Annotated in this window: 52 protein-coding genes and 2 pseudogenes (1 of these 54 running past the window's edge); 20 read left to right on the forward strand and 34 right to left on the reverse strand. The window is 72.7% G+C overall.

Going from position 1 to position 56765, the window contains the following annotated elements; genetic code table 11:
* The 5 genes and pseudogenes from M8542_RS18730 to M8542_RS18750 all read right to left on the reverse strand — a co-directional run.
* A pseudogene (locus M8542_RS18730) lies at positions 1 to 464 on the reverse strand (Crp/Fnr family transcriptional regulator); the annotation flags it as partial.
* A 27-nt stretch (positions 465 to 491) separates the two neighbouring features.
* A complete protein-coding gene (locus M8542_RS18735; RefSeq protein WP_257921484.1) occupies positions 492 to 1595 on the reverse strand; it encodes a family 2 encapsulin nanocompartment cargo protein terpene cyclase in 1104 nt (367 codons plus the stop codon).
* 28 nt (positions 1596 to 1623) lie between these two features.
* On the reverse strand, positions 1624 to 2475 hold the full coding sequence (locus tag M8542_RS18740; protein WP_257921485.1) for a geranyl diphosphate 2-C-methyltransferase: 852 nt from the start codon (positions 2473 to 2475) through the stop codon (positions 1624 to 1626).
* A gap of 254 nt (positions 2476 to 2729) precedes the next feature.
* Positions 2730 to 4718, reverse strand: coding sequence for a DNA ligase D (gene ligD / locus M8542_RS18745; protein ID WP_257921486.1), 1989 nt, complete (start codon positions 4716 to 4718; stop codon positions 2730 to 2732).
* 22 nt (positions 4719 to 4740) lie between these two features.
* The gene (locus tag M8542_RS18750; RefSeq protein ID WP_257921487.1) at positions 4741 to 6300 is read right to left on the reverse strand and encodes an FUSC family protein; all 1560 of its coding nucleotides are present in this window, start codon (positions 6298 to 6300) and stop codon (positions 4741 to 4743) included.
* A gap of 291 nt (positions 6301 to 6591) precedes the next feature.
* On the opposite strand from M8542_RS18750, the gene M8542_RS18755 reads away from it, so the two are divergent.
* Positions 6592 to 6750: a hypothetical protein gene (locus M8542_RS18755; RefSeq protein WP_257921488.1), complete on the forward strand. Its 159-nt coding sequence runs from the start codon at positions 6592 to 6594 to the stop codon at positions 6748 to 6750.
* A 126-nt stretch (positions 6751 to 6876) separates the two neighbouring features.
* Here M8542_RS18755 and M8542_RS18760 read toward each other — a convergent pair whose 3' ends face one another.
* Positions 6877 to 7434, reverse strand: coding sequence for a TetR/AcrR family transcriptional regulator (locus tag M8542_RS18760; protein WP_257921489.1), 558 nt, complete (start codon positions 7432 to 7434; stop codon positions 6877 to 6879).
* A 122-nt stretch (positions 7435 to 7556) separates the two neighbouring features.
* On the opposite strand from M8542_RS18760, the gene M8542_RS18765 reads away from it, so the two are divergent.
* On the forward strand, positions 7557 to 8252 hold the full coding sequence (locus tag M8542_RS18765; protein ID WP_257921490.1) for an alpha/beta fold hydrolase: 696 nt from the start codon (positions 7557 to 7559) through the stop codon (positions 8250 to 8252).
* Here the strand turns inward: M8542_RS18765 and M8542_RS18770 are convergent, their stop codons facing one another.
* The 9 genes from M8542_RS18770 to M8542_RS18810 are packed head-to-tail and all read right to left on the reverse strand — an operon-like array spanning position 8253 to position 16189.
* Entirely contained in the window at positions 8253 to 8738 is a 486-nt protein-coding gene (locus tag M8542_RS18770; protein ID WP_257921491.1) for a dihydrofolate reductase, read from the reverse strand. It abuts the gene before it with no gap.
* Positions 8735 to 9532, reverse strand: coding sequence for a thymidylate synthase (locus tag M8542_RS18775; protein WP_443641730.1), 798 nt, complete (start codon positions 9530 to 9532; stop codon positions 8735 to 8737). The genes M8542_RS18770 and M8542_RS18775 overlap by 4 nt, the downstream gene beginning before the upstream one ends.
* Before the next feature lie 13 nt (positions 9533 to 9545).
* A complete protein-coding gene (locus M8542_RS18780; protein WP_257921492.1) occupies positions 9546 to 10505 on the reverse strand; it encodes an NAD(P)H-dependent flavin oxidoreductase in 960 nt (319 codons plus the stop codon).
* Positions 10502 to 12079, reverse strand: a complete 1578-nt coding sequence (locus M8542_RS18785) for an AMP-binding protein (RefSeq protein ID WP_257921493.1) — start codon at positions 12077 to 12079, stop codon at positions 10502 to 10504. The genes M8542_RS18780 and M8542_RS18785 overlap by 4 nt, the downstream gene beginning before the upstream one ends.
* Positions 12076 to 12822 (reverse strand): enoyl-CoA hydratase/isomerase family protein, encoded by a 747-nt coding sequence (locus M8542_RS18790; RefSeq protein WP_257921494.1) that lies wholly within the window; start codon positions 12820 to 12822, stop codon positions 12076 to 12078. The genes M8542_RS18785 and M8542_RS18790 overlap by 4 nt, the downstream gene beginning before the upstream one ends.
* The gene (locus M8542_RS18795) at positions 12819 to 14003 is read right to left on the reverse strand and encodes a CaiB/BaiF CoA transferase family protein (protein ID WP_257921495.1); all 1185 of its coding nucleotides are present in this window, start codon (positions 14001 to 14003) and stop codon (positions 12819 to 12821) included. Before M8542_RS18795 ends, M8542_RS18790 begins: the two co-directional genes overlap by 4 nt.
* Positions 14000 to 14719, reverse strand: coding sequence for an enoyl-CoA hydratase/isomerase family protein (locus tag M8542_RS18800; RefSeq protein WP_257921496.1), 720 nt, complete (start codon positions 14717 to 14719; stop codon positions 14000 to 14002). Before M8542_RS18800 ends, M8542_RS18795 begins: the two co-directional genes overlap by 4 nt.
* A complete protein-coding gene (locus tag M8542_RS18805; RefSeq protein ID WP_257921497.1) occupies positions 14716 to 15645 on the reverse strand; it encodes a hydroxymethylglutaryl-CoA lyase in 930 nt (309 codons plus the stop codon). Before M8542_RS18805 ends, M8542_RS18800 begins: the two co-directional genes overlap by 4 nt.
* A gap of 52 nt (positions 15646 to 15697) precedes the next feature.
* Positions 15698 to 16189: a MarR family winged helix-turn-helix transcriptional regulator gene (locus tag M8542_RS18810; RefSeq protein ID WP_257921498.1), complete on the reverse strand. Its 492-nt coding sequence runs from the start codon at positions 16187 to 16189 to the stop codon at positions 15698 to 15700.
* 100 nt (positions 16190 to 16289) lie between these two features.
* Here M8542_RS18810 and M8542_RS18815 point away from each other — a divergent pair, with 100 nt between their 5' ends.
* Together M8542_RS18815 and M8542_RS18820 are read left to right on the forward strand one after the other, a co-directional pair.
* On the forward strand, positions 16290 to 17624 hold the full coding sequence (locus M8542_RS18815) for an MFS transporter (protein ID WP_257921499.1): 1335 nt from the start codon (positions 16290 to 16292) through the stop codon (positions 17622 to 17624).
* 10 nt (positions 17625 to 17634) lie between these two features.
* The gene (locus M8542_RS18820; protein ID WP_257921500.1) at positions 17635 to 18810 is read left to right on the forward strand and encodes a hypothetical protein; all 1176 of its coding nucleotides are present in this window, start codon (positions 17635 to 17637) and stop codon (positions 18808 to 18810) included.
* A gap of 1 nt (position 18811) precedes the next feature.
* Here M8542_RS18820 and M8542_RS18825 read toward each other — a convergent pair whose 3' ends face one another.
* The gene (locus M8542_RS18825) at positions 18812 to 19690 is read right to left on the reverse strand and encodes an RNA polymerase sigma-70 factor (protein WP_257921501.1); all 879 of its coding nucleotides are present in this window, start codon (positions 19688 to 19690) and stop codon (positions 18812 to 18814) included.
* A gap of 154 nt (positions 19691 to 19844) precedes the next feature.
* Between M8542_RS18825 and M8542_RS18830 the strand changes: the two genes are divergently transcribed.
* Together M8542_RS18830 and M8542_RS18835 are read left to right on the forward strand one after the other, a co-directional pair.
* Positions 19845 to 20318, forward strand: coding sequence for a carboxymuconolactone decarboxylase family protein (locus tag M8542_RS18830; RefSeq protein ID WP_257921502.1), 474 nt, complete (start codon positions 19845 to 19847; stop codon positions 20316 to 20318).
* A gap of 55 nt (positions 20319 to 20373) precedes the next feature.
* Positions 20374 to 20991, forward strand: coding sequence for a class I SAM-dependent methyltransferase (locus tag M8542_RS18835; protein ID WP_257921503.1), 618 nt, complete (start codon positions 20374 to 20376; stop codon positions 20989 to 20991).
* Here the strand turns inward: M8542_RS18835 and M8542_RS18840 are convergent.
* On the reverse strand, positions 20984 to 21712 hold the full coding sequence (locus M8542_RS18840) for an HAD family hydrolase (protein ID WP_257921504.1): 729 nt from the start codon (positions 21710 to 21712) through the stop codon (positions 20984 to 20986). The genes M8542_RS18835 and M8542_RS18840 overlap by 8 nt on opposite strands.
* Before the next feature lie 264 nt (positions 21713 to 21976).
* On the opposite strand from M8542_RS18840, the gene M8542_RS18845 reads away from it, so the two are divergent.
* Positions 21977 to 22507: an ATP-binding protein gene (locus M8542_RS18845; RefSeq protein WP_257921505.1), complete on the forward strand. Its 531-nt coding sequence runs from the start codon at positions 21977 to 21979 to the stop codon at positions 22505 to 22507.
* 115 nt (positions 22508 to 22622) lie between these two features.
* Here M8542_RS18845 and couO read toward each other — a convergent pair whose 3' ends face one another.
* The 5 genes and pseudogenes from couO to M8542_RS18870 form a co-directional block, all read right to left on the reverse strand.
* Positions 22623 to 23504 carry a 4-hydroxyphenyl-beta-ketoacyl-CoA hydrolase gene (couO, locus tag M8542_RS18850; protein ID WP_257921506.1) on the reverse strand — a complete coding sequence of 294 codons (882 nt, stop codon included), beginning with the start codon at positions 23502 to 23504 and terminating at the stop codon, positions 22623 to 22625.
* A 13-nt stretch (positions 23505 to 23517) separates the two neighbouring features.
* Entirely contained in the window at positions 23518 to 24405 is an 888-nt protein-coding gene (locus M8542_RS18855) for a 3-hydroxyacyl-CoA dehydrogenase NAD-binding domain-containing protein (RefSeq protein WP_257921507.1), read from the reverse strand.
* Positions 24402 to 26281, reverse strand: a pseudogene (locus tag M8542_RS18860) (acetoacetate--CoA ligase). The gene M8542_RS18855 and the pseudogene M8542_RS18860 overlap by 4 nt, the downstream one beginning before the upstream one ends.
* Entirely contained in the window at positions 26278 to 27054 is a 777-nt protein-coding gene (locus M8542_RS18865) for a crotonase/enoyl-CoA hydratase family protein (protein ID WP_257921508.1), read from the reverse strand. The pseudogene M8542_RS18860 and the gene M8542_RS18865 overlap by 4 nt, the downstream one beginning before the upstream one ends.
* Positions 27051 to 28601: an acyl-CoA synthetase gene (locus M8542_RS18870; protein ID WP_257921509.1), complete on the reverse strand. Its 1551-nt coding sequence runs from the start codon at positions 28599 to 28601 to the stop codon at positions 27051 to 27053. The genes M8542_RS18865 and M8542_RS18870 overlap by 4 nt, the downstream gene beginning before the upstream one ends.
* Positions 28602 to 28892: 291 nt before the next feature.
* Between M8542_RS18870 and M8542_RS18875 the strand changes: the two genes are divergently transcribed.
* Positions 28893 to 29318 carry an STAS domain-containing protein gene (locus M8542_RS18875; protein ID WP_257921510.1) on the forward strand — a complete coding sequence of 142 codons (426 nt, stop codon included), beginning with the start codon at positions 28893 to 28895 and terminating at the stop codon, positions 29316 to 29318.
* Between the two features lie 17 nt (positions 29319 to 29335).
* On the opposite strand, the gene M8542_RS18880 is transcribed toward M8542_RS18875, so the two are convergent.
* A complete protein-coding gene (locus M8542_RS18880; protein ID WP_257921511.1) occupies positions 29336 to 30166 on the reverse strand; it encodes a siderophore-interacting protein in 831 nt (276 codons plus the stop codon).
* Positions 30167 to 30177: 11 nt separating this feature from the next.
* Positions 30178 to 31113, reverse strand: a complete 936-nt coding sequence (locus tag M8542_RS18885) for an NAD-dependent epimerase/dehydratase family protein (protein ID WP_257921512.1) — start codon at positions 31111 to 31113, stop codon at positions 30178 to 30180.
* Between the two features lie 133 nt (positions 31114 to 31246).
* Between M8542_RS18885 and M8542_RS18890 the strand changes: the two genes are divergently transcribed.
* On the forward strand, positions 31247 to 31921 hold the full coding sequence (locus tag M8542_RS18890) for a TetR/AcrR family transcriptional regulator (protein ID WP_257921513.1): 675 nt from the start codon (positions 31247 to 31249) through the stop codon (positions 31919 to 31921).
* Positions 31922 to 32012: 91 nt separating this feature from the next.
* On the opposite strand, the gene M8542_RS18895 is transcribed toward M8542_RS18890, so the two are convergent.
* Positions 32013 to 33254 (reverse strand): low temperature requirement protein A, encoded by a 1242-nt coding sequence (locus M8542_RS18895; RefSeq protein ID WP_257921514.1) that lies wholly within the window; start codon positions 33252 to 33254, stop codon positions 32013 to 32015.
* Between the two features lie 425 nt (positions 33255 to 33679).
* Between M8542_RS18895 and M8542_RS18900 the strand changes: the two genes are divergently transcribed.
* Genes M8542_RS18900 through M8542_RS18915 form a run of 4 tightly spaced genes read left to right on the forward strand, consistent with a single transcriptional unit; the run spans position 33680 to position 37978 of the window.
* Positions 33680 to 36292 (forward strand): sensor histidine kinase, encoded by a 2613-nt coding sequence (locus tag M8542_RS18900; protein ID WP_257921515.1) that lies wholly within the window; start codon positions 33680 to 33682, stop codon positions 36290 to 36292.
* A complete protein-coding gene (locus M8542_RS18905) occupies positions 36289 to 36804 on the forward strand; it encodes a roadblock/LC7 domain-containing protein (RefSeq protein ID WP_257921516.1) in 516 nt (171 codons plus the stop codon). Before M8542_RS18900 ends, M8542_RS18905 begins: the two co-directional genes overlap by 4 nt.
* Positions 36801 to 37193 carry a DUF742 domain-containing protein gene (locus M8542_RS18910; RefSeq protein ID WP_257921517.1) on the forward strand — a complete coding sequence of 131 codons (393 nt, stop codon included), beginning with the start codon at positions 36801 to 36803 and terminating at the stop codon, positions 37191 to 37193. Before M8542_RS18905 ends, M8542_RS18910 begins: the two co-directional genes overlap by 4 nt.
* 20 nt (positions 37194 to 37213) lie before the next feature.
* Positions 37214 to 37978, forward strand: a complete 765-nt coding sequence (locus M8542_RS18915) for an MHYT domain-containing protein (RefSeq protein ID WP_257921518.1) — start codon at positions 37214 to 37216, stop codon at positions 37976 to 37978.
* Here M8542_RS18915 and M8542_RS18920 read toward each other — a convergent pair.
* The 8 genes from M8542_RS18920 to M8542_RS18955 all read right to left on the reverse strand — a co-directional run bounded on the left by M8542_RS18920 (position 37968) and on the right by M8542_RS18955 (position 48006).
* On the reverse strand, positions 37968 to 38354 hold the full coding sequence (locus M8542_RS18920; protein WP_257921519.1) for an ester cyclase: 387 nt from the start codon (positions 38352 to 38354) through the stop codon (positions 37968 to 37970). The genes M8542_RS18915 and M8542_RS18920 overlap by 11 nt on opposite strands.
* A gap of 121 nt (positions 38355 to 38475) precedes the next feature.
* Complete coding sequence (locus M8542_RS18925; RefSeq protein WP_257921520.1) at positions 38476 to 40866, reverse strand: DUF7617 domain-containing protein; 2391 nt, start codon at positions 40864 to 40866, stop codon at positions 38476 to 38478.
* Between the two features lie 301 nt (positions 40867 to 41167).
* A complete protein-coding gene (locus M8542_RS18930) occupies positions 41168 to 41866 on the reverse strand; it encodes a GntR family transcriptional regulator (protein WP_257921521.1) in 699 nt (232 codons plus the stop codon).
* 158 nt (positions 41867 to 42024) lie between these two features.
* Positions 42025 to 43542, reverse strand: coding sequence for a beta-N-acetylhexosaminidase (locus tag M8542_RS18935; RefSeq protein WP_257921522.1), 1518 nt, complete (start codon positions 43540 to 43542; stop codon positions 42025 to 42027).
* On the reverse strand, positions 43542 to 44360 hold the full coding sequence (locus M8542_RS18940; protein ID WP_257921523.1) for a carbohydrate ABC transporter permease: 819 nt from the start codon (positions 44358 to 44360) through the stop codon (positions 43542 to 43544). Before M8542_RS18940 ends, M8542_RS18935 begins: the two co-directional genes overlap by 1 nt.
* Positions 44357 to 45298: a carbohydrate ABC transporter permease gene (locus M8542_RS18945; protein ID WP_257921524.1), complete on the reverse strand. Its 942-nt coding sequence runs from the start codon at positions 45296 to 45298 to the stop codon at positions 44357 to 44359. The genes M8542_RS18940 and M8542_RS18945 overlap by 4 nt, the downstream gene beginning before the upstream one ends.
* A gap of 71 nt (positions 45299 to 45369) precedes the next feature.
* The gene (locus M8542_RS18950) at positions 45370 to 46644 is read right to left on the reverse strand and encodes an extracellular solute-binding protein (RefSeq protein ID WP_257921525.1); all 1275 of its coding nucleotides are present in this window, start codon (positions 46642 to 46644) and stop codon (positions 45370 to 45372) included.
* Positions 46645 to 46833: 189 nt separating this feature from the next.
* Positions 46834 to 48006 (reverse strand): carbohydrate-binding protein, encoded by a 1173-nt coding sequence (locus tag M8542_RS18955; protein ID WP_257921526.1) that lies wholly within the window; start codon positions 48004 to 48006, stop codon positions 46834 to 46836.
* A gap of 437 nt (positions 48007 to 48443) precedes the next feature.
* Between M8542_RS18955 and M8542_RS18960 the strand changes: the two genes are divergently transcribed.
* The 7 genes from M8542_RS18960 to M8542_RS18990 all read left to right on the forward strand — a co-directional run bounded on the left by M8542_RS18960 (position 48444) and on the right by M8542_RS18990 (position 56185).
* A complete protein-coding gene (locus M8542_RS18960) occupies positions 48444 to 48815 on the forward strand; it encodes a YciI family protein (RefSeq protein WP_308210267.1) in 372 nt (123 codons plus the stop codon).
* A complete protein-coding gene (locus M8542_RS18965) occupies positions 48808 to 50040 on the forward strand; it encodes an RNA polymerase sigma factor (protein ID WP_257921527.1) in 1233 nt (410 codons plus the stop codon). Before M8542_RS18960 ends, M8542_RS18965 begins: the two co-directional genes overlap by 8 nt.
* Complete coding sequence (locus M8542_RS18970) at positions 50040 to 50882, forward strand: hypothetical protein (protein WP_257921528.1); 843 nt, start codon at positions 50040 to 50042, stop codon at positions 50880 to 50882. Before M8542_RS18965 ends, M8542_RS18970 begins: the two co-directional genes overlap by 1 nt.
* 36 nt (positions 50883 to 50918) lie before the next feature.
* Entirely contained in the window at positions 50919 to 51722 is an 804-nt protein-coding gene (locus M8542_RS18975; RefSeq protein ID WP_257921529.1) for an FAS1-like dehydratase domain-containing protein, read from the forward strand.
* Positions 51719 to 52513, forward strand: coding sequence for an HpcH/HpaI aldolase/citrate lyase family protein (locus M8542_RS18980; protein WP_257921530.1), 795 nt, complete (start codon positions 51719 to 51721; stop codon positions 52511 to 52513). Before M8542_RS18975 ends, M8542_RS18980 begins: the two co-directional genes overlap by 4 nt.
* A gap of 208 nt (positions 52514 to 52721) precedes the next feature.
* Positions 52722 to 54707, forward strand: a complete 1986-nt coding sequence (locus tag M8542_RS18985) for a hypothetical protein (RefSeq protein ID WP_257921531.1) — start codon at positions 52722 to 52724, stop codon at positions 54705 to 54707.
* Entirely contained in the window at positions 54704 to 56185 is a 1482-nt protein-coding gene (locus M8542_RS18990; RefSeq protein ID WP_257921532.1) for a type 1 periplasmic-binding domain-containing protein, read from the forward strand. Before M8542_RS18985 ends, M8542_RS18990 begins: the two co-directional genes overlap by 4 nt.
* 7 nt (positions 56186 to 56192) lie before the next feature.
* Here M8542_RS18990 and M8542_RS18995 read toward each other — a convergent pair whose 3' ends face one another.
* Positions 56193 to 56765, reverse strand: the 3' end of a protein-coding gene (locus M8542_RS18995) for an MFS transporter (RefSeq protein ID WP_257921533.1). 786 nt of this gene lie beyond the right edge of the window; 573 of the gene's 1359 nt are visible here — the last part of the coding sequence; its start codon lies beyond the right edge, outside the window — the gene reads right to left on this strand; its stop codon occupies positions 56193 to 56195.

Raw genomic sequence — 56765 nt, forward strand, 5'->3', positions numbered from 1 at the left:
TGCCGATCTTGGTGATCTTGCCGTGGGCGATGAGGAACACCTGGTCGGCTTGGGAGCCGAATTCGACCAGGACGTCGCCGGGGGCGTAGTCGTGCCGGGCGAAGCGTCCGGCCAGTTCGGTGAGGACTTCTTCGTCGGGGTAGCCGCGTAGTGGGGCGAGTTCGCCGAGTTCGGGTGGGATGACCCGGACGTCGGCGCCGGTGGTGGTGAAGGTGACCCGTCCGTCGCCCACGGCGTAGGATGGTGAAGGTGACCCGTCCGTCGCCCACGGCGTAGGAGAGGCGGCGGTTGACGCGGTAGGCGCCGCCGGAGACTTCCACCCAGGGCAGCAGCTTCAGCAGCCACCGGGAGGAGATGCCCTGCATCTGTGGAACCGACTTGGTCGTCGTGGCCAGCGTCCGGGCCGCGGCCCGCCCCAAGCTCAACGGCGCCTGCTCGGTGTCCACCGGATCGGTGACAGTCACAACGAGAACCACCCAATCGTTCGTCGGTCAGGAGTAACGGGGGTTGGTGGCGTGCCAGGTGAAGCCGCCGCCCATCCAGGAACGGACGCCCACGAGGAACCGTTGCAGCTCCGGGGACGGCACCGCCGCCAGCTCCCGATGGCCGTCTTCGAACTCGTGGACGATCTTGTTGTGCAGCTCGACGGTCGCTTCGACCGCCTCCTCGACCGGGCAGTCCCGGTCCGCCGCGATCTGCAGGACCATGTTGCAGACCGGTTTCTCGTCGGCGGCGTCCTTGGCCACCGAATGGAGATCGTTGACCAGCACCGACGCCGTGCCGGCCCGCATCATCGCCTCCCGCACCCGCGGGTCGTAGTAGAACGGCGCGGCCAGCTCGTAGCCGCCGACGGCGTCGATGAGCGTCATCGACGTGTAGAAGCTGTCGTGCTGGCGGGCCGCCAGGTACTCCCACGCCGGCGGGTAGCGGCCCGTGTGGCGCCACGCCGCGTACGCGTCCCAGCTGACGAACATCGCGAACGTCGAGTAGCAGACCCGCTGGACGAGCACCGGTGACCCGTGCCGGCCCAGGTGCTCGGTCGCCGAACCGAGCCCGACCAGGATCGGGTCCGCTCGCAGTGCTTCTTCGAGTGGCGCGGTGAATTCGCCGGCGGGGGCGACCGGGTCCATGGCCGCCATGACGAGCGCCAGGCGCGGCGGCAGCTCGGTGGGCGCCGCGCCGAGCGTGCTGTCGTCGGCGTAGTAGTCGTCGGCCGCCCACCACGTCGCGTTCAGCTGCGCCGCCACGAGCAACCGGTCCGGGTCGTCGCAGTCGGGGTGGGCGAGCATCACCAGCCGGCCGAACCCGGCGTGCGCGATCTGCTCGAGGCCCTCGCCGGTGAACCCGCAGTCGGCGGCCCACGAGACCAGCCGCCGGTCGACCTCCTCGGCGAGGGCGTCGTCAACGCGGCCCACCACCGGGCAGTACAGCGGCGACGCGCTACCGTCACCCCACGGCAGGTAGGCGTAGGCCGGGTCCTGCCCGGGCGCGGGCGCGAACTGCGTCGCGATCCGCGCCGCGGACGTGCCGAGGCCGAACGGCCCGGCCAGCAGGCCCGCCGCCCCGCCTGTGGTCCACTGTGGACACACGGTCATCGCGCTCTCCCTCGGCACCCCCGCCCGCTCAGACGCGGTCGGCGGCGATGAGCAGGTAGTGGAAGCTGCCTTCGCGGTAGGCGGTCAGGAACGGCCCTTCGATCCCGGTGGCCACCGAGGACTGCTCCCGCAGCTCCCAGTAGGGGATCGTCGCCGCGGTCAGGTCGACGACGTTGATCGGCACGAAACCGTTGGCGGCCAACGCCTTGAAGTAGTCACCGCGGGCGTGGATGTTGCAGATGTAGTGCTGGTCGATCTGGCTCACCGCGCGCGAGCGGCCACCCGTCACGTCGTTGTAGCACCCGGTGATGGTGACGTACCGCCCGCCGGGCTTGAGCTGGCGCGCGTGCTCGGCGAACAGGTCGTTCAGGTCGACGTACATCGTGCTCTCGTTGTTCCAGATGCCTTGGAACGCGCCGGATTCGAAGCCGGTGTCGAGCATGTTCTTCAGGTGGTAGCGCACCGAACCGTCGATGCCGCGCTTGCGCACGTGGTCGTTCGCGAAGCCGACCTGCTGCTCGGAGATCGAGATGCCGTCGACCTGGCAGCCGAAGCGCAGGTGCGCCATCACGCTGCTGCCGCCGCGGCCGCAGCCGGCGTCCAGCAGGCGGTCGGTCGGCGCGATCGGGCCCAGGTGGTCGAGGAGGACCTCGGCCTGGGCGGTCTCGAGCCGGTGCATCTCGGCGATGATCGCCTCGTCGCGGGTGGCTTCCGGTGTCTGGAGGACGGCGGGGTCGTAGTCGCCGAGGCCGTAGTGGTGGTGGTAGAGACCGTCGACGTCGCCCAGCCGGAGGTTCACCGGATCCTTCTCCGCGTTCCAGTAGTCGGCGACCGACTGCTGGTACGCGGTGCGGGCCACGGGCTGGTCGAGAGCGGTCATCGAGAAACTCCTCGTTCGGTTTTCGTTGGTGAACAAGGAAACTGACGGCCGTGTGCCGTCGTCCCCTCCCTCTCGAAGTTAGTGCCGGGAGTTTCGAAGGGACAAGGAGCTTCACTCGCACTGCGCGGTCGTTGCCCGAGTGGCCCAGTGGCGACCCCGCGCGGTGTGGCCCCGGGCGGACCGGAGGGTCCCCGTTAGAGACCGGGGGTGACTCGACCGGATGACGATCTGCCACCCTCGGTCGTCGCCGGTGCTCAGGGGAGTGGCGCGGCGCTTTCGGGCAGACCGGCCAGCAGGTCGCCGTGCTCGGCGACGCGCTCGAGGACGTCTTCCGCGGTGAAGGTCAGGTGCAGCACGTGCCGGCAGGCCCGGACCTCGGCCCAGGTCACCGGCGTCGAAACCGCCGGGTGGTCGCGGCCGCGCAGGGAATACGGCGCCACCGTCGTCTTGGCCGGGTTGTTCTGGCTCCAGTCGATGAACACCCGCCCGGTGCGCTGGGCCTTCGCCATCACCGCCGTCACGGTGTCCGGTGTTTCGCGGGCGAGCCGCCGCGCGAGGTCCTTCGCGTAGGCCGACGGCGCCGCCGGGTCGTCGGTCTCGATGCCACAGTACAGCTGCATGCCCTTCGAGCCCGACGTCTTCGCGAACGGGGTGAGCCCGTCGGCGACGAGCACGTCGTGCAGGCGTTCCGCGACGCGCGCGCAGTCGACGACCGTCGTGCCCGGGCCGGGGTCGAGGTCGAACACGAGGCGGTCCGGCGCGCGCCGGGTGGCGTCCGGCGTGACCGTCCACTGTGGAACATGCAGCTCCAGCGCCGCCATGTTCGCCGCCCACACCAGGTCCGGGAGCTCGTCGAGCAGCGGGTAGTCGATCGTGTCGCCGCTGCCGCGGGAGCCCGTGCTCGGCAACCGGACCGTGTGCAGCCACGCCGGGGCGCCGTTCGGGACGTTCTTCTCGAACCACTTCTCGCCGTCGACGCCGTTGGGGTAGCGGATGAACGTGACCGGCCGGCCGGCGAGGTGCGGCAGCAGGAACGCCGCGACGCGCGAGTAGTAGTTGATCACCTCGCCCTTGGTGAACCCGTCGGCCGGGTACAGCACCTTGTCCAAATTGGACAGCGTGAGCTGCCGGTTGCCCGCCTGCACGGTGATCCGCTGCCCGGCGGGCTCGGTGGGAGCGGGCGGCGGAGGCAGCTCCGGGAGCGGAGTCGCGCGCGGGGCGAGGACGTCGCCGGGTTCCTTGTCGGCCCGCAAGCCCCGCCACGCCGTGTGGCGGACGCGGCCGGCGCGGGTGAACTGGCGGTAGACGATCTCGCCGACCAGCCGCGGTTCGACCCACCGGGCACGCACGGTGTCCTCTCGCGGCGGCGCCACGGCGAACGGGTGAGTCCGGCGTTCGAGCGGCTCGAGCCGCGCCTGCAGCTCGGCGCGGGTGGCCTGGCTGAACCCGGTGCCGACGTCGCCGATGTAGACGAGGTCGCCGGTGCCGGGGTCGTGCGCGCCGAGCAGCAGCCCGCCGAGGGTGCCGGTGAAGCTGCGCTGGCCGGGCCGCCAGCCGCAGACGATGACCTCCTGCGTCCGGATCAGCGGGTGCTTGAGCCAGGAGTCCGGCCGCTGGCCGGGTGAATAACCCGAGTTGCGCAGCTTCGCGACGACACCTTCGTAGCCGGCGGACGCGGCGTGGGCGAGGAAGTCCGCGGGCGTGCGGCGGTCGGCGGCGAGCTCGGCGAAGGTCACCGCGCGGACCACCGAGACGCGGTACGGGTCGGGCATCGGCAGTCCGGCCAGCAGGCCGCGGCGCACGTCGTAGGGCTCCTTGAGCAGGTCGCGGTCGCCGAGCCGGAGAAGGTCGAAGGCGAGGAACCGGACCGGGACGTCGTCGAACGCCAGGCCTTTCGGCGCACTCTGGTGGCGGACCCATCGCCCCCGGCGTTCCTGCATGAGCTCGAAGTCGATCCGGCCGTCTTCGCCGTAGGTGACGACTTCGCCGTCGAGGTGGGCGGCCTGCCCGTCGAGCCCGGGGGCGAGCACCCCGGCGAGCTCGGCGAACTCGGCGGTGAAGTCGATGTTGTTGCGGCTGGTGAGCACGGTGGTGCCGTCGGGGGCGATCCGCATCGCCGCGCGGTAGCCGTCCAGCTTGTACTCGTAGGCCCACTCCGGCCCGCTGCGCAGGCGGCCGCCGTCGGCCTTGGCCAGCATCGGGTCCACCCACGCCGGGACGCGGGACGCGTCGTGAGCAGCCATGCCGAACTCTAACCCGTTCGGCCTAGCTCCGCCGGGTTTGCGCAGGTTGGAACGCCTGCTTCCACTCGTCGGTGAGCCGCTCGCCGGGCGCGGCCGCCCAGCACGCCGCGAGCAGGTCGTAGCCGAGGTGGACCAGCGCGGCGTGCGCGGGCCAGTGCCGCCGCGTCCAGGCGAGGTCGTTGTGCGCGGAGTCGACGGCAGCGCGGGTGGCGCCCTCGAGCTCGAACTGGAGGTCGCGGCGGGCGGGCATGGCCGGCGCGTTCGCGAGCAGCGTCAGGGCGGCGGCCCGGACGCGGGACTCGGTCCAGCGGAACGTCGTGCGGTGCGCGTTCGGCGCGACGAGGTACTGCGACAGCACCGCGAGCGCGACACCGAGGGCCGTCTCGACGAACCGGTCGCGGATGACCGGTGTGCTCGCCGTGGCGCCGCCGGCGAGGAGCGCGACGGGCGTGATGAACACGACGGCGACCGCGTAGTTGCGCGGGACGAACAGCTCGATGCAGAACTGCAGCACGGCGATGGTGGCGATGAGCGCGAGCCCGGTGGGCGCGAGCTGGATGAGGAGGGCGAACAGGCCGAGGCCGGCCGCGGTGCCGGCGAACCGCTGCAGGCCGCGGACGTTCGCGCGGACCCGGTCGGTGCCCTGCTGCAGGACGACGAGCGTGCTGAGGACCGCCCAGTGCGGACGCGTCAGGCCGAGTGACGCGCTGAGTGCCCCGGCGGCCGCGCAGGTGCCGCCGACGCGCAGGGCCGTCAGCATGGCGTGCGAGCGCAGGGTCGCCGAGCGGCGCAGCCGGTAGCCGACCGCCGGGCGGGGGAGCGGAAGGGGTGTCTCGTCGTCGGCGCCGCTCGCGTCGGCGAAGCGCCGGTGGGCGGCGATGAGCGTGGCCGCGAGTTCGGGCCGGTCGCCGGCGTCGTGGACCGCGCCCCAGGCGGCGGAGATGGCGGAGCCGGCGGCGTGCCGGGCTTCGGCGCCGGCGTGGCCGGCGCGGAGGAAGGCGTCGACGGCGCGAACGGCCCGCTCGACGGCGACGCGTTCCGGCTTGCGGCGGTCGGCGACGAACCCGGCCATGGACACCAGCGCCGAGGAGAGGCCGCCGAGGGCGGTGCAGAGCAGGAGGGGGAGCGGGTGGGCGCCGGCCTCGGTGGCGACCATCGCGCCGCCGCAGACGAGGGCGAAGAAGAGGGCGCCGGGCGGCCCGAGCCGCAGCGCGTCGACGACGAAGACGGCGAGTACGGCGACGACGGTCACCACGACGACGACATTGCCACCCAAGCTCCCGGCGGCGGCGCCGAGCCCGGCGGAGAGCAGGAGAAGCGCGGCGGCGGTGAGGACGACCCAGGCACGCACGCGGTAGGGGCGGCCTTCGCCGTAGAGGACGGCGAAGGCGCCGAAGGTGACGAAGAGGGCGACGTCGGCGTGTCCGGCGAGGACGACTCCGCCCCCGGCGAGGGCAACGGCCCCGGCGGCCCGAAGCCCGGCACTCCACCGCCGCCCGGCGGCGGGCAGCGCGAAGAGGACGGACCGCGGCCGGATGACACGGGGGAGCGGGTCGTCGGGCGGCACACCCCATTCCAACACGGCGTGGGGCCTGGGTGAGGGGGCGGCTCGGGGTGGCGGCCGGGCGGCGCGGGGGGAGTGCCGGGTGGTGGGGAGCGCCGGGTCGTGGTGGGGCGGCGTGCTTGGCGGCGGGGAGCGCCGGGCGGTGGGGTGGCCGGGCTGGTGGCGGCGGGGAGCGCCGGGTGGTGGGGTGGCCGGGCTGGTGGCGGTGGCGAGCGTCGAGGGGTGGGGCGGCCGGGTTGGTGGCGGTGGGGAGCGCGGGTTTTGGTGGGGCGGCGTGCTTGGCGGCGGCGGGGAGCGCCGGGTGGTGGGGTGGCCGGGCTGGTGGCGGTGGCGAGCGTCGAGGGGTGGGGCGGCCGGGTTGGTGGCGGTGAGGAGCGCGGTTGTGGTGGGGCAGCCGGCTTGGCGGCGGCGGAGAGCGCCGGGCGGTGGGGCGGCGGGCTCGGCGGCGGCGAGCGCGGGTCGTGGTGAGGCGACCGGGTTGGCGCCGGTGAGGCCTCGTGCGTTGGTGACTTCGGGCGCGGCTCGCTCGCGTGAGGTGGATCCCGCGGCGACTTCAGCCGCCGGTTGCCAGAGGGCCATCGCCGCGAGCCTCGGTCAAGCCGGGAGCAAGTCCTCCACCGCGCGCCGCAAGGTCTCCCGCACCGTCTCCGCGTCGTCCAGCTCGCCGCCGTGCAACGCGCCGTCGCGCAGGAGGACCAAGACCCGTGCCGCGTGGTCCGGGTCCGCGTGCCCCGCCGCGGCCGCGTCCTCGCGCAGGACCTCGAAGAACCACTTCCGGTGGTCCTCGATCACCGCGCGGACCTTGTCCTCCGGATCCGGGTACTCCGCCGCCGCGTTCAGGAACTGGCAGCCGCGGAAGTCCTCGCCGCACGTTGCGTCGCCCACCACCGACAACGCCGCCGCCAGTGCCTCGCGTGGGGGCCTGCCCGCGCGGGCCGCGTTCACCGCCTCCCGGATCTGTGCGCTCGCCGTCCTCAGGTAGGCCGCCACCAGGTCGTCCTTCGTCGGGTAGTGGCGGTAGAACGTCGCCCGCGTCACCGACGCCTCCGAGACCAGGCGCTCGACCCCCACCGCGTGGATGCCCTCCGCGTAGAACAGCCGGGACGCCGTCGCCAGCAGCCGGTCCTTGGGGTGCACCGAAGCAGACGTCATCGGTCCAGTATAGAGAAAGACTGGTCGTTCTGCCAGATCGGCTTCGTCACATTGCCACCGCCGTCGAAACCGGCCAGAGTATGGAGACAGAAAGACCAGTCGTTCTCTCTGAGGAGCCAGCCATGAGCAAGCCCACCATCGTCCTGGTCCACGGCGCGTTCGCCGACTCGTCGAGCTGGACCGGTGTCATCGAGCAGCTGCGGGAGCAGGGCTATCCGGTCGTCGCGGTCGCCAACCCGCTGCGGGGCCTCGAGTCCGACGCGGCCTACGTCGCCGACGTCGTCAACGGTGTCGACGGCCCGGTCGTCCTCGCCGGTCACTCCTACGGCGGCGCCCTGATCACCCGCGCCGCCACCGGGACCCCGAACGTCCGCGCCCTCGTCTACATCGCCGCCTTCCAGCCGAACACCGGCGAGAGCGTCTTCGAGCTGTCCGCGGGCGCCAAGCTCGGCCCGGAGACCACGAACGTCCTGGTCCACGACGGCCAGCCGGAGCTGTCGATCAAGCCGGCGGACTTCGCCGAGGTCTTCGCCGCCGACCTGCCCGCCGACACCGCCGCGACCCTCGCCGTCACCCAGCGCCCGGTCGCCCAGCAGGCCCTCGCCGCGCCCTTCGAGGGCACCCCGGCCTGGTCGAAGCTCCCGAGCTGGACGCTGATCGCCAACCAGGACAACGCGATCCCCGCCACGGCTCAGGAGTCCATGGCCGAGCGCGCGAAGTCGACCGTCCGGCGGATCGACGCTTCGCACGCCGTCGCGGTGTCGCAGCCGGCCGTGGTCGCCGAGGTCATCGCCGCCGCGGCCGCCGGCACCGAGTGATCAGCGGGTGAACCTGCGGATGCGGTAGCGCAAGCCGGTCGTCGAGGACAGCCAGCCCCCGTCCTCGGCGACCCGCCAGCGCGGGTCCGGGGCCGGCGCGAACGTGTCGCCGTCGACCTTCGTCTCGACCTCGGTCACCGACAACGTCGTGGCGTAGGCCAGCGCCGCCCGGTAGATCTCGCCGCCGCCGATCACCCACGTCTCGGGTGACCCGGCGGTGAGCTCCAGCGCCTCGGCGACCGACCCGGCCCGGTCCGCGCCCTCGGCCGACCACTGCGGGTCGCGCGTCACGACGACGTTGCGCCGGCCGGGCAGCGGGCGGAACCGCGGCGGCAGCGAGTCCCACGTCCGGCGGCCCATCACGACGGGGTGGCCGAGCGTGGTCGCCTTGAAGTGGGCGACGTCCTCGGGCAGCCGCCACGGGATCGCGTTGCCCGCGCCGATCACGCCGTCGACGGTCTGCGCCCAGATCAGCCCGACGGTCACACCGCCACCGGCGCCTTGATACCGGGGTGGTGCTGGTAGCCGAGCACTTCGACGTCTTCGAAGCGGTAGTCGAACAGCGAGGACGCCTGGTTCAGCTTCAGCGTCGGGAACTCGTACGGCGTCCGCGAAAGCTGCGTGGTCACCTGCTCGACGTGGTTGTCGTAGACGTGGCAGTCGCCGCCGGTCCAGATGAAGTCACCCGGCTCGAGGCCCACCTGCTGGGCCACCATGTGCGTCAGCAGCGCGTAGCTGGCGATGTTGAACGGCACACCGAGGAACAGGTCGGCACTGCGCTGGTACAGCTGGCAGGACAGCCGCCCGCAGGCCACGTGGAACTGGAAGAACGCGTGGCACGGCGCCAGCGCCATCTTGTCCAGCTCGGCGACGTTCCAGGCGGACACGATCATCCGCCGCGAGTCCGGGTCGTGGCGCAGCGTGTCGAGCACCGCGGCGATCTGGTCGATGTGGCTGCCGTCCGGCGTCGGCCACGACCGCCACTGCACGCCGTAGACCGGGCCGAGCTCGCCGTCGGTGTCGGCCCACTCGTCCCAGATCGTGACGCCGTGCTCACGCAGCCAGCCGACGTTCGAGTCGCCGCGCAGGAACCACAGCAGCTCGTACACGATGGACTTCAGATGTACTTTTTTCGTGGTGACCAGCGGGAAACCCTGCGCGAGGTCGTAGCGCAGCTGGTGCCCGAAAACACTCCGGGTGCCGGTGCCCGTCCGGTCGGCCTTCGCCGTCCCGGTCTCGAGCACCATCCGCAACAGGTCTTCGTACTGGGAGTCCGCCACGGCCGTACTGTACCTACGGGTCGACCGAGGGCAACGCCGCACACGCCGTGCGGTACTCCGCCACGATCCGGCGGACGATCTCGGCGGCGGGCAGGACCTCGTCGACGAGCCCGGCGGACTGGCCGGCCTCCAGCTTGCCGTCCACGACGTCGCCGTGCAGGGCGGCGTCCTTGAGCGTCGACGCCTGGAACGCCTTGCGCCGCAACGCTTCTTCCGCGCCGGACGCCTCCAGCTCCAGCATCCGCGCGGTGAAGTCGTTGTCCAAAGCCCGGATCACACCCAGACCGTGGCCGACTGTGCGCGTTCCGTCGACACCGGCGTCGAGCACGGCCTGCTTGTAGCCGGCGTGGACGGTGGCCTCCGTGCTGGCGAGGAACCGCGTGCCGAACTGGGCGGCGCCCGCGCCGAGGGCGAGCATCGCCGCCAGGCCCGCGCCGTCCGCGACACCGCCGGAGGCGATCACCGGCAGCGGGACGGCCCGGGCGACCGCCCGCACCAGGACCGACGTCGCGACCATCGCGGGCGGCGGGTGCCCACCGGCCTCCGCGCCGACGACGACCAGGGCGTCGACGCCCGCGTCGGCGGCCTTCCGCGCGTGCTCGACGCCGGCCACGACGTGCAGGCACCGCGTCCCGGCGTCGTGGAAGCGCGCCAGGTACCGCCGCGGCCCGCCCTGGGACGCGATCAGCACCGGCGGCCGGTGCCGCAGGACGAGGTCGAGCACGTCGTCGACGCCCGCGCGGTACAGCGGCAGGTTCACCGCCCACGGCCGGTCCGTGCCCGCGGCCATCTCGGCCAGGGTCCGGTCCAGGTCGGGCAGCCGCATCGGGCCGGCCGCGACCACGCCGAGCCCGCCCGCGTTCGACACCGCGAGAGGCAGCGCGGAACACGACGACGCCCACGACATCCCGGCCTGCACGATCGGCAGGTCGACGCCCAGGAGCCGGGTCACCGGCGTGTCGATGCGCGTCACGGCTGCCCCAGCAGCGTCCGGGCGTGCGCGGCCAGCCGGTTCTTCTGCACCTTCGAGCTCGCGGTCATCCCGATGCCCTCGAAGCCCTCGACGATCCGCAGATGCCGCGGCACCTTGAAGCCGGCCATCCGCGCCCGGGCCCAGGCCAGCAGCTCGTCTTCGGTGACGCTCGGCTCGGTCAGCACGACGAACGCGAAGGGCACCTCGACCAGCCGGGTGTCCGGGACGCCGACGACGGCCGCCTGCCGGACCAGCGGGTGCCGGTGCAGTGTGTCCTCGATGTCCGCGGGCGCCACGTTCTCGCCGCCGACCCGGATGATGTCCTTCGTCCGGCCGGTGAAGTGGAAGCGGCCGGAGTCGTCGAGCAGGCCGACGTCGCCGGTGGCCAGCCAGCCGTCGGCGTCGATCGTCTCGGCCGTCTTCACCGGGTTGTCGAGGTAGCCGGCCATCACGTTCCAGCCGCGCACCAGCACCGCGCCCGGCTCGCCGGCAGCGGCGTCGCGGTCGCCGTCGAACGCGCGGATCCGCACCTCGACGCCGGGCTGCACGGCCATCGCACCGGACGCCCGGATCTCCGAAGACTCCCACCACGCCGACTGCGCGACGTTCGGCGACGCCTCGGAAAGGCCATACCCGGCAACGCATTCCCGCGCGCCCAGCTCGTCGATGACGCGCCGGATCACCGTCGGGGACGCGGCCACCCACGCCCCGCGCAGGCAGAGCCGCCGCTCGGCGAGGGAAGGGTGGTTGAGCAGCAGCAGCGCGATGGTGTCGTTGCCGGAGAAGTGCGTGCAGCGCTCGGTTTCCAGCAGCCGCAACGCTTCCTCGGGCTCGAACTTCGGCATCGTCACCAGCGTCGTGGCGTGCTGGGCCGAGGCGAGCACCGACAGCGTGCTCCCGGCGACGTGGAAGAACGGCCGCGCCGAGTGGAACCGGTCGCCCGGGCGCAGGCCCATGCGCGCGCCGGAGAAGAACGCGTCCGCGCACATGCTGCGGTGGGTGAGCAGGACGCCCTTCGGCCGCGACGTCGTGCCGGAGGTGTACTGCACCAGCAGGACGTCGTCGGGTGTCGCGGCGGGTGACGGTGCGTCCGCAGCCGAAAGGAACTCGTGCCACGGCACGGCGAACGACGGAACGTCGTCGCCGAGCACGACCACCTTTTCGAGCGCGGGGAGCGACTCGACGCCGATCTCCCGCAGCATCGCGGCGAAGTCCACATTGAGCACCCGCGACGCGGCGAAGAGGGTGCGCACCTGGGCGTGTTCGAGGGTGTAGCGGACTTCGTCGGCGGTGAACCGGGTGTTGACCGGCACCGCGACCGCGCCCGCCGCGCCGATCGCGTGGAACAGCGCCACCCAGTCCGGGCCGTTGCCGAGGCAGATGCCGACGCGGTCGCCGCGGCCGATCCCGGCGGCCGCGAGCCCGGCCCGGATCCGCGTGACGCGCTCGGCCAGCTCTCCGTAGGTGACCCGCTCTTCGGCCGTGACGAGGGCTTCGACGTCCGGCGCGAGCAGGGCGGCGCGGGCGAGGACTTCGTGCGTGGTGAGGGGGCAGGCCGTGCGCAGGTCGGTCATCGTGGGTCTCCGTTGCTGAAGCGGGCGACGCCGTCGCGCCAGCCGCCGTCGGCGAGGCACTGTTCGATCGCGGCCAGCTCGATCCGGATCCCGCGGTCCAGGTCGGTCTCCGCGCCGAGGTCGACCGCGCGCTTGGTGAGCGAGATGGCTAGCGGGGGCGCCTTCGCGATGCTCGCGGCCGTCTCGTCCCCGGCCTCCGTGAGCGACCCTGCCGGCACGACGCGGGTGACGACGCCCAGTTCGGCGGCCTCTTCGGCGGGGAGCGCGCGGTTGGTGAACAGCAGCTCTTTGGCCCGGCGCTTGCCGATGGCGCGCTGCAGGCGCTGGGTCGCGCCGACGGTACCCCAGTGCGGCTCGGGAAACCGGAAGACCGTCCCCGAAGCGGCCAGCGCGAAGTCGGCGGCGAGGGTGATCTCCCCGCCCGAGCCGACGACGGCGCCCTGCACCAGGGCGACGACCGGGACCGGGCACGCCTCGATGGCGGCGTACGCGGCGAAGGACGCGACGCGGCGGCGTCGCACCCAGGCGGCGTCCTTGCCGGTGCGTTCCTTGAGGTCGGCGCCCGCGCAGAACACCGGCCCGCGCCCGCTCAGCAGCACCACCCGGACGTCGTCCCCGAGTGACTCGAACGCTTCCCGCAGCTGGTGGCACATCGGCAGGTCGAGGGCGTTGCGGGCCTCGGGCCGGGCCAGCTCGACGCGGGCGATCCCGCCGGTGGTCGTGACGCACACGCGCTCGGTCATCGGATCACCCCTTCGGTGCGCAGCTCCTCGATTTCGGCGGGCGACAGACCCAGGCCGGCCAGGACGTCGTCGGTGTCGGCGCCGAGCAGCGGCGGCACGCCCAAGCCCGCCGGCTCACCGGCAGTCTCACGCAACGGCGTCCGCAGCGCCGGGAACGTCCCCTCGACGGGGTGGGTGAACTCGCCGACGACCCCGCGCGCCACGGCGTGCGGGTCGGCCAGGGCTTCCCGCACCGAGCGGACCGCGCCGGCCGGGACCTCGGCCGCCCGCAGCTCCTTCACCAGCGGGTCCCGGTCGTGCTGCGCGATGGCCCCGCGCAGCGCCTTCATGACGCGGGCGCGCTGCTCGACGCGGCCGGCGTTCGCCCGCAGCGCCGGGTCCGCGGCGAGGTCGTCGAGCCCGAGGACCGCGCACAGCGGCGCCCAGTGCTGGTCGCTGCCGCTGATGTGCAGCCACTCGCCGTCGCCGGCCTGGAACGCCGCCGACGGCACCCGGCCGGGGTGCTCGGTGCCGGTCCGCGTGGGATCCTCGCCGAGAGCGAAGAGCCGCGCCGCGTTGAGCGCGTGCAGGCTCAGCTGGACGTCCATCATGGACACGTCGAGGTGGCGGCCGCGGCCCGAAGCCGCGCGCCCGGCCAGCCCGGACAGCACCGCGATGACCACCCAGAGCCCGGAGGTCATGTCCGCCACCGGGATCCCGGTCTTCGACGGCGGCCCCTCGGGCTCACCGGTCATCGCCATCACGCCGGAGAGCGCTTGGAACACCGTGTCGTAACCCTTGCGATCGCGGTCCGGGCCGGTCTGCCCGAAGCCGGTCGCCGAGACGTACACCAGGTCCGGCCGCGCCAGGTCCGCATAACCGAGGCCCATGCGGTCCATCGCGCCGGGCAGGAAGTTCTCGACGACGACGTCCGCGTGGGACGCCAGCCGGCGCGCCACCGCTTGGCCGCGCGGGTCCTTGAGATCCAGGGTCACGGACTTCTTGCCGCGGTTGAAGGCGAAGAAGTACGCGCTCTCGCCGTGGGGCAGGCGCGGTTCGAAGCCGCGGGTCTCGTCGCCGGAGCCCGGCCGCTCGACCTTGACCACGGTGGCGCCCAGCTCGGCGAGGATCTGCGTGGCCAGGGGAGCGGCGAGGACGCGGGAGAAGTCCAGCACGGTGATGCCGGTCAGCGGGCCGGTCATCCGCGGAACCCCCGCATCAGCGCGTTGACGTCCTGACCGGCGCGCATCGCGGCGTCCGTCGGCAGGTCGGCGACGCGGTAGAAGAGGTCCTTCGCGGCGGCGATCGCCCGCGGCTCGGCCTTCGCCCAGTGCTCGGCGATCTCCAGCGCGGCCGGGAGCACCTCGTCCGGCGAGACGACCCGGTTGACCAGGCCGTGCTCGAAGGCTTCGGCGGCGGTGAGCAGCCGGCCGGTGCTGACCAGCTCGAAGGCGAGCTTGCGGCCGAGGTGGTGGACGAGCCCGGTCATCACCAGCGCCGGCACGATCGAGTGCTTCAGCTCGGGGTAGCCGAACTTGAGGTCGGTCCCGGCGACGACCATGTCCGCGCCGATCGCCAGGCCGGCGCCGCCGCCGACCGCCGCGCCGCGCACGGCCGCGACCACCGGGATCCGCAGCTGCCGGGCCTGCACCTGCAGTTTCGCGGTGAGCGCGGCGCGTTCCAGGACGGCGTCGGCGTGGTCGGGGGTCAGCGAGGAGAACTCGCCGAGGTCCGCGCCCGCGCAGAAGCCACGTCCGGCGCCGGTGAGCACCAGCGCGCGGATCTCGCGGTCGGCGTCGGCGGCGGTGAAGGCTTCGCTGAGCGAACGGGTGAGGGCCGTGTCGAGGGCGTTGAGCTTGTCGGGCCGGTTCAGCGTCAGGACGCGGACGGCGCCGTGGTCCTCGGCGATGACGGTCACGGGTTCTCCTGGTTCGGGGTCGTGGTGAAGCCGGCGCGGGCCACCATGCTGTGCAGGGGACGGCCGAGGGCCGCTTCGCAGGCGGCGGAAGCCTTCGCGAGCAGGTCGAGGTCGAGGCCGGTCTCGACGCCCATCGCGTCGAACAGCGACACGAGGTCCTCGGTGCAGACGTTGCCGGTCAGGCCGGCGCCGTAGGAGATCGTGCCGGGGTGACCGCCGACGCCGCCCATCGCGGTGTCGAAGTTCCGGCAGCCCGCGTCGAGGGCCGCGACGGCGTTGGCGATGCCGGTGCCGCGGGTGTTGTGGAAGTGCGCGACCACGGGCACTTCGCCGCCGAGCCGGGCGAACAACGCCCGCACCGACGTCGGCGTCGCGACGCCGGTCGTGTCGCCCAAGGTCACCAGGTCGGCGCCCAGGTCGGCGAAGCGGGCAACGTCGTCGGCGACGCGGCCGGGGTCGACCGCGCCCTCGAACGGGCAGCCGAAGGCCACCGACACGACGCCGACCAGCTTGAACCGGCCGCCGGCCAGCCGGACCATCTCTTCGACGCGCTCCCACTGCCCGGCTCTGGACGTCCGCAGGTTGCGCTCGGTGTGGGACTCGCTGGCCGAGACCAGCAGGCTCAGCTCCTCGGCGCCGTGCCCGGCGTCGAGGTCGGCCAGCGCCCGGCGCACCGCGCGGGGGTTCGGGCAGGTCGCCTTGAACGCGACGCCCGGGCGGCGGCCGATCTGCGTCAGGACCTCGGAAGCGTCCGAGAAGCCGGGGACGCGCTCAGGGTGGCTGTAGCTGGTCGCTTCGATCCGCCGGAACCCCGTGGCGACGAAGGCGTCCAGCAGGGCGACCTTCGTCGCGGTCGGCACGAACTCCGGTTCGTGCTGCAGCCCGTCGCGGGCGAAGCACTCGCAGATCGTGACGGCGTCGGGCATCGGGCCACCTCCTGTTCGGTGGCTCCAGAACTACGCGGCTCTGTTGATAAAGTCAACAGTCGTCAGGGGTGGGGTGGGCCCGCTCACGTTCCTCGACGGCCAGTGCCAGGTCGGCGAGCTTGTCGAGCGCTCCGCTCAGGGTGGTCAGCTCCTCGGCGGTCAGCGCCGCCAGGAACTCCGCGTCACGCTCGTTCGCCGCCGAGATCAGGCCCCGGTAGACGCGGGTGCCCTCGGCGGTGAGGGCCAGCTGCGAGGTGCGGCCCGAGCCGGCCGTCCGGTCGACCAGGCCGCGGTCGGTCAGGCGGCTGACCACCCGGCTCATCTGGGCTTTGTCCAGACCGGCCCGGCGGGCGAGGCGGTTGAGCGTCAGCGTGGGGTCGGCGGCGATGAGTGAGATCGCCCGCCATTCGCCGAGGCTGACGTCGAACTCCCGCCGGTAGCGCAGCGCGGCGCTGCGCGACATCGCCGACGACGTGCGGGAGAGCCGGTAGGAGAGGAGTCCGGAGATGGGCACCAGGTCCCGGCCGTCCGCGCGTTCCGCCATGCCGGTCATCGTAGCCGTTGCCGAACCGGTGTTGACAAACACAACACCGCATGTCGACACTGACGCCGCACGCCCCGCCTGACGAAGGAGTCGAGTAGCCGTGGCCGAACACCCCGCCGTCGCCGGAGCGCCGCCTTCAGTCGGCGGCGCCGACCGCGCGTCCACCTACCGGACCATCGCGCTGCGGGTCATGCCGCTGCTCGTGGTCTGCTACGTCGTCAGCTTCATCGACCGGACGAACATCGGCATCGCGCAGCAGGGCCTCAAGCGCGACCTCGGCTTCGGCTCGGCGGTCTACGGGCTCGGCGTCACACTGTTCTTCGTCGGGTTCATCCTCTTCGAGGTCCCGAGCAACGCGCTGCTGGCCAAGATCGGCGCCCGCAAGACGCTGGTGCGGATCATGGCCACCTGGGGCGTGGTCACGATCGCGACCCTGTTCGTCCAGGACGAGCTGACGTTCTACCTCGCGCGGTTCCTGCTCGGCGTGGCCGAAGCAGGCTTCTTCCCGGGCGCGCTCTACCTGCTGTCGCGCTGGTTCCCGTCGGCGCGCCGGACGCGGATGACCGCGGTGTTCTTCATCGGCGTCCCGGTGTCCGGGGTGCTCGGCTCGATCGTGTCCGGCTGGATCATGCACTCCCTCGGCGGCGCCGCGGGCCTCGCCGACTGGCAGTGGCTGTTCCTCATCGAAGGCATCCCGCCGATCCTGCTCGCCGTCGCGGTCGCGTTCTTCCTCGCCGACGAGCCGGAGCGGGCGAAGTGGCTGACCCCGGCGCAGAAGGCACTCGTCCGCGCCGACTTGGCGGAGGAGCGCGCCTCGAAAGGCGAGTCACACGGCGGCGGCCTGCTTTCGGCGTTGCGCGACCCGAAGGTCTGGATCCTCGGCCTGTGCGCGTGCGGCGCCTACACCCTCGCCAACGCCGTCTCGTACTGGACGCCGCGGATCATCGCCGAGGCCGGCGTCGGCGACGTGCTGAACCTGGGGCTGTTCTCCGCGATCCCGCCGTTGCTGGGCATCGTCGTGATGCTGCTGGTCGGCCGGCACTCCGACCGCACGCTGGAACGCCGCTGGCACGCGGCGGTGAGCTGGCTGGTGGCCGCGGTGGCGATGCTGGCGCTGGCGTTCTCGGGTGGCAGCGTGTTCGTGGTGGTCGTGCTGCTCGCGGTGATGGCGGCCGCGCACTACTCGGGCCTGACGGTGTTCTACTCGATCCCGTCGATCTACCTCAGCGAACGCGCGGCGGCGACGGGCATCGCGGTGGTGACGTCGATGGGCTCGTTCGCCGCGGCGGCTTCGCCGTCCTTGCTGGGCTTCATCCAGGCGTCGACCGGGAGCCTGTCGCTCGGGCTGGTGATCAGCTCGGGGATCGTGCTGCTCGCGGTGGCCGTCCTGCTGCTCGGCGTGAAAGCCAAGGACCTCAACGAGAAACATCGCTAATGTCGGCCGGGTGACCTTCGAGACGATCTCCCGGGTGCCGGTCGGGTTCCCGGTCGAGCGCGTGCTGCCCCATCCTCGGCTGCCTCTGCTCGCCTGCTTCGACGCCGGCCGCCCGGCGGTCCACGTGCTGGACCGCGAGGGCGGCCGGCTCGCCGCGGTCGGCGCCGACCTCGCCGAATACGCCCCGGCGGCGCCCTGGACGTGGCACCGCCGGCAGCCGGCGGCGGCGTGGCACCCGGACGAGCCGCTGCTCGTGGTGGCGAACGAGGCGGAAGCCCGGCGCTGGACGCCGGCCGGCTTGTCCACAGTGGACAAGCCGGCCGGTGCGGCATACCGGAGTCTCGCGTTCGGTCCGGACGGCGCGCTGTGGGCCTCGCCGTCGGCGCGGTACGAGTTCCCGGCGTGGGAGCGGGCCGACGTCGTCGATCCGGCGTCCGGCGCCGTCGGATCCGCGCCGCTGTGGGACACCGGGGTCGCGACCCACCCCGCCGGGGGACTGGTGGCCACCCTGCGCAGCAACCAGGGCGCCAGCCTGGTGCTCTTCGCCGAGCCCGGCGGCACGCTGCGGGACCGGGCCCTGATCCTCGACGCCGACGGCTACGAGACGCCGGTCTTCAGCGCGGACGGACGGCGGTTCGCGATCCGCGGCAACGCCTACGAGAACTCGTTGGAGGTGTTCGAGTTCCCGTCGTTGCGGCGGATCCTGGCCACCACCCTCGGCCGGCCCTACCCGGGCTACGACGAGGTGGACGACGAGTGGCTGGCGGAGTCGCGATCCTGGTCGGACCACAACATCGCCTACGAAGCCCGGCTCTGGATCGGCACCCCGGCCGGCACCCTCGTCGAAGTCGACGTCGACGGCGAGGAAGCCGTGGAGCACGAGCTGGCCGGTGGCCCGGTGACCGCGCTCGCCGCGGGCGCGCCGGGCGAGCTGGTCGCCGCGGCCGGCGCCGAACTCGTCTTCCTGACGGTGCCCACCGGCGAGCCGGACGCCGCGCCGGTGGCGGAGTTCCTGGCCGCGACCGCCGAGGCACCGGCGGGCGAGACCGAGTTCCGCCGCTTCGACGGGACGCGGGAGTGGGACACCGACGACCTCGCGGAGGTGATGACGGCCGAGCCAGCAGACCTGACGTGGCTGCAGCTGCAGGCGGCCATGAACACCGCGAGGCGCGACCGGGGCGTGTGACTCAGCGGCGCAGCGTCGTCTCCTCGGCCAGCCGGGACAGCTTCTCCGGGTTGCGCACCGCGTACAGCCCCGTGATCAGCCCGTCGTCGATGCGGACCGCCAGCACCGTGTCGACTTCGCCCGCGCGGCGCAGGAGCAGCGCGGGGTAGCCGTTCACCTCGGCCGCGCTCAGCACGCCGCCCGCGAAGTTGCCCAGGCCCGCCGCCAGCAGGCTCGCCACGGCGGCCGCCCCGAGCACCGGCTCCGGCACCGCTTGCACCACGCCGCCGCCGTCGCCGAGGAACACCACGTCGGGGGCGAGGATTTCGAGCAGGTGCCGCAGGTCGCCCGTCTCGACCGCGTGCCGGAACGCCTCGAGCGCGTCGCGGGACTCGGCCGGGGAGATCTCGCCGCGCGGGCGGCGGGCGGCGACGTGCGAGCGGGCCCGGTGCGCGATCTGGCGGACCGCGGCCGCGCTCTTGCCGACCGCTTCGGCGATTTCGTCGTACCCGAGGTCGAACACCTCACGCAGCACGAACACCGCGCGCTCGGCCGGCGTCAACGTCTCCAGCACCAGCAGCATCGCCATCGACACGCTGTCGGCCAGCTCGACGTCCTCGGCGACGTCGGGCGCGGTCAGCAGCGGCTCGGGCAGCCACGGCCCGACGTAGGACTCCTTGCGCCGGCCCAGGGTCCGCAGCCGCATCAGCGCCTGGCGCGTGGTGATCCGGACCAGGTACGCGCGCTGGTCCCGCACCGTGGCCGGCTCGACACCCACCCAGCGCAGCCACGTCTCCTGCAGCACGTCCTCGGCGTCGGCGGCCGAGCCGAGCATCTGGTAGGCGACCGTGAACAGCAGGTTCCGGTGCGCGAGGAACGCCTCGGTGGCGGGGTCGGCCATGGTGGCTCCTCTTTCGTTTCGCGGAGTTTCCCACCAGATGCCGGCCGTCGCCGGGGTGTGACAGTGACCGTCGTCACGCACGCGGGTTGTCACGGGCGCCGGGGGATCCGGCATCTCCTGGTCGTCCGGTTCACCCACGAGTGAGGAAACCACCATGGAACCCCGCTTCGCCCTGACCGAGAACCCCGTCGGCGCCAAGTTCGCCAAGCGCTTCGGCACCACGAGCCTGGCCATCGTGCAGTCTTCGCTGCCGAAGGTCGTCCAGGAAATCGTTTCGCTGCGCGTCAGCCAGATCAACGGCTGCGGCTGGTGCGTCGACATCCACACCAAGGAGCTGGCGGCCGCAGGGGAGACCGCCGTCCGGATCAACCTCGTCGCCGCCTGGCGCGAGGCCACCGTGTTCGGCGAGGCCGAGCAGGCCGCGCTGGCGCTGGCCGAGGAGGGCACCCGCATCGCCGACGCGAGCCCCGGCGTCTCCGACGACACCTGGGCGGCGGTGCGCAAGCACTACGACGACGACCAGACCGCCGCGCTGGTCGCGCTGGTCGCCCAGATGAACTCGGCGAACCGGCTCGCGGTGATCGTGCACCAGAAGGGCGGCTCCTACGAGCCCGGCATGTTCGGCTGAGCGAACCGGCCCGGGGTCACCCGATCCCGGGCCGGTTCGTGGTTCCCTGAGGGGCATGACGAAAGCCGACCGCTGGCGCCGGTACTGGGACCGCAAGTCCGCGACCTACGACGCGGAGATGAACGCCTGGGACCGCCGCCTCTTCGGCGACTCGCGGGAGTGGGCCTGCGGGCAGGCGGCCGGCGAGGTCCTGGAGGTCGCCGTCGGGACCGGGCTCAACCTGCCGTGCTACCCCGACGGCGTCACGCTCACCGGTCTCGACCTCAGCGCCGGGATGCTCGAGCTCGCGCGGGCACGGGCCCGCGAGCTCGGCCGGGCGGTGACGCTGCGGGAAGGCAGCGCGCACGAGCTGCCGTTCGACGACGCGTCGTTCGACACGGTCCTGTGCACGTTCGGGCTCTGCGCGATCCCGGACCCCGCGGCGGCGGTCGCGGAGATGACGCGGGTCCTGCGCCCGGCCGGCCGGCTGATCCTGGTCGACCACGTCGTGTCGTCGGTGTGGCCGGTCCGCGGGATGCAGTGGCTGGTGGAGCTGGCGAGCGTGCCGCTGGCGGGCGAGCACTTCCGGCGCCGGCCGCTGAAGCTGGTCGAAGCGCTGGGCCTGCCGGTGGAGCGCCGGGAGCGGTTCAAGCTCGGGCTGGTGGAGCGGCTGGTGGCCCGGAAGGTCAGCTGAGCAGCGGACTTCCGTCGAGGTCGGCCAGCAGGGCGGCGACGTCGTCGTAGGTCGCGATCGCGCCGGCCTCGGTCAGTTCCGCCGCGCCGACCCCGCCCGACCGCACGCCGACCGTGCGCACGCCGGCCTTCGTGGCGGCCCGGACGTCCCAGACCGCGTCGCCGACGAAGATCGTGTCCTCCGGTGCCGTGCCCGCCCTTTCGAGGGCGACCTGCACCGGCTCGGGGTCGGGTTTGGTCGCGTCGACGTCGTGGCCGGCGACGATGTCCTCGACGACGTCGTCGACGTCGAGGACCTTGCGCAGCACGTCCAGCTCGTCGGGACCCGCCGACGTCGCCAGCACCACCCGCACCCCCTTGGCGGCCAGCGCCCGCACCAGCTCCGGCGCCCGGTCGAACGGCCGCAGCAGGTCACTGGTCTCCAGGTAGTACCGGCTGTGGAGCTCCTTGGCCCGGTCCCCGACGCGCTCGGCGTCCTCGTCACCCAGCAGGGTGCTCAGCAGCTTGCCGGACCCCTTGCCGATCGCGCGGTGCACGCGCCAGGAGTCGACCTCGCGGCCCAGCTCGTGGAAGGCCAGCCGCCAGGCGTGGACGTGCAGGTAGTTGGAGTCGACGAGCGTGCCGTCGACGTCGAACAGGACCGCGGTGGCGATGGTGGTCTCCTCAAGGGTTCTCCGGGCGGGTACCGCAGCGGAATACCCGAGCCGGGAGGACTTACACATGAGGTCCGTGTTCCTGGTTTGACCGGTCCAGGACCGGATATCCGTCCTATTGACGTTTTTTCGCCGGCAGGAGGTCCCCGATGCTCACCTCGGTGCGGGTGGTGCCCCGCCCCGGCGCCACGACCTTGGCCGCGGTCGAGGGAGTGCTCGACCGGACGACCGGCCCGCGTCCGGGACGGCCTGCTGGCGATCGCCGCGGAGGCCGGGGACGGTCTCTTCGTCGACGTCGAAAAGCTCGAACTCCGCGAACCGGCGCTCGTCAGCGTGTTCGCCCTGGTCGCTTTGCGGGTCCGGGACTGGCCGGCCGTGCCCTTCGCGCTCGTCACCGGCCGGGACGAGCAGCGGGCGACGCTCGCCGAGCGGGACATCCCGGTGTACCCGGACGTCGAAACCGCGGAAGCCGCGCTGACGCCGCCGGACCGGCGCCGCGCCGGGCGGGTGCTGACCCGGTCGCCGCGTATTTCGGCCCGCGCCCGCGGCTTCGTGCGCGGCACCTGCGACCACTGGCGGGTGCCCGAGCTGGCCGAGGACGCCGAGCTGGTCGTCACCGAGTTCGTCGAGAACGCGTTGCGGCACACGGACTCGGTGCCGCGGCTGGGACTCGAGCTGCGGCGCGGCGCGCTCACCGTCGAGGTCGGCGACGCGAGCGCGCGGCCCGCCGTCGTGCGGGAGGAACTCGACCTGACCGAAACGGGGCTCGGGTTGCGGATGGTGGCCAGGATCGCGAAGACCTGGGGCAGCAGCCGGTGCCGGTCCGGCGGCAAGACCGTGTGGGCCGTGCTGCCCCGCCGCTGAGGTCCCCGTCACGTCGGGGAACACCGCCGTTTTTCCTGCGTTGTAACGGGTACAGGCTCCCGCTTCCGCTCGCAGGTCACCCCCAGCCTTCGCCGAGCGGGAGCGGGTCTTTCGTCTACTGTGGACGCTTGTCGGCCAGGCCGAGCACCCGGACGGCGTTCTCCTTGAGGATCAGCGGCCGCACCTCGTCCTTGATCTCCAGCGCCGCGAAGTCGGCGAGCCAGCGGTCCGGCGTGAGCACCGGGAAGTCCGAGCCGAACAGCACCTTCCGCTTGAGCAGCGAGTTCGCCGCGCGCACCAGTTGCGGCGGGAAGTACTTCGGCGACCAGCCGGACAGGTCGATGTAGACGTTCGCCTTGTGCGTCGCGACCGAGATCGCTTCGTCCTGCCACGGCACCGACGGGTGCGCCAGGATGATCGTCAGCGCCGGGAAGTCCGCGGCGACGTCGTCGAGCAGCATCGGGTTCGAATACCGCAGCTTGATGCCGTGCCCGCCCGGCAGTCCCGCGCCGATCCCGGTCTGCCCGGTGTGGAACAGCGCCGGCACGCCCAGCTCCTGGATCGCCTCGTACAGCGGGTAGTGCCGGACGTCGTTCGGTTCGAACGCCTGCAGACTCGGGTGGAACTTGAAGCCGCGGACGCCGTGTTCGGTGACCAGCCGGCGCGCGCGGTGCACGGCGGCCTTGCCGGCGTGCGGGTCGACCGAGCCGAACGGGATAAGCACGTCCGCGTGCTCGGCGGCCGCGTCCGCGATCTCCTCGCTCGACAGCGCCGGGTGCCCGGTCGCGGCCGGCGCCTCCACCGTGAACACGACGGCGGCCATGTTCCGCGCCCGGTAGTGCTCGGCGATGGCGGCGACCGTCGGCGTGCGGTCCTGGTCGGCGCGGAAGTACTTCGCCGACGCGTCCAGGAGCTCCTGGTCGAGGGCGAAGCAGCCGTGCCCGTCCTGTTCGACGTGGGTGTGGACGTCGATGGCGGTCAGGTTCGCAAGATCCACGAGAGCTCCAGGGTCAGGGCAGGCCGGGCTGCGCGGCCTTGGCGGCCAGCAGGCGGTCGAGGACGGCGTCGCGCGCGGCGACGAGGGCACGGTCGTCGGTGCCGGCCCGTTCGGCGTCGACCCCGGCGACGAGCGTCTCCGCCAGCTCCGGGGTCAGGTGGACACGGCCGAGGTCGCGCCACCACGCTTCGGTCGGCGGGCCGAGGTGGGCCAGGACGTGCGCGAGCCCGCCCGCGCCGCCGGAGAGGTGCTGGTTGAGGAACGGGCCGAGCACGGCCCAGCGCAGCCCGGGCCCGTTCGCGATCGCGGCGTCGATGTCGGCGACCGTCGCGACACCGCGTTCGACGAGCGAGTACGCCTCCTGCCACAGCGCGGCCTGCAGCCGGTTCGCGACGTGGCCGGGCACCTCGCGTGACAACCGGATCGGCCGTTTCCCGACCGAGGTGTAGAACGCCACCGCCCGCTCGACGACCTCGGGCGCGGTGTCGCGGCCGGGCACGACCTCGACGAGCGGGATCAGGTGCGGCGGGTTGAACGGGTGCCCGACCACGACGCGCTCGGGGTGCCGCGGACAGCCCCGCGCGATGACGCTCGGCAGCAACCCGGACGAGCTGCTCGCCAGGACGACGTCCGGCCGCGCGGCTTCGTCGAGCACGCCGAACAGCGCGTGCTTGACGTCCTCGCGCTCCGGCCCGTTCTCCTGGACGAAGTCCGCCGCGGCGGCCGCCTCGCCGGGGTCGGCGACGAACCGCATCCGAGCGGTGTCTTCGAGTGCGTCCCGCAGCCGCTCTTCGGCGCCGGGGGCCGGATCGGTGGCGACGACGTCGAGGCCGTGGGCGAGGAAGAGCCTCGCCCAGCTCGCGCCGATCACGCCGGTGCCGACGACGGCGACGGTGCTCATGCGGACGCCCCGAAGTGGTCCAAGGCGGTGGGATCGGCCAGGACGTCCGGGCCCACGACGTCCTCCGGGCGGGCGCCCAGCAGGAGTTTCTTCACGGGCAGCTCCAGTTTCTTCCCGGTGCGGTTGCGCGGGATCGCCGGGACGGCGGTGATCGTGTCCGGCACGTGCCGCGGCGACAACGCGCTCTTCAGGGCCGTCGTGATCTTCGCGCGCAGCGGCGCGTCCAAGGCGCTGTCGCGGAGCACGACGTAGAGGCGGAGGTCGCCGTTGCCGCCCGCCGGGTCTTCCAGGTGCACGACGAGGGAGTCGTCGACCTCCGGCAGCTCCTCGACGACGGCGTAGAACTCGGCGGTGCCGAGCCGCACGCCACCGCGGTTCAGCGTGGCGTCCGACCGGCCCGCGATGACGCAGCTGCCGCCGGGGGAGAACCGGATCCAGTCGCCGTGGCGCCAGACACCCGGGTAGGTGGCGAAGTACGTCTCGCGGTAGCGCGAACCGGTGTCGTCGCCCCAGAACCCGACCGGCATCGACGGCATCGGCGCGGTGATCACGAGCTCGCCGAGCTCGCCCACGACCGGAAGGCCGTGCTCGTCGAACGCCTTCGCGTCGACCCCGAGGCACGGCCCGGAGATCTCGCCGTCGACCACCGGCTGCAGCGGGCCGCCCTGGACGATCCCGCTGCAGACGTCGGTGCCGCCGCTGCCGACGTTGAGCAGCACTTCGGGACCGAAGACGCCTCGCACCCAGTGGTAACCCTCGGCCGGCAAGGGGCTGCCGGCCGCCCCGAGCTGCCGCAGCGCGCTCAGGTCGTACTCCGACGCCGGGTCGAGACCGGCTTTCCGGCACGTCATCAGGAAAGCCGGGCTCGCGCCCATCAGTGTCGCGCGGGTTTCGGCCGCGAGCCGCCACTGCCACGCGAGGTCAGGGTGCAGCGGGTTGCCGTCGACGAGCACGATCGACGCGCCGGTGAGCAGGCCCGACACCAGCGCGTTCCACATCATCCAGGCGGTGGTGGAGAACCACAGCATCCGGTCGCCGGGGCGCAGGTCCCAGCTGAGGCCGTGGTTCTTCAGGTGCTCGAGGAGGAGCCCGCCGTGGCCGTGCACGATCGCCTTCGGCTTGCCGGTGGTGCCGGAGGAGAACAGCACGCAGAGCGGGTGCGCGAACCCGACCGGCTCGAACCCGGCGCGCTTTCGGCCAGCAGGTCGGTCCAGTCCAGCGCGTCCGGGAGGCCGTGCTCGCCGTAGGGCACGTGGACGACGTGCTCGACGCTCGGCAGCCCGGCGCGGATCTCGGCGACTTCGGCGCGGCGGTCGACGTCCTTGGCGCCGTAGCGGTAGCCGGACACCGTGAGCAGCACGCGCGGTTCGACCTGGCCGAACCGGTCGACCACCGAGCGGGCGCCGAACTCCGGGGCGCAGGAGGCCCAGATCGCGCCGAGGCTCGCGGTCGCCAGGTACGCGACGACGGTTTCGGGGATGTTCGGCAGGTAGGCGACAACTCGGTCGCCGCGGCCGACCCCGAGCCGGGCCAGGCCCGCGCGGGCGCGCGAGACCTGGTCGCGCAGCTGCTCCCAGGTCAGCTCGACGCGGTCCCGGGTCTGGGAAAAGGCGATGACGGCGACTTCGTCCGCGGGGCCGCCGAGGGCGTGCTCGGCGTAGTTGAGGGTCGCGCCGGGGAACCACTCGGCGCCCGGCATCCGCCGGTCCGGCAGGACCGCGCTCGCCGGGGTGTGGAAGCGGACGCCGAAGAAGTCCTTGATCGACGTCCAGAAACCGTCGAGGTCGCGCACCGACCAGCGGTGCAGCGCGGCGTAGTCCCCGAACACGTGGCCGCGGTCGGCCAGCCACGCCAGGTACCGGTCGATTTCGGTCATCGGCCGACCTTCCCGGCGCGCTTGTCCAGGAACGCCTGCATCCGCTCCTTGGCTTCGGCGCTGCCACCGGCCACCGCTGCCATCAGCGCCTCCAGCAGGTAGCCCTCGGCCGGGTTGGCCTCGGCGATGCGGGGGAGTGCCTGCAGCACGGCGAAGTTCGTGATCGGGGAGTTCGCGGCGATCTTGCGGGCCAGGCCCATCGCGTGCGCGAAGCCGTCGTCGGCGCGGTAGTGCGACAGCCCGGCGGCGTGGCCTTCGTCGGCGTCCAGCACCCGGCCGGTGAGCATCATGTCGGCCATCCGGTGCGTGCCGATCAGCCGCGGCACCCGCACCGACGCGCCACCGCCGACGAACAGCCCGCGCTGGCCCTCCGGCAGCGCGTAGAACGCCGAAGGCTCGGCGACGCGGATGTGCGCGGCCGCGGCGAGCTCCAGGCCACCGCCGACGACCGCGCCCTTGAGCACGGCGACCACCGGGACGCGGCCGCGTTCGAGCCGCTCGAAGGCGCGGTGCCACATCATCGAGTGCTCCAGGCCCTCGAACGCGTCGCGCTCGGTCAGCTCCGAAAGGTCGAGCCCGGCCGAGAAGTGCTCGCCCACGGCGTCGAGCACGACGGCCTTGACCCCGTGGGGTGGGGCGCCGAAGAACGTTTCGAGGCCGAGCACGGTGGGGTCGTCGAGGGCGTTGCGCTTCTCGGGCCGGGCCAGCCGCAGCACGGCGACGTCGTCGTGCAGCTCCAGACGCAGCGACGGGGGCAGCAGGGGGATGGTCATGCAGGTCCGTTCGTGAAGGTTTCGGCGGCTCGCGCGCGCAGTTCGACGCGGCGGATCTTGCCGGTCGCGTTGACCGGCAGGGCTTCGGTGAACTGCACGTGCCGGGGCACCTTGAAGCGCGCGAGGTGCTGTTCGAGGTGGGCGCGGAAGGCGGCTTCGGTCAGCCGGGAGCCGGGCCGCACGACGACGAACGCGACGCCGGCCTCGCCCCAGCGTTCGTCGGCCACCCCGACGACGGCGCACGCGTCGACCTCGTCGAGCCGGACGGCGACCGCCTCGATCTCGGCCGGGTAGACGTTCTCGCCGCCGGAGATGAGCAGGTCCTTGACGCGGTCGACGACGTGGGCCCAGCCGTCGTCTTCGACGCGGACGACGTCGCCGGTGCGGAACCATTCGTCCCGGACGAAGCTCGCTCGCGTTTCTTCGGGCCGGTTCCAGTAGCCGGGGAAGACGTGCGGGCCGCGCACCAGCAGCTCGGCGGGCGTGCCGCCGAGCGGCTCGGGGGTGAGCTCGGGCCCGAGCGCGGCCACGTCGGTGAAGAAGTGCGGCACGCCCGCGGCGACCGGGTGGGCGAGGGTGCCTTCGTGGGTGGCCATCGAGACCCCGGGCGAAGCCTCGGTCATGCCGTAGCCTTGGAGGACCTTGACCCCGCGGTCGAGCCACGCGCGAGCGACGCGCTCGGCCACCGGCGACCCGCCGTAGAGCACGCACGTCAGCGAGCTGAGGTCCGTGCGGTCCCAGGATTCGTGCCGGCACAGCATCTCCAGCATCGTGGGGACCGCGGAGAAGCTCGTGATCCCGGCTTCGCCGATCCGCGCGAGGACGGCGCCCGGGTCGACCTTCGCCATCGGCTCGACGCTGCCGCCCTTGAACAACGTCGGCAGGGTGATCTGGCCCAGCCCGACGCAGTGGAACAGCGGGGCGAGGCACAGCGCCTTGTCGGTCCCCAGGACGTCGAGGTGGGCGAGCTGGTTGACGGTGTTCCAGGTGAGGTTGCCGTGGGTGAGGACCGCCGCCTTCGGCCGCCCGGTCGTGCCGGAGGTGTAGAGCAGCAGGCAGGGGTCCTCGAGCCGGACTTCGGTGGCCGGCGGGGGTCCGGCCGCGGCGAGCTCGGCTTCGAAGTCCAGCCCGCCGGCCGGGCAGGACTCCGGCCGGGTCGCGATGACGTGCCGCAGGGTGTCCGGCCGCGGGCCCGCGACCAGCTCGTCGGTGTCCGGGCTGTGCACGAGCACGGAAGCGCCGCTGTCGCCCAGCATGTAGTGGATCTCCGCGTGGGCGAGCCGGTAGTTGAGGGGGACGAAGATCGCGCCGCAGCGGGCGGTCGCGAAGAGCGTCTCGAACACGGTGATGTCGTTGACGCCGAGGTAGGCGACGCGGTCGCCGGGGCGCACGCCGAGCCGGGTCAGCGCGGCGGCCAGCCGGTCGACGCGCTCGGCGAGCCCGGCGTAGGTCAGCGTGCGGCCGGCCTGCACGAGCGCGGTGCGCCCGGGGGAGATCCGGGCCCGGCGCGCGGGCCAGCTGCCCAGCCCGAAGTCGGCGGGGGTCACGGCGTCGCCTCCTATATAAGGAACCCTGATATGCATCAGGATGCGCACGAGCCGCCGGACTGTCAAGGGTGCGCCGGATTCCCCCGGACGGGTGGTTTGGGCGAGGGGGTGGCCGACCGCGTGCGGCGGTGTCGAGTTCGGCCGTTGGCGGGGTTGCGCCGTTTGGATCAAAGGCTAGGCTGCCAAGAACGGTTCAGCAGCAAAGCCGTTCCCCCTCCCAGCTTCGGCAGCGTTCGTGCGGGCCGGGTTCGACCCGCTCGCCACGTCATCTGCGAATGAAGGCGTGTATTGATGTTAGTCGTCCAGCCCCCCGCGACGGCGATCCCCGTAACGCCGTCGCCCCGCGCCCCGCGCAGCGCGTTCGACATCCAGGTGATCCGCCCGTACTTCGGCGCGGTGATGATCCGGATCCGCGGCGCCCTCGACGAAGACAGCGCGCCCCAGCTCCGCTCGGCGCTGAGCACGTGGGCGCACCGCCGGTTCCCGGTCCTGGTGCTCGACCTCTCGGAGGTCGACTTCCTCGACGGCGACGGGCTCGCCGTCCTCGGCGACATCCAGGTCCGCACCCAGCGGGAGAACGCGACGCTCCGCATCGTCACCGGCGACAACCGGATCGTCCGCCGGGCCCTCTCGGCGAGCGGCTTGGACCACGCCCTCAACGTGAGCCGGCTGCCGTCCGGGTGGGAGCGCGCGACGGAGATCCCCAGCCAGAGCTGAGTTGCCCGCGCGCGGGATCAGTGGGCGCGGCCGGCCTTCCAGTAGCCGCAGAACATGATGTCCTGCTTCGGGATCCCGGCCCGCACCCAATGGCGCCGCAGCGACACCGCGAGCGTCGACTCGCCGACCACCCACGCGTGGGCCGGTGTCGTCGGCGTGGGCAGGTCCTGGGCCGCGGCCAGCGCCGTCTGCCCGGGTGTCGCGCCGCGGGTGCGGGGCAGCCAGGTGACCTCGATCCCGGGCGGGGCGTCGAGCGGCTGCTCGTCGTCGGCGTCCGGGAGCTCGATCACCGCGTGCCCGGTCGCCGACCGCGGCAGCGAGCCGAGCACGCCCGCGATCGCCGGCAGGCCCGTTTCGTCCGCCACCAGCAGGAAGTGCGTGCGGTCGGGCGCGGGGTTGAAGCCGATGCCCTCGTCGAGGATCGCGACGGCGTCGCCGCGGGCGCACCGCTGCGCCCAGAGCGCCGCCGGGCCGGCCGTGCCGTCGGCTTCCGAACCGTGCAGCACGAAGTCGACGTCGAGCTCCGGGCCGTCCGGCCCGTCCGGGCGGAACGCGCGGACCGTGTAGTTCCGCAGCACCGGGCGGCTCGTCTTGGCGATCGTCAGGTACTTGGCGTACGCCAGCGCGTTGAGCGTCTTCGGCAGCCGCGCCAGTGAACCCTCGGCCACCGGGATGAACAGCCGGAACCACTGGTCGAACCCCATCGGCCGGAACGCGGTGACGTCGTCCTGGCCGATGGTCACCCGGGCGAAGTGCGGTGAGATCCGTTCGCGGCGCAGCACGCGGAGCGTGAGCAGTTCTGCCGACTCCGGCTTGATCCGCGTGGCCGTGAGGTTCTGCCGCGCCATCGCTCCTCCAGTTAGGTTAGGCTGCCCTTGCTTTCCGGAGTGTAGCGCACGAGGCCCTCGATCGTCTCCCGCAGCGCGTCGTCGGTCGGCGTTGGCTCGATCCCGAACGCGGCCGTGGCGGCGGCGGAGTCGAGCGCGAACGGCCGCCGCAGCTGGTACTGCACCTCGACCAGCTCCCGCGCGTCCGCGGTGAAGATCCCGGCCAGGCGCAAGACGAACCCGGGCATCGTGGTGACCCGGGCGGCGGGCGCGCCGGCCAGTTCGGCGGCGCGGGTCGCGAGCCGGCGCAACGACATCGCGGGCGCGGTCGGCACGTGCCACGCCCGGCCCCAGGCCCGCTCGTCGGCCGCGACGGCGACCAGTGTGCGGGCGACGTCGCCGACGTAGGTCCAGCTGTGCGGCGCGTCCGGGTCGGCCGGCGCCGGCGCGCGCTTGCCGGCGAGCACCTTGGGCAGCACCAGGGCGCTGAACGACGACAGCGTGCCGGCGCCGAGGTAGTCGGAGCCACGCACCTCCGCCGTGCGGATCCGGCCGGCTTCGTGTGCGGCCAGCGCGTCGGCCCACAGCCGCGCCCGCACCTCGCCCTTCACCGAGTTCGGGCGCATCGGCAGGTTTTCGGTGATCGGGCCGTCGACGGCGCCGTAGCCGTAGAGGTTGCCGGTGGTGACGAGCACCGCGCCGCTGGTCTCGGCCGCGTGCAGGAGCGCCGCGCCGAGCGGCGGCCAGTCGGTGGGCCAGCGGTGGTACGCGGGGCCCGCGCAGTTGTAGAGCGCGACTGCGCCTTCTGCGTGCCGGGCCAGGGCTTCGGCGTCGGTGGCGTCGGCGGCGACACCGTTCGGGCCGGTTCCGCGGCGGCTGAGCACGCGGACCTCTTCGCCGCGCGCGGTGAGCAACCGGGCGGTGGCCGATCCGACGGGACCGGCGCCGACGATGACGTGCAGGGACATGGGGACCACCACTTCCGGCTGGTTCGAGAACGGTGTTCTCGACTGGGAACACCGTACTGAGCAGTTCGGCGAGCCGTCAAGAACACTGTTCTCGAAGAAGTACGGGTGATCTCCGGTGTGCGACACTGGGGCCGTGTCCGCCTCGTCGTTGCGTGCCCGGGTCCGCTCGGAGATGCACCAGGAGATCAAGGAAGTCGCCCGCCGCCGCCTGGCCGAGGAGGGCGCGAACCTGTCGCTGCGCGCGGTCGCGAGGGACATGGGCATCGTGGCGTCGGCGCTGTATCGGTACTTCCCGAGCCGCGACGCGCTGCTGACGGCGTTGATCATCGACGGGTACGAGAGCCTGGGCGCCGCGGCGGTGGCCGCCGAAGCCGAAGTCGCCCGCGAAGACCTGCGTGGCCGGTGGCTCGCGGTCTGCCGTGCGGTGCGCTCCTGGGCGCTGGCTCACCCGGCCGAGTACGGCCTGCTCTACGGCAACCCGGTGCCGGGCTACGCGGCCCCGCCGGAGACGGCGGTCCCGGCGTCGGCGGTGATCCTCCTGCTGGCGGCGATCGTCGGCGAGGCCCCCGGATCCCCGGCGGGGCCTCCGCTGCCGGCTCCGGTCCGCACGGACCTGCGGCGGCTGATCGAGCAGCAGGGAGGCGACCTGCCGGAGGAGCGGCTGGACCGGGCGCTGCTCGCCTGGACGCACCTGTTCGGCCAGGTCGGCTTCGAGGTCTTCAACCGCCTGCAGGACATGATCCAGGCCCGCGCGGAGTACTTCGACCACCACATGGGGCTGGTGGCCGACCTCGCGGGCGTGCCCTGACTCGGTCCGAAAGGCGTTGGGCCGCTTCGAGGAACGAAGGCCTGCGGCAGGTTCCCGCGCATCCTCGAACTGCGGCTTCCGCCGCGGCCGGTCAGCTGCTGCGCTCCCCGCGCTCACGCATGCTCTGCAGGAACGCCAGCGGATCCTGCCCGAACCGCTCCTTCGCGCGCCCTCGGATCACCGTCGTCACTCCGGCCGCGCCCACCGTCCACACCGCGACCACCGCGACCACCGCCGGGGCCGGCAGGACCCGGTCCAGCAGCGCGAGGCACACCGTCGCCGCCAGGACCGCGACGCGGGCCACGGTGAAGTACCAGCGGCGGGAACCGACCGCGAACACCCGGGTGCCGGCCAGGTACATCGTCACGCCCACCGTCGTGAACCACATCGCCGCCCGGGGCGGGGACTCGTGCACGGACAGGTTCACCCCGCCCGCTATCAGCAGCAGCGCGAACGCCGGCATCAGGTGACCGCCCGCGTACAGCGAATACGCGAGCGCCGGGTTGCCGCCCGAGAGGTCGAGCATCCGCTCGTAGATCTCCACCGCCGAGGTGAAGTACACCCACCACAGCGCCCCCGCCAGCACCAGCCCGCCGACCAGCGCGAGCCAGTAGCCGAGGTTGTCCGACGGACGTTCGAGCGCCGCCGTGCCGACCGTGATCACCAGCTCGCCGAGCAGCAGGATCATGAAGAGCCCGAACCGCTCGGCGAGGTGGGCCGAGTCGACCTTGAGGTTCGGGTCGCGCGGCGGCGTGAACATCAGCCGCCAGCGGGCTTCCCGGGTGGGCCGCTCGCGAGGGCGGCCCCGCTCCCGGTCGCCGAGCAGCAGGAACCCGGCCTCCTGCACCAGTGCGACCACCCAGAACGCCCACGTGTGCCCGGTGAACGCCGACACGCCGAACAGGACTGCCGAGAACGTGTAGCCCCAGCTGATCCGGCTCTGGTCGAGCTCCGCCTTGGCCGGCCACCGGTGCGCGGCGGCCAGGATCAGCCGGACGCCGGCCATCGCGGCCGCGAACACCGCGGGATGACCCTCGAAGACGTGGTGCGCCTGGGTCGCCGCGATCGCGCAGGGGATCGTGCCGGCGAGCACGAACAGCCGGTCGGCGGCGCGGCTGTCGTCGCCGCGGCGGTTGTAGAGCACCGCGAAGCCGATCCACGTCCACCAGAGCGTCGCGAACAGGCCGAAGGATTGGCCGGCGCGCGCCCAGCCCGGATCCGCGACGACGCCGTGTGCCACCTGGCCCACCGCGAACACGAAGACCAGGTCGAAGTACAGCTCGACCCACCCGACCCGCTTGCCGCGGCCGGTGGTGTCGTCCACATCTGTCACGCCGAGGATTCTGCCGCCTGCTCGCCGGGCCTCCCCAGCCGGGCGTCGCGGGAATTAATAACAAACCACGGCAACAATGGCGAAATTCGCCCCGGCGGCGGGTGTGGGTAATTCTGCCGCCACTGCGATCGGTGCGGAGTTTACCGTTCGGTAGGCCCTGGAGCTGGGCTAACACCCTTGTACGATGTACAAGCTGCGACCGTCGGGGCACGATGAGTTAACCATTCGAGCGGGTTGCAAAGAATTCTTTCGCCGCGTTCCGAAACGCTGGTCCTTAGGGTTGACAAGGATGCCGAAGGTGATGTTCTCTGCTGGTCGGCTCGATCACCACAAGCGCCCGGAGGCCCGTGATCGGCCCTGGGGTATCTCGCGTCCTGTCCGAGTTCGAAGTCAGCCGGCGCGGCTGGGAATCGAGCGGTTCCGCCATGCACCAAAGAAGGTCCACGCCCCGCCGCCCGGCGGACGCCGCGTGGTGGCCGGCGCACTGGAGCGTCCGCACCAAGATCAGCGTCGTCCTCCTGCTGCCGGTCCTGGTCGCCGTGGCGCTCGCGGTGCTGCGCGTCCAGGACGAGCTCGACCAGGCCACCGCGCTCAGCGCGGCCCGCGACCGGCTGCCGGTGCTGCGGGACACCGTCGAGCTGACCTCGGCGCTGGGCCAGGAGATGGTCGCGGCCGTGGCGGTGCCGGCCGGCGCGCCGAGCACGGTGACGGCGTCGGTCGACGCCAAGGTGGCCGCGATCCAGCGTGACACCGGCTTCGCGCCGCTGGCCGCGGACACCGGCCGGGCGTTGAACACCGCGCTGGGCAAGCTCGCCGGCATCCGCGCGGCCGGGGCGGGCGGCGGCGACGTCCGCACGAAGGCCGCCGGCTACAACGACGTCATCGCCACGCTCGGCGACCTCGTGCCCGCGATCGTCTCCGCCGACGCCGGCAACGCGGAGACCACCCGGCTGCTGGTGCACCTGCGCGGCGAACTGGCCACCGAAGAGACCTACCGGCGCGCCGCGCAGAACAGCCCGGACGACGCGTCGCTGCGCCCGGCCGTCATCCAGACCACCGCCGAGCAGGAGGTCCTCGCCGAGCAAGCGGAGCACCAGCTGACCGGCGACCGGCTGGCCCGGTTCACCGCGGCGGCCGGCGGCGCCGACGGCCGGCTCGACGCCCTGCAGGAACCGGGCGGCGGCCGCCCGCTCCCGGCGCTGCTGCCCTCGGTGACCGCTGAAACCACGGGCGTGACGGGCGTGCTGAACGACGTCGCGGCCGAGCTGGCGTCGAACGTGTCGGCGGCCGCCGACGACGCCCGGTCGAACTCCCTGCGCGACACGGCGCTGGTCCTCGGCGCGTTGCTCGGCGCGCTCGCGATCGCGCTGCTGGTGGTGCGGTCGCTCGTGACGCCGGTGCGGCGGCTGCGCGCGGCCGCCCTGCACGCGGCGAACGAGCAGCTGCCCGAAACCGTCCGGCAGGTCCGGGAGGGCGAGGACGTCGACTGGCGGGCGGTGCCCGCGGTCGGCGTGCAGACCGAGGAGGAGATCGGGCAGCTGGCCCGGGCCTTCGACGACATGCACCGGCAGGCGGTCCGGCTCGCCGTCGAGCAGGCCGAGCTGCGCAAGCAGGTCAGCGAGATGTTCATGACGCTGTCGCGGCGGAGCCAGTCGCTGGTCGAGCAGCAGCTGTCGATCATCGAGGACCTCGAAGCGGGGGAGCAGAACCCGCGCCGGCTCGACGAGCTGTTCCGGATCGACCACATCGCCACCCGGCTGCGCCGCAACGGCGAGAACCTGCACGTGCTGGCGGGCGGCCGGCCGGTGCGCCACGGCCGCGAACCGGTCCCGACGCGTGACCTGCTGCGCGCGGCGACGTCGGAGGTCAAGGACTACCGGCGGGTCGCGATGGGCAACGCGCCCCGCAGCTCGGTGCAGCCCGAAGCGGCCGCGGACGTCGTGCACATCCTCGCGGAGCTGCTGGAGAACGCGACCCGGTTTTCCCCGCCGGAGCACAAGGTCGCGCTGACGGCGGACCGCGGCGCGGACGGCGGGCTGCTGATCGAGGTCGTGGACCAGGGCCTCGGCATGACACCGGCGGAGCTGGCGGCGGTCAACGAGCGGCTGGCGGCGGCGGGCACGGTCGGCCCGGAGACGACCCGCCGGATGGGCTTGTTCGTGGTGGGCCGCCTGGCGGCGCTGCACGGGGTGACGGTCCGGCTGCGCGCGACGGCGCCGGGGGTGCGGCACGCGGGTGTGACGGCGAGCGTGCACGTGCCGGGTGCGCTGGTGATCGCGGACCTGGCCCGCCCGATCGGCGCGGGCCGGCTCGCGGCGGAACCCGTCCGGCGCAACGGCCACGCGCGGCCGGTGCCGGTGGTGCCGGTGCAGGCGTCGACGCCGATCTTCGAGCAGGTGGTGACGAGCTGGTTCACCGAGCCGGCGCCGCTGCCGTCTTCGCGGCGGCCGGCGTCCGAAGTGGACTGGCCGAGCGCCGACGCCGGGGACCTGGTGGACCGGCCCGAGCTTTCCGGGGTTTCGGCCTCGGGGGACTCGAACGGTGCTGCGCAGCCCCCGATTTCCACTCTACTGGGCGGCACCGACAGTTCCGGGGCGAACGGTGCGGAATCGTCGCGGAACTCCACAGCCGCGGCCGAGCGGCCGACCCGGACCGACCTCGAGGGTGTGGCGCCGCCCCCGGTCTCCACATTACCCGGTGGCACCGACAGTTCCGGAGCCGCCGAGGTGGCGGCGTCGGGGAACGGCCTGCCGAGCTGGGACACCCCGGCCGACCGGACGCGCCAGGCCGCGGAAAGCGCTCTCAAACCCGCCGTCCAGCAGCTGACCGAGGCCGGCCTGCCCACCCGGCGGCCCGGCGCGCAGCTCGCGCCCGGTGCGGCGCTCCCGCGGGTGCGCGGGCAGAACGGCGGCTCGTTCCGGGACGCCACCGCCGTCCGCAACAGCTTGTCCCGGCACTACCAGGGCATGCGCGCGGCCCGGCAGCAGACCGCGGCCCGCACCGAAGAATCCGGAAAGGACGGAGTGGATCCCCGATGACGGAACTTCCCGACGTGCACCCCCGGCGCGCACCCGGCGCCGAACCGTCGGCCCGGACCCTCGGCGGCACCTTGGCCGCCTTCCCCGGCGCCGCCCCGCCGCCCGAGCGGACGGCGACGCTGAACTGGCTGGTCCACGGCTTCGTCCAGGACGTCTCGGGGGTCGCGCACGCGGTGCTGGTTTCCGCCGACGGGCTGCTCGTCGCCGCGGACGAAGCCCTGCCGCGGGAGCGGGCCGACCAGCTGGCGGCCATCGCCGCCGGGTTGTCCAGCCTGTCGCTGGGCACCGCGGAGCTGTTCACGGCCGGGCGCGTGGTGCAGTCGGTGATCGAGATGGAGCAGGGGTTCCTGCTGCTGATGAGCGTGGGCGACGGCTCGAACCTGGTCGTCCTCGCCTCGACCGGCTGCGACATCGGGCTGGTCGGCTACGAGATGACCATGCTCGTCGAGCGGGTGGGGCAGAAGGTCGACGTGCCCGCGCGCGAGATACCGGTGGCCCAGGACCACCGGTGATCGACGACCCGCCGCCCGGCCCGGACGGGGACGAGCCGCGCCGGAGCCCGGCGCTCGCCCGGCCCTACGCCTGGACCGAAGGCCGGACGGCGCCGGCGGTGGAGATCGCCGTCGAAGCGCTGGTCGAAACCACGGCGGCGGGCCGGGCCGAGCTGGGGTACTTCTCGTCCAGCGCGCTGGCGCAGGTCACCGAGCTGTGCCTACGGCCGCGGTCGTTGATGGAGATCGCCGCGCTGCTGGCGCTGCCGCTCGGCGTGGTCCGCGTGCTGGTGTCGGACCTGATGCAGGACCACCTGGTGATCGTCCGCGACACGCTGACGGACACCTCCAGCTGGGACGAGCGCCACGACCTGATGGAACGCGTGCTGCACGGCCTGCGAGACCTGTAGCCCCCGGGAAGGACCGCACGATGGAACACTTCGCTCTCGGGCACTGGCTGCTCGTGCTCGCTTACCTGACCTCGGTGGTCGGCTGCGCACTCGGCCTGGCCTGCGCGGTGCAGGCCCGCCACGCGGCGACCGAACGGCAGCGCGTCCGCTGGCTGGTGCTGGCGGCGGTCTCGATCGGCGGCGTCGGCATCTGGCTGATGCACTTCGTGGCGATGCTGGGCTTCAGCACCCCGGGCATGCCGGTCCGCTACGACGTCCTCCGCACGGTGCTTTCGGCGCTGCTGTCGGTGGCGGCGGTGTTCGCGGGCCTGCTGGTGGTGGGCGGCCGCGCGAAGTTCGGCTGGTGGCGGCTGGCACTGGGCGGCGTGATCACGGGCCTGGCGGTGAACGTCATGCACTACACGGGAATGTCGGCCCTGCGCGTGAAGGGCGACTTCGGCTACCAGGGCGGCTTGGTGGCCCTGTCGGTGGTGATCGCGGTGGTGGCGGCGACGGCGGCGCTGTGGTTCGCGGTGTTCCTGGACCGCCTGTCGCTGCGGTTGCTGGCGGGCTTCGTGATGGCCGCGGCGGTGACGGGCATGCACTACACGGGCATGGCGGCGGTCCGCATGAACATGGACATGAACGCCCCGGACCCGGCGGGCGTGGAGGTGTTCTCGTTCCTGTTCCCGGTGTTCGTCGTGGCGGCGATCGCGATGGCGGTCCCGCTGTGCGCGGTGCTGATGGCCCCGGCGATCGAGCCGGAGAGCGCGGCGGAGGAGCCGGCCGAACCGGTCACGGTGTGAGCTGCTCGCGAACGGCTTCGAGGTCGATCAGGGACCGGATCTCGGCGATCTTGCCGTCTCGGTAGCGGTAGAAGACGTGTTCGGCGAAGGAGATGGCCTTGCCGGTGGCGGGTATGCCGCGGAACCGGCCGACGGGGGTGCAGTCGAACCGCAGCCGGCAGGCCACCCGCTCTCCTTGGACGACGAGCAGTTCGACGACGTAGCGCAGATCGGGGATTTCGGCGACATCCCGCCGAAGCAGGTCCTGGAAGTCGGCGAGGGTCAGCGCGCGGTCGTTGTGGACCACCGGGTCGTGCACGTGGTCCGCGAGGTCCGGGAAGCGCCGCTCGTCGAGGCAAGCGAGGTAGGCGCGGTACCGCGCTTCGAGGTCAGTCATGCCGGACCGGGTCCACACCGGACTTCTCCGCCATGGGCCAGGCCCGCGAGTTCATCCTCACGCGGGCAGTTTCGCAGACGATGACGGCCCGCGGCGAACCGCGGGCCGTCACCTCACCGCCCTACAGGATGCACAGCAGCGAACACGCCTTCGCCGACGACCACCCGGTGTGCGACGGCGGCGTCCCCGGCGGCGAGTTCACCCCCACATAGCTCACCTTCGCCTGGTTGGTGATCGGGAACAGGCTCAGCAGCGCGTACGTCGAGCAGTACACCTGCTTCACCGCCCCGGGATCGAGCGCGAACGGTCCCGTCTGGCACGACGGCTCCACGCTGTCGACGACCTGACCGGACGTGATCCCCACCGGTCCGACGTTCGTCACCGTGATGCGCCAGTACGCCGTCGCGTTCAGCAGGCCCAGCAGGCCCACTCCTGCCTGCTTCGCCCACGGTCCGGCGCCTCCCGGGCCGCACTTCGAAGCCGATGACGAGGTGCAGATCTCCTTCTCCACCTTGACCTTCGGCGTGCAGCCCGCGCCCGGCGCCACCGGCAGCGTCACCGTGTTCGACGTGAACGAACCCGTCGAGTCCGTGCCGGTCGCCGTGTTCGCCACCGACGACACCGCGCAGTCCGTCGCGATCGTCGTGCGGAAGCACAGCTGGGGTGCGTCGCCCGCGTAGTCCACTACCAGCCGGCCGGCGAAACCGGCCGCCGAATGCAGGACCAGCGTTGTCGTCACCGTGATCGACGGGTGTGCCGCCACCGGGACGCCGCTGAGATCCACCGAGCCGTCCGGGGCGAAGCCCGGCGTCGGCACCGTCACGCCGTCCTGATCCACGACCGTCACCCGCGACGCCGCGAAGTCGACGTTCGCCGGGTCGACGCCCGTCAGCCGCGCCGACGTGTAGCCCTGGACGTGGGAACCGCCGTCGCAGTAGAAGTCGCCCGGCTTCAGCGTCACCTGGCCACCCGAGCGCACGCACGGCGTGGCCCCGGTCGCGGGATCCATCGAGAACAGCACGCCCGCGTCGCCCAGGCCGATCAGGCAGCCGGACGGCGGGTCGTAGGAATACCCGTAGTCCCGCGTGGCGCCGCCGTTCACCGTGGGGTGCGAGATCGGGCCCGGCAGGCCCGCGCACGCCGCCCCCGTCGTCCAGTCGTGGCACAGCGCTGCACCCGCGTAGCCACCGTTCCAGATCGGGAGGTAGCTGCGCACGTGCCCGGTGGGATCGGTGACGACCTCGGGCGGGAACGCGTACACGCCACCCGTCAGCGCGGCCGGTCCCGGTGGGGCCGCGAGCGCGGAACCGTCGAGCGCGTAGCACGTCGTGGTGTTCGTGCCGCCGGTCGTCGTCGCGCACGCGCCCACCGGGGCGCCGCTCGTGCCGAACGCCGTGTAGTCGTTGTAGTTGTAGTTGCCCGCCGGTCCGGTGGGCCGGGACGCGGCCCAGTTCGCGCAGGCCGTGGTCGTCGCCGGGTCGAAGCAGCCCAGCGACGGCTGCGCCGCGGTGCCGGGGCTCGACGTCGACGCGAACACCTTGCCCGCCACCAGGGTCACCGCGCCGTAGACGTACGGCTGGTTGGCGGCCGGCACGACCGGCGCGTACGGTTGGCCGCCGCAGGCGCTCTGCGTGGCCATGGTCCAGCACACCACGGCACCGGAGCTGACGATGCCGTACAGGTTCCCGCCGGTCGCCACGAAGCCGCCGATGCTGTTCACCGCCGGGGAACCACCGGTGGGCGACAGCGCCCAGTACCCGCAGTTGGCCGAGGCGGCCAGGTCGAGGCAGCCGACGCCGACCGAGGACGCCGTCACGGCGGGGTAGTAGACCTTCGCCGGCGCGGCCGGATCGTGCACGTACTGCGAGACCATGGGGCTGGCGATGTCGCCGGCCCCCAGGGTGCCGAGCGGGCCGGGCGCGGTGTTGAGCACCTTCGGCCACGGGCCGCCCGGGCAGCGCTGCCCGGTGGCGAGGTCGGTGCAGACGACCTTCGGCGACGTCGCGCCGAGGTGGTGGTAGATGTTCCACGCCTGCAGCGCGCCACCCGGGGTGCGGTACAGGATCGGGGAGAAGCCGTCGCCGCCGGTCGCGGTGGTCACCGCCTGCACGGGCGGGGTGAGGGCGCCGGACAGCGACGTCGCGTCGGGCCCCGCGTCCGGGTTGCTCGCCCGCACGGCGGTGACGCCGGACGCGGGTTCGGTGCCGGTGAAGGTGCTGCCGTCGGTGGACCAGGACGGCGTCCAGCCGGGCGGCGCGTGCAGCGAGCCGGACTGGAACGCCTGTCCCGCGCCGACGGCGTCGGTGATGGTGGCCGCGCCGGACCCGGTGGCCTGGTCGTCGTAGCCGATGACCCAGTTCGCGGTGGCCCCGTGGTCGGCGGGGGATCCGGTGCCCTGCACCGACTTGGTCAGGCCTGAGGCGGCGGCGGCCGCGGCGGTCGCGGGCAGCGCGACGCCGGAGGCCGCGACGAGCACCAGGGGCAGGACTGCTCCCAGCATGCGTCTTCGCATGAATGGTCCTCGATTCTTTTCCAAGGGAGTTCCAGGAATGCTTTCCTGGCCGAAGGAAAAGCCTAGGCGCGGCCGGGAGCGCGGTGAAAGTGCTCTCACCCGGGCGCCAGAAAGGCGAAGCCAACAGCGCAGTTCGTTATCGTCACGCGATCATCCGCGCCCGTTGTGAAGAGGCGTTTCGGGCACGTGGATCACCCGGATGTCGCTACCGGATCACTCGATCGGGTAACGAGTGGACGCTAAAAAGCCGCCGTTCCGGAAGGTTGTGAAGATTTATTTTCCGGATGCGCGACGAGGAGTTTCACCCCGATTCGGCGTCGAACCGGAGCCGGGAGGTGATCCGGTACCGGTCGCCCCGGTAGAACGACCGCGTCAGCTCCACCACCTGCCCCGTCGTGTCGCGGGTCAGGCGCTCGATGTGCAGGATCGGTGCGTACACCGCGATCTCCAGCAGCTCGGCCTGCTCCGGGTTCGTCACCGACGGCTCGATCGTCTGCACCGCGTCCTGCACCACGAGCCCGAACCGCTCGCGCAGCAGGCGGTAGAAGTTGCCCGACTCCAGGTCCGCCGGCGACAGGCCAGGGACCAGGGCGGCCGGCAGCGCCAGCCGTTCGATGGCGATCGGCTCGTCGTCGACGTGGCGGACCCGGGTGACCCGCAGCACCGGCGTCCCCGGCTCGCGTTCCAGCTCGGCCGCCAGTGCGCGGGGCGCGGGGGAGACCGCGAACGCCACCACCCGGCTCGTCCAGTGCCCCTCCGCCGGCGGGACCGCGAGCCCGGTCGCGAGCTCTTGGGTCACCTTCTGCGGGCTCGTGAACGTCCCCCGGCCGCGCTGGCGCACCAGCAGCCCGGTGCGGGTCAGCTCGTCGATCGCCGCCCGGACGGTCGGGCGGGACACGCCCAGCTCCGCGGCCAGATCGCGTTCCGAGGCCAGCCCGGTGCCGGGCCCGGCGTTCTCGATCACCTTCAGCAGGTGCCGCCGGACGCGGTCGCGCTTCACCGTGGGCGGGCGGTCCGCCGGCTCGCCACCTTCTTTTCGGGGGTTCCGGGTGGCGGAGCCCCCGGCCTGGGGCGAAGCCCCGGATGGCCCAGCTTCTTTTCGGGGGCTCCGGGTGGCGGAGCCCCCGGCTTGGGGCGAAGCCCCGGAGGACACAGCGGTCAAGGCATCGTCTTCCCGGGTACTCCGAGCGCGCCGGCGAACCGGACGCGCTCCTTGGGCAGGGCGTCGAGGGCACGCAGCCGGGCGAGGTGACCGGCCAGGCGCTCCCGGAATTCAGCATAACGGCGGTCCGGCGGCGACCACGCGCGCTCGGCCAGCGCGCACAGCCGCGGGAACGCCAGGTGCCGCACGTGGTCGGGGGTCGGCGCGTGCTCGGTCCACAGCTGGGCCTGCGTGCCCAGCACCCCGGGCCCGCTCCCGTCGGCGACCGGCAGGCCGCCGGCCAGCGGGTCGAAGCGGTAGACGTCCTCGAGCGTCGTCACGGGCTCGCGCGGGGGCTCGCCGGGCTCCTCGCTCTGCCGGTAGTCGAAATAGGTCGACGTGTGCGGCGCCATCACCACCTGGTGCCCCCGGGCCACGGCCAGCGCGCCGTGCGCGGCGTCGCGCCAGGCGGTGACGACCAGCTCCGGGGGCAGCCGGCCCGCCGCGTGGCCGGTCTCGTCCCAGCACACCGCCTGCCGGCCGAGGTCCGCGACGATCTCGTGCAGCCGGCCGAGGAACCACGGGTGCAGCTCGGCGGTGTCGCGCAGGCCGAGGCGGGCCGCTTGGTCCCGCGCGAGCGGGTTGTCCGCCCACTGCGTGGTCGGGCATTCGTCCCCGCCGATGTGCAGGTGGGGTGCCGGGAAGACGTCCGCGACCTGGGTGAGCACCTCGCGGCAGAAGGCGAACGCGCCGTCGTGGACGCCGAGGATGTCCGGGCTGATGCCCCACTCGGTCCACACCGGCAGCGCCGTGCCGGGCCGGTTGCCCAGCTCGGGGTAGGCGGCCAGGGCCGCGCGCACGTGCCCGGGCAGGTCGATCTCCGGCACGATCGCCACCCCGCGGTCGGCGGCGAACGCGACGAGCTCCCGCAGCTCGCGCTGGGTGTAGAAGCCGCCGTGGGGAACGCCGTCGAACACCCCGCTGCCGGCCGCGCCGACCATCGACTCGGCCCGCCACGCGCCGACCTCGGTCAGCCGGGGGCGGCCGTCGATCTCGACGCGCCAGCCCTGGTCGTCGGTCAGGTGCAGGTGCAGGACGTTGTACTTGTGCAGCGCCAGCAGGTCGACGAACTCGCGCAGGAACTCCGGTGGCAGGAAGTGCCGGGCGACGTCGAGCAGCACCCCGCGCCACGGCAGCCGAGGACTGTCGCGCACGTGCAGGCACGGCAGCCGCGGCGGGCCGTGCAGCGGCACCAGCTGCCGGATGGTCTGGACGCCGTTGCGCAGCCCCGCTTCGGTGGACGCCGTCAGGAGCGCGTCCGCGGGGCCGATGTCGAGCTCGTAGCCTTCGGGACCGTGCCCTGCCGCGAGGTCCAGGCGGATCGCGGGTCCACTGTGGATCGACGGCCGGCGCAGGTAGCCGGCGAGGAGGCGGGCGGGCCGCTCGGCGCCGCGGGTCGCGAGCACGCGCAGCCCGCCGGCGGGCGCGAAGGAGCCGGCGCGGCGGGTCAGCCGCGCGGGGTGGGGGATGATCATCAGCCCTTCACCGCGCCCGCGGTCATGCCTTCGACCAGGTGGCGCTGCACGAGCGCGAAGAAGACGACGACGGGCAGTGCGAACAGCGTCGACGCGGCGATGAGCCCGCCGTAGTCGGTGCCCGCGCTGGTGCTGAACGACACCAGCCACACCGGCAGCGTGTAGCCCGAGCTGTCCTTCATGATCACGTAGGCGAACAGGAAGTCGTTCCACGCGGTGATGAACGCGAACACGCTGGTCGCGATCAGCCCGGGCAGCACGAGCGGCAGCAGGACCGAACGCATGACGCGCCCGCGCGTCGCGCCGTCGACCATCGCCGCCTCCTCCAGTTCGACGGGGATCCCGTGCAGGAACCCGCGCAACGTCCAGATCGTGAACGGCAGCACCAGCGCCACGTAGGTCAGGACCAGCCCGAGGAGCGTGTCGAGCAGGTGCGCGCTCTTGAGCCCGAGGAACAGCGGGATGACCAGGGCGGGCACCGGCACCATCTGCAGCACCAGCACGCCGATGAGGAAGCTGCGGCGGCCGAAGAACCGGAAGCGGGTCAACGCCGTCGCGGCCAGGAAGGCGACCACGATGGACAGGGCCACGACGGCGACCACGACCACGGCGCTGTTCAGCAGGTCGTGGGCGAACCCGGGCTTGGCGAGCGCGTCGGCGAAGTTGTCCAGCGTGACGTCGACCGGCAGGAACTGCGGCGTGGGGCTGAGGATCTTGCCCGCGGGCTTGAACGCCGTGAGCACCATCCAGTACACCGGGAAGATCCACACGAGGCAGAAGAGGGTGGCGACCGCGTTGCGGCCGATCCGCCGGATCACAGGTCCTCCCCGGAGCGGACCAGCCGGCGCACGTACACCGCGGTCATGGCGACCAGCAGCACGACCGAGACGACGGCGATCGCGCCGCCCTGGCCGAAGTCGTTGTGGCTGAAGGCACGGGTGAACGTCCAGATGCCCAGTGTCGTGGTGCCTTCGTTCGGGCCGCCCTGGGTGAGGATCCAGATCTGGTTGAACACGGTGAAGTCCCAGATCACCGACAGGATGGTGACCAGGCCGAGGATCGGCTGCAGGAAGGGGAAGGTGATGGTGCGGTGCGCCCGCCACGCCCCGGCGCCGTCCAGCGCGGCGGCTTCGTAGTAGGAGCGCGGGATCTGCGAAAGGCCCGCGTACAGCGTGAGCGCGACGAACGGCACGGACTGCCAGACGACCAGCAGCCAGACGAGGGTGAACGCCGACGCGGGCGACGTCGTCCAGTCGTGCTGGGTCAGGTCGCCGAAGCCGAGCCGGGTGAGCAGCCAGTTGACGACGCCGTAGCCGGGCTGGAAGAGCCACTGCCAGACCAAAGTGGACGCGACGTTCGGCAGCGCCCAGGCCGCGATCAGGCACAGGGTGACCGCGGTGCGCATGCCGCGGCCCAGCTTCCGCAGCAGCAACGCGACACCGAAGCCGATCACGAGGGTGCCGAGCACCAGCGCCGCGCAGAACCCGACGCTGCGCGCGAGGACCGGGAGCAGCTGCGGGTCGCCGAGCACCGCGGAGTAGTTGTCCCAGCCGGCGAAGCTCGTCGTGCCGGTGAACAGCGACCGCAGGCCGTACTTCTGCGTCGAGATGACGACCAGGCGCACCAGCGGGTAACCCAGGACGAGTCCCAGCAGGACGGTCGCGGGCAGCAGCAGGCCGTACGGGAGCAGCGAGCGACGCCGGCGCGGCGTGAGGTGTCTCGGCGCGGCTTCGGGCGGCGCTTTCTCCAGCAACACGAGGACTCCTTCGCGGGAAAGGGGCGGGGCGGCCCGGTTGGGGACGGCAGTCGGCCGGGCCACCCCGCCGGTCAGCGGGCGTTCAGCGCCTCGGTCAGGTGAGCGTCGAAGTCCTTGGCGGCGTCGGCGATCGAGCGGCGCCCGGTGGCGATGTCGGCGAAGAAGGTGTTGATCGACTTGTCACTCTCGATGGTCGCCCAGCCGGGGGCCGCCGGGGTCGCGACGCTCGTTTTGGCGGCGGTGGCGAAGGCGGCGTTGAGCGGTGGGAGGGTGGGCGTGATCTGGTCGATCAGCTCGGTGGAGATCGGGGTCCAGCCGTCGATGCCGACGATCGCGTCGCGCTGCACGGCCGGGTCGGTCGCCGCCTTGAGGTAGGCGAGGGCGAGGTCCTGGTTGCGGCTCTTGGCGGCGACGGCGAGGTCCGACCCGCCGAGGAAGACCGGCTGCGTCTTCCCGGCGGTGGCACTGGGGAAGGGGAAGGTGCCCAGGTGGTCCTTCAGCTCCGGCTTGTTCTTGACGACGGTGTTGACGCTCGTGTCGAGGATCGCGCCCGCGCCGCCGGCGGAGAAGATCGCGGCCTGGTCGGGCGCCTTGGTGTCGACGTTGCGGGACGCGGCCGAGGAGTAGGTGTTCTGGAAGTCCTTCCAGGCCTGCAGACCCTTCTGTGCCTCGGGGCTTTCGAGGGCGCCGGTCCACTTCCCGTCCTTCTGCGTGGCGAGCTGCCCGCCGGCGTCCCAGACGAACTGCAGCGCGCCGTACCAGTACTTGCCGGGGAAGTGGAACGCGGAGTAGTCCGCCGCCGGGTGCTTGGCCTTGATCTTGTCGAGGTCCTGGGTGAGCTCCTGGAACGTCTTGGGTGGCGCGGTGATCCCGGCGTCGGCCCAGACCCGCTTGTCGTAGATGACCGCGCGGTTGCCGGCGAACAGGGGCGTGCCGTAGAGGTTTCCGTCCACAGTGGCCGGACCGGCGAGGCCGGGCAGCCAGGTGTGCCCGCCGGAGAGCTCGTCGCGGTGCGGGGTGAGGTCGGTCAGCGCGCCGTTGGCGGCGAAGAGCGGGACGTCGGTGTTGCCGATCTCGATGACGTCGGGGGTGTTGTCCTGGGCCAGCGCCGTGCTGATCTTCGTGTTGATGTTGTCCCATTCCTGGATCTGCACGGTGACCTTGGCGCCGGTGGCCTTCTCGAAAGCGGCGTTGATCGCCGCGGTGGCCTTGTCGGACAGGTCGCCGTTCATCAGCCAGACGGTCAGCTGCCCACCCCGGGCGGCGGGGGCGGGGGTGTCGGTGCCACAGGCATTGGCGGTCACGGCGGCGACCGCCAGCACGGCGGCGAGGGTGCGTCTGCGCACGGGAACTCCTGGAAAGGGCGGCGGAAGTAGTGGGGGAGGGCGACGAGCGCCCCAATGTGGCGTTGGGTGCGTTGGGCGCACCCAATGTGGCGTTGGGTGCGTTGGATGCACCCAATGTGGCGTTGGGGCGCTTGGGGCGGCCGCGGCCCGGGCTGGTCCCTGTGCGCCCGGGCCGCGACCAGGTCGCGATCAGCAGTGGCCGAGGTCGGCCCACTGCGCGGTGAGGCCCGGCTCGGAGCCCTGGGTCCACCAGTTCGCCTGCCAGAGGTGGGCGTTGTGCTTCACCCGCTGGCCGGCCAGGTACACCGTGCCCCAGTCCCATTCGGCCGCGGTCGAGCAGTTCGCGGGCTGGGTCGGCGTGGTGGGCGTGGTCGGGGTCGTGGGCGTGGTCGGCTTGGTGGTCGTCGTCGGGGTGGTCGGCGTCGTGCAGCCGCTCACCGTGTCCACATGGGACGTTCCGGCGGTGCGGTACTGACCCGCGCGAGCGACCGCGTCGGAGGGCGAGACCACCTGGTTGCCCGCGTAGTACGTCCAGTCCACCTGCTCGGTGTAGACGCTGGTGCCGCTCGTGTGCCCGGCGGTGTCGATGAACCACATGTTGTAGTTGATCGACATCGGCGTGCGCGGGTAGACCGGGTTGCCCTGGGCGTCGGTCGTGTGGTCGGCGGTCTGGACACCGTCGATGAAGTACTTCACGTGCCCGCCCGACACCTGCGTGACGATGTCGTGCCAGCCCGCGAAGCTGCGGTTCTGCGCGGTGGAGGTGCGCAGCCCGTCCCACGTCGGGTTGTTCCAGTAGGTGTACCAGCTGGTCTGGTAGTCGGCCGTCGGGCCGCCCCAGCCGCCGTTGGGCAGGTACTCCGAGAAGTCCAGCTCGCTGTAGAGCGGGTCGCGGTCGTACCGCAGCGGCGAGATCGTGAAGTACGTTTCGTTGACGTGGTCGCCGTCGGTGCCGCTGTCGGGTGCGTCGGTGAAGCGGACGCGGCTGGCGTACGTGCCGTCGAAGAACCGCAGCTGGTTCTGGTACATCTCGGAGTGCGTCGTGCCGGCCGCGCTGCCGTCGGTGCCGGCGGCCAGCTGCGCGACGCGCTCGCCGTTCACTGTCGGGAAGGTGACGTTGCTGGTCAGCCAGCGCGCGCCGGGCACGCCGGGACTGCCGACGTCGTTGCGGGTGGTCCAGCCGGCGCCGCTGAACGCGGAGTCGGTCGGCGAGGCGTAGTGGAAGTCGTCGAACAGCACCCCGCAGTCGGCGGCGGCGGCCGTGGAGGTCGCGGCCGCCCCACCCGAGAGGATCAGGGCCGTCGCGGCCACGGTCGCGACACTGGTGAGGACTGCGGTGGTGGTCCGGGTTCTGCGGGACATGGGTCTCCTCCTGAGGATGGCCGTCCGCTCTGATTGGTCTAGACGAATCAGTGGCGAGGACTTTCCTCCTGACCATTGGTAAAGTCAAGACGGCGATGAAACTTACCTTTGGTAATTTCTGTTGGCCGCGGTTGAACACCTGCCGGTTCGGGGGTAGGCCGTGTTGGTGGCGTGGGCCGGTGCGGCGAGGACGACGGGTTCGAGGCGACCCGCCACCTGGGAGCTGTACCTCGCGCTGGCGGCGGCGTGGACCGCGATGGCGATCACCAACGAGGACACCGCCGCGCGCACCGAAGACTCCGACCGGACGGAGCTGTTCCGGAGGCGCGCGGCCCGGGCGCGCGACCACGCTTCCGTGAACTGCCCCCGGTGGCGGTGTCGAGTTACCGTCGTCCCGTTCGTCATCCCCGTTGACGACGCCGGACGAAGGAGCCCCCGTGCTGTACATGCTGCTGATCTACAACTGCGAGCGGCCGGAGCCGGGCGACGCGGGGTTCGAGGAGGCGCTGACCGCCGTCAACGCCTTCGCCGACGAATGCCGGCGTCGCGGAGTCTTCGTCTCGGGGCACCCGCTGCAGGGTGAGCACACCGCCACGACCGTGACCGTGCAGGAGGGCCGCACGCTCATCACCGACGGGCCGTTCGCCGAGACCCACGAGCACCTCGGCGGGGTCTACGTGTTCGACTGCCGCGACCTCGACGAGGCCCTGGAGCTGGCCGCACTCTGCCCGATGGCCGCGCAGGGCTCGATCGAGGTGCGCCCGGTCGCCGGCGTGCCCGGGCTGGACCACCGGGCCGCCCGTGGCTGATCGCGCGGCCGAGGTCGTCGGGCGCGTCTTCCGCGAGGACCGCGCCCGGCTGCTGGCCGCGCTCGTCCGGGTGCTCGGCGACTTCGAGCTGGCCGAAGACGCCCTCCAGGACGCCGCCGCGCAGGCCCTGCGCACCTGGGGCGCCGCCGTGCCGGACGACCCGGCGGCGTGGCTGCTGACCGTCGCGCGCAACAGCGCGTTCGACCGGATCCGCCGGGCCCGCGTCGGCCAGGCGAAGCTCGCGCGGCTCGCGGCGGGCGAAAGCGGGGTGACGACGGTGGACCTGCCCGACGACCGGCTCGCCGAGGTCGGCGACGACCGGCTGAGCCTGCTCTTCACCTGCTGCCACCCGGCGCTCGCCGAAGACGCCCGGGTCGCGCTGACGCTGCAGGCGGTGGCCGGGCTGACCGCGGCCCAGATCGCCCGGCTGTTCCTGGTCGCCGAGCCCGCGCTGGCCCAGCGGCTGGTGCGCGCGAAGCGCAAGATCCGCGACGCCGGCATCTCGCTGAGCGTCCCGCCCGACCACCTCCTGCCCGACCGCCTCGCCGGCGTCCTCACGGTGATCTACCTGGTCTTCACCCGCGGCTACGCGTCCCCGACCGGCCGCGACGAGCCGGCCGAGCTGCGCCACGAGGCCATCCGGCTGGCGAAGCTGCTGGCCGCGCTGATGCCGGACGAGCCGGAGACGCTCGGCCTGCTCGCCCTGCTCCTGCTGCAGGATTCGCGCTCGGCCGCCCGCTACACCACCGGCGGCGACGTCGTCCTCCTCGAGGACCAGGACCGCACCCGCTGGGACTCCGCCGAGATCGCCGAAGCACTCGGGGTGCTCGGGCGGGCGCTGCGGCGTGGCACGGTCGGGCAGTACCAGCTGCAGGCGGCGATCGCGGCCCAGCACGCCCAGGCCGCCGCGGCCGCCGACACCGACTGGGCGCGGATCGCGGGCCTCTACGCGCAGCTGAGGACGCTGACGCCGTCACCCGTCGTCGCGCTGAACCACGCCGTGGCCGTCGCGATGGCGGAGGGGCCCGAGACCGGGCTCGCCCTGCTCGAGGCGATCGACGGCCTCGAGCGGTACCACCTGCTTCACGCCGCCCGCGCGGACCTGCTGCGCCGCCTCGGCCGCCGCGCCGACGCCGTCGCCGCCTACCGGCTGGCGCTCGAGCTGGCCGTGGCGCCCGCCGATCGCCGTTTCCTCACCGACCGCCTGCACGAACTGGAGTCCTGATGCGACTGTCCATCCTGGACCACGGCCACCGCGGCCGGACCCGGCTGTTCCTGACGCTGACGAGCAAGGTCTCGCGCGTCGCGAGCCCGGACATCGTCAAGCTGCTGTTGTACCGGCCCGATTTCCTCACCCGGCCGCTGCTCGACCTGACCGCGCCCGCGATGCGCGGCGAGTCCTACTGGACCGCAGCCGAGCGCGAGTTCCTGGCGATGAGCACGGCCCGGGTGCACCAGTGCCCGTTCTGCCTCGTCACCCACGCCGAGATGATCCGCGTCGCGGGCCACGGCGAGATCGACCCCGACCGCCCGGCCGACGCCCGGCCGGAGCTGCTGGCCGTGCAGGGGTTCCTCGAGGCCGTCTCGCGCGACGCCGAGCTCGACGTCGCGCCGCTGCGGGACCTGCCGCCGAACGCGGTGGCGGAGGCGTTGAACGTCAACCTGGTGTGGAACGTGGTCAACCGGCTCGCCAACGCGTTCGGCTTCGAGCTGCTCGACGGGCAGCTGAAGTCGGGCACGCGCGCCCTGCACCGGGCCGGCTACCGCTTCCCGGGGTTCCTGCTCGGCGCGGACCACGGCGACCTCCGGGCGAGTGTGTTCGACCAGCCGGCGCACACCAGCGTCGAGCTGCGCAAAGCGGTAGCGACGGGTGACGACGTCGAGGAGCCGTGGCGGGAGTACGCGACGCTGGTCCGCGACGCCTCTTACCGGATCACCGACGCCGACGTCCGCCGCCTCACCGCCGCGGGCCGGAGCGAGGACGAGATCTTCGAGGTCACGGTGGCCGCGGCGGTCGGAGCCGCCCTGCACAGCTTCGATGCCGGCCGCGCGGCGTCGGGCACCTGACCCGTATCGTCGGCACCCAGCCGCGAAAGGAGCCTGATGCCCTTCGAAGTCACCGAGCCGATCCTGCCCGGCCCCGGCCAGGCACTCGGCGCGCTGCTCGGCGTCGACGTGCCCGACGGCCCGCTTCCGCTGCTGTGGCACTGGTTCCACCTGCTCGACCGGCCCGCGCAGGCCGACCTCGGCCCGGACGGCCACCCGGTCCGCGGCACCGTCCTGGCCGCCCCGGGGGAGGGCCGCCGCCGGATGTGGGCGGGCGGCCGCGTCCGCACTCCCGGCGAGCTGCACCCCGGTGAACCCGCGACGCGCCGGTCGGAAGTCCTCGCGGTGCGCGAAAAAGAGGGCCGGTCCGGGCCGCTGACGTTCGTCACGGTGGCGCACCGGATCACCCAGGCCGGCCGGCTCGTGGTCGACGAGGAACAGGACATCGTCTACCGCGCGGCCGCACACCCGGCCGCGACGGCACCGCCCGAGGAGACCACCGAAGTGCCGCCGGCCGCGGACGAGTGGCCGCTCGAGGTGACTCCGACGCTGCTGTTCCGGTTCTCCGCCCTGACCTACAACGCCCACCGCATCCACTACGACCGGGACTACACCCGCGACGTCGAAGGTTATCCGGGGCTGCTCACCCACGGCCCGCTGCAGGCGCTGGCGATGGCCGAAGCCGCCCGCGCCCGGGGTGTCGAGGGCCGCCTGGAGTTCGAGTACCGGCTGGTGGCGCCGTTGTTCGACGACCAGGGGCTGATCGCACGGGCCGAGCCGGGTGCCGAGACGGTGACGTCGGTGCGGGACCGCTTCGGACGGCCGACAGCGACCGGAGTCCTGCGGAGGCTCGCCTCGTGAACCTCAGCACCGCGCGGACGTTCCTCTTCGTCCCGGGCGACCGGCCGGACCGGTTCGGCAAGGCGGCGGCGAGCGGGGCCGACGTCGTCGTGCTCGACCTGGAGGACGCCGTCGCCCCGGACCGGAAACCCGAAGCGCGCCGGCACCTCCGGGCGTGGCTGCGCGAGGGCGGTGCCGCGGTCGTGCGGGTCAACGCGCCGGGCACGCCCTGGCACGACGACGACCTGGCGATGGCGGCCGAAGCGGCGGCCGCGGTGATGGTCCCCAAGGCCGAGGACCCGGCCGCGCTGGCGGCGATCGCCCGCCGGGTGCCTGCGATCGTCCCGCTCGTGGAAACCGCGGCCGGCGTCCTCGGCGCGCCGGCCGTGTGCGCCGCGCCGTCGGTGGTGCGGCCCGCGTTCGGCAGCGTCGACCTGGGCGCCCAGCTCGGCGTCGACCACCGGAGCCACGACGCGCTGCGCCACGCCCGCGCCACCCTCGTGCTCGCCGCGGCGGCCGCCGGGTGCGCGGCCCCGATCGACGGCGTCACCACCGCGCTCGACGACCCGGCTGCGCTGCGGGCCGACACCGAACACGCCGCGATGCTCGGTTTCACCGCGAAACTGTGCGTCCACCCGCGCCAGGTCGACGTCGTCCACGACGCTTTCGCGCCGTCCGAAGAAGACGTCGCCTGGGCCCGCCGCGTCGTGGCCGCGGCCGGCGACGGCGCGGCCGTCGCACACGGCGGGGAAATGATCGACCGCCCGGTTCTCCTGCGCGCGCAGGCCGTTCTGGCCCGGGCGGCGCGTTAGGCCGAACCGGTTAACACGCTGACCGGAATCCGCGCCCGGTGATTCCGTCGAATGTTCGAGTCACTCCACTCCCACCAGCGAAAACGCGGAAACGTGAATGCGCTCGGGCGGGCGGCACGGTATTTCTGCCAGTGCCGGAAACCCTGCGTCGCCGATGCGTGCGTGCCATAGTGACGATTCCGGCGGTATCGGGTGGGGGTGGGGGACGATGGCGTCCGAGGTGCGCCCGTTGGTGGGGCTCGCCGCCGTCACGCACGGGCTCGTCGACCACCTGGTGTCGCGTCCGGACGGCGAGAGCCGGCCGCTGCCCGTCGTCGTGGCGCTCGGTGCGCGTGGCACCGGGAAGACCGCGTTGCTCGACACCGTCGCCGCGCGTTGTGCGGACATCCCGCACGCGCGGCTGGACTTCGAGCGGCACGACCGGGCCGGCAGCCGGCCCCGGGAACTGCTGGGGCAGCTCGCGTTCGACCTCAGCCGCCAGTGGAAGCAGTTCGGCCGGCTGGCTTTTCCCCGGCTCTGGCTGTGCATGCTCGTGCTGGGCGCGCCGGTCGAACTCCAGGACCGCCGCGCCGCGCTGCGCAAGCTGCACGCCTTGGTGGCGAAGAACCAGCCGCTGGAACAGAACCGCGAGGCGATCGTCGACGTCGTGCGCCTCGCCGGCGGCATCGCGCCCGCCGGTGGCCTCCAAGGCTGGCCGGAGGCGACCGACCTCCTGCTGCGCGGGCTGAGCTGGTACGACCGCCGCCGGCTGGTCGGCAAGATGCGGGCGTTGCCTGCCGGCGCCGGCAACCACGAGGACTTCCTGCTCGAAATCGCCAAGCGCGCCCAGGGCGACGACGAGGACCGGGAGGCGGTCGACGCCACCTTCTGCGACGCGTTCCTCGCGGACCTGCGCCGTGCCTACACCGGCCTGAACCGCTCACGCCGGACGCTGAACAGCCTGGTGCTGCTCGACAACGCCCACACCGAAGGCGGCCGGCTGCTGCTGAGCGCGCTGACCGAAGCGCGCCGGCGCTCCGGCGAAGCCGACCCGCTCGTCGTGCTCGCCACCAGCCGGGAATGGAACCCGGAGTGGAACGAGAGCTGGTCCCTGCTGACCCCGCACCGCGGCGCCCCGGAGCACCGGCGGCCGACCACCCACCGGACGAGCGGGCTCTCCTGGCCGGCCCCGCGGCAACCCGCCGATGTGGACGGTGACTGGCGGCCGGAGCCGAGCCGGCCGGACCCGCGCTGGCACCCCTGGTACCTGCTGGAGCTGGGGACCCTGTCGAAGGACGACGTCGTCGCGCTCGCCGCGGGCCGGGAGATCCACCCGGCGTCGCGGCTGCCGGGGTTCCTGCACCGGCTGACCGACGGCCATCCCGGCGCGGTCACCGACGTCGTCGCCGCGGTGGCGCACCGCTACGACCCCCGGCGGCCGGGCGCGTTGCGCACGGCGTTGCGCACCCGGCTCGACGACGCGGGACCGGACCTGCTCACCGCGATGCGCGACTACCTCCTGCAGGACTTCACCACGGCGAGCCGGCCGGACCTGGTCACCGCGAGCGCCGCGCTCGACGTGGAGATGCTGTTCCACAAGGAGATCCTCGACCTGCGCAACCCCGCCGGCGAAGGTGTGCTGTTCAAGGAGCTCGGCGACCACCTGTGGCTGCGCGCGGAGCCGGCGGTGTCGCCGCAGTACGTGCTGCACCCGTTGCTGCGCCGGATCCTGTTGCAGGAGCTGGCTTCCCGCGCGGACGACCACCCGCTGAGCTGGACCCGCGTGCACACCCGGTGCCGCGACTTCTACGAGAAGAACGGCCGGGTCGTGGCCGCGCGCTACCACGACCTCGCGCTGGAGAACGTCGCGGCGGCGGTCGCGCACCTGCGCGAGCCGTTCGGCGAGGCGCGGGAGTTCGACCTGCCGACCGCCGAGACGTGGCTCGCCGAGCTCGACGTCATCACCGCCGCCCCCAACCGGCTGGCCAAGGCCGCCGAGCCCTACGACCAGGTCCAGCGCCACGCCGGCGAGGGCGACGACGACCTCGGGACCCAGCTCGCCTGGCTGGTCGTCGCGCTGTGGATCGCCCGCGACCCCCTCGGCGATCCCGGCGGCACGCTGGATTCGACGATCGAAGGGGGCTTCCACCAGCTGGCGCAGGGCCGGGGGCGGGGCTCGATCCTGCTGCACGAACGAGCGGAGAGGTACCGATGACGGCACGCACTGACCGGATCCGGCCGCCGCGGCCGACGTGGTCGAAGTGGCTGGTGGCGGGCGGGGCAGTGCTCGCGCTCGCCGTCGTCCTCGTCGGCGTGCTGGTCGTGGTGCCGTCGATCGGCGAAGCCGGGCGGACCTGCGGCGACGGCGTCGAGAAACGCGGTGACACCGGGGAATGCACCGGCGTCACCGACGGCTCGTACGTGTTCTCGCCGGGACTCGCCGACGTCGAGCAGCGGATCCACGCCGAGAACGACCGGGTCGCCGCGTCGGGGCAGCCGGTCGTCACCATCGCGGCGTTCCTGCCGATGACGCTGACCGAGCACGACATCCTGTCCGACGAATGGGTTCGTCACCAGCTGGAAGGCGCCTACATCGCGCAGCGCCGCGCGAACACGACCGGTTCGTGGGGCAGCCTGCCGCTGGTCCGCCTGCTGCTGGCCAACCCGGGCAGCCGGCTGGCCCAGTGGGAGCCGGTGGTGACCGACCTGGTCGGCCGGGCGGCGGCCGAGCGCCTGGTCGCGGTCACCGGGATCGGCCTGAGCCTCGACACCGCCCGCGACGCGATCCGCCGGCTGTCGGAGCACCGGATCCCGGTCGTCGCCTCGCACCTGGCCGCGGACGAGTTCTCGGAGATCCCCGGCTTCATGCGGGTGTCGCCGACCAGCTCGACCTACGGCCTGGCGGCGGCGAGCTACGTCAAGCCGACCGCGCACACGGCGACGGTCGTGCAGGACGTCAACCCGGGCGACCTCTACCCGAAGACCCTCGCGACGGCGTTCACCCGCAAATTCGCCGACGAGACGCACCGGATCGTCGGGCGCACCGAGGAGTACGACTCGAGCCTGCCCGGCATCGAGAACACGTTCCTGCAGATGATGCCGAACATCTGCGGCAACCAGCCGGAGGTCGTGTACTTCGCCGGCCGCGAGAACCACCTGACGTCGTTCATCGCCGAGCTGGCGCAGCGGCCGTGCCTCGACCGCCACATCACGGTGCTGACCGGCGACCTGGCCCTGGTCGGGCCGCCCGGCCCGGAGATGCGCCGCGGCCTGCAGGCCAACGTGACGGTGTTCGCGCCGGGGCTGGCCCACCCGCAGGCGTGGGCCAGCTCCCCGGGCGCGTTCAACCCGACGGCGGTCGCGAACTTCACCGAGCCGGGCTGCACGGACTGCTTCACCGCGGTGTTCCCGAAGGAACGCCTCGACGACGGCATCGCGATCCTCGCGCACGACGCCGTCCTGACCGTGGTGTGGGCGATCCGCGGCATCCCGCGCGTGGCCCCGGAACAGGTGACCGCCCAGGACGTGCTGCAGGCCAAGAACCGCCTGCACGGAACGCTGGCGGTCCCGGGCGCGAGCGGCATGATCTCATTCGACGACCGCGGCGACCCGGTCAACAAGGCGGTGCCGATCCTGCGGGTGCGGCTGGCCGACACCCCCGAGTTCGTGCAGCTGTCCACACCGGACTCGTGAGCCGGGCTCAGACGCCGGCCGGCTTGACCGCCGCCGGAGCTGCCTGGAGCCGGGCCGCGCGGGTCCGCGGGCCGAACGCCGCCAGCACCAGCGCGCCGACCAGCCAGGTGCCCGCGATGAAGAAGAACACGCTCTGGTACCCGCTGCCGTTGTACAGCCCGGCCACGATCAGCGGGCCCGCCGCGTTCGACAGCCGGCCGAGGCCGTAGGAGACACCCGTGCCCAGCGACCGTCCCCGCGTGTCGAACAGCTCCGGCGAGTACGCGTACCCGAGTGCGGTGTAGCCGCGCTCGAACATGTTCACCAGGAACCCGAACACCACGATCAGCACCGGGTTGAACGTCAGCCCGTACAGCAACCCGCAGAGCGCGATGACCCCGCCGAACGCGACCAGGCACCACTTGCGTTCGAAGCGGTCGGTGACCAGCGCCGCGAGGTAGGAGCCCAGCGGTGCGCCGACCGTCGTGAGCGCCACGTAGAACACCGACTTCTCGACGCTGAAGCCCTCCTTGGCCAGCAGCGTCGGCGCCCAGCTCGAGTAGCCGAAGAACCCGATGGTCTGCGTCACCCACAGGACGGT

It is taken from the genome of Amycolatopsis iheyensis, assembly GCF_024703995.1.
Taxonomy (GTDB): Bacteria; Actinomycetota; Actinomycetes; order Mycobacteriales; family Pseudonocardiaceae; genus Amycolatopsis; species Amycolatopsis iheyensis.

Coding starts and splice junctions, on each gene's coding strand:
- M8542_RS18735 (WP_257921484.1), bottom strand. CDS start 1,595: ATGACCGTGTGTCCACAGTGGACCACAGGCGGGGCGGCGGGCCTGCTG.
- M8542_RS18740 (WP_257921485.1), bottom strand. CDS start 2,475: ATGACCGCTCTCGACCAGCCCGTGGCCCGCACCGCGTACCAGCAGTCG.
- ligD (WP_257921486.1), bottom strand. CDS start 4,718: ATGGCTGCTCACGACGCGTCCCGCGTCCCGGCGTGGGTGGACCCGATG.
- M8542_RS18760 (WP_257921489.1), bottom strand. CDS start 7,434: ATGACGTCTGCTTCGGTGCACCCCAAGGACCGGCTGCTGGCGACGGCG.
- M8542_RS18765 (WP_257921490.1), top strand. CDS start 7,557: ATGAGCAAGCCCACCATCGTCCTGGTCCACGGCGCGTTCGCCGACTCG.
- M8542_RS18785 (WP_257921493.1), bottom strand. CDS start 12,079: ATGACCGACCTGCGCACGGCCTGCCCCCTCACCACGCACGAAGTCCTC.
- M8542_RS18790 (WP_257921494.1), bottom strand. CDS start 12,822: ATGACCGAGCGCGTGTGCGTCACGACCACCGGCGGGATCGCCCGCGTC.
- M8542_RS18795 (WP_257921495.1), bottom strand. CDS start 14,003: ATGACCGGCCCGCTGACCGGCATCACCGTGCTGGACTTCTCCCGCGTC.
- M8542_RS18805 (WP_257921497.1), bottom strand. CDS start 15,645: ATGCCCGACGCCGTCACGATCTGCGAGTGCTTCGCCCGCGACGGGCTG.
- M8542_RS18810 (WP_257921498.1), bottom strand. CDS start 16,189: ATGGCGGAACGCGCGGACGGCCGGGACCTGGTGCCCATCTCCGGACTC.
- M8542_RS18825 (WP_257921501.1), bottom strand. CDS start 19,690: ATGGCCGACCCCGCCACCGAGGCGTTCCTCGCGCACCGGAACCTGCTG.
- M8542_RS18830 (WP_257921502.1), top strand. CDS start 19,845: ATGGAACCCCGCTTCGCCCTGACCGAGAACCCCGTCGGCGCCAAGTTC.
- M8542_RS18835 (WP_257921503.1), top strand. CDS start 20,374: ATGACGAAAGCCGACCGCTGGCGCCGGTACTGGGACCGCAAGTCCGCG.
- M8542_RS18840 (WP_257921504.1), bottom strand. CDS start 21,712: ATGTGTAAGTCCTCCCGGCTCGGGTATTCCGCTGCGGTACCCGCCCGG.
- M8542_RS18855 (WP_257921507.1), bottom strand. CDS start 24,405: ATGAGCACCGTCGCCGTCGTCGGCACCGGCGTGATCGGCGCGAGCTGG.
- M8542_RS18865 (WP_257921508.1), bottom strand. CDS start 27,054: ATGACCATCCCCCTGCTGCCCCCGTCGCTGCGTCTGGAGCTGCACGAC.
- M8542_RS18875 (WP_257921510.1), top strand. CDS start 28,893: ATGTTAGTCGTCCAGCCCCCCGCGACGGCGATCCCCGTAACGCCGTCG.
- M8542_RS18880 (WP_257921511.1), bottom strand. CDS start 30,166: ATGGCGCGGCAGAACCTCACGGCCACGCGGATCAAGCCGGAGTCGGCA.
- M8542_RS18885 (WP_257921512.1), bottom strand. CDS start 31,113: ATGTCCCTGCACGTCATCGTCGGCGCCGGTCCCGTCGGATCGGCCACC.
- M8542_RS18900 (WP_257921515.1), top strand. CDS start 33,680: ATGCACCAAAGAAGGTCCACGCCCCGCCGCCCGGCGGACGCCGCGTGG.
- M8542_RS18905 (WP_257921516.1), top strand. CDS start 36,289: ATGACGGAACTTCCCGACGTGCACCCCCGGCGCGCACCCGGCGCCGAA.
- M8542_RS18915 (WP_257921518.1), top strand. CDS start 37,214: ATGGAACACTTCGCTCTCGGGCACTGGCTGCTCGTGCTCGCTTACCTG.
- M8542_RS18920 (WP_257921519.1), bottom strand. CDS start 38,354: ATGACTGACCTCGAAGCGCGGTACCGCGCCTACCTCGCTTGCCTCGAC.
- M8542_RS18925 (WP_257921520.1), bottom strand. CDS start 40,866: ATGCGAAGACGCATGCTGGGAGCAGTCCTGCCCCTGGTGCTCGTCGCG.
- M8542_RS18935 (WP_257921522.1), bottom strand. CDS start 43,542: ATGATCATCCCCCACCCCGCGCGGCTGACCCGCCGCGCCGGCTCCTTC.
- M8542_RS18955 (WP_257921526.1), bottom strand. CDS start 48,006: ATGTCCCGCAGAACCCGGACCACCACCGCAGTCCTCACCAGTGTCGCG.
- M8542_RS18970 (WP_257921528.1), top strand. CDS start 50,040: ATGCGACTGTCCATCCTGGACCACGGCCACCGCGGCCGGACCCGGCTG.
- M8542_RS18975 (WP_257921529.1), top strand. CDS start 50,919: ATGCCCTTCGAAGTCACCGAGCCGATCCTGCCCGGCCCCGGCCAGGCA.
- M8542_RS18985 (WP_257921531.1), top strand. CDS start 52,722: ATGGCGTCCGAGGTGCGCCCGTTGGTGGGGCTCGCCGCCGTCACGCAC.
- M8542_RS18990 (WP_257921532.1), top strand. CDS start 54,704: ATGACGGCACGCACTGACCGGATCCGGCCGCCGCGGCCGACGTGGTCG.